Genomic DNA, 57671 nt, shown 5'->3' with positions numbered 1-57671 from the left:
TAGATGAATGCGTTGGAGAGCATGGCGGCGCTGGAGCCGGGCAGAAATAGCATACTGCGGCGTAATGTCGACATTAGAGTTTCTCCCATTCAATCTGCTGGGCATCCGCTCCGCGCAGGACGGCGCTCTGCACCCGGGCGCGGATCACGCAATCCAGCGCGCCTTTGTCTTCCACGATGATGGTGCCGTCTTTCACGCCCAACGACGTCAGGGTTTCATCGACGACTTTTTTGATTTGATCTCCGAACTGCTTGATGACTTCACTGTTGATCACGACGGTTAACTGACCTTCAGCAGGGGCGACTTTGACCAGCAAATCGCTGGACTCAAAGGTGCCCGCCAAGGCTTCCTTGACAATCTTCATCTTTATTTCCTGCCTGATACATGAAATGTGAATTACGCGTACTGAGGCTCGCAGTAACGCTGTAAATGCTGCAACGTGGTCGGCGGCACCATGTCCCGAATGGGGTCAAGCTGGCGCAGCTTCAAGAGTTTTCGAACTTCCGAGGCGGAGATAGCCCGGCCTGAGTGTTCGCAGGTGCGCTCGATTTCAATCACCTTGAGCGCAGGCGCCTTCACCCTGCCGTCCTGCTCCAGCCAGTAGTGCATATCCTGATTGTATTGATACGTCACCGGACAGAAGGGTTCTGTCCCGACGAAACGCTGGTTGATCCCGAGCGCGGGGGCGATGTATTTGCGGAAAATAATCAGGTCGATGGCCGCATGGGCTTGGGTGATGAGTTTCTCTTCCTTCAGGAAGTAGCCGGGAAAGGTGGCTTTGGAAATCATATAATCCGAGCCGGGATGCACCGTCAGGTTGGGAATATGTTCAACCCCTTTTTGCACCATCTCCAGCCGCTCGCTATACGGAAAGAAAGAGACGTCTTCGCGTACGACGAAAATATGCAGCCAGTCGCTGGCGCTGGCAGCCTGTTCGGCCAAATAACGGTGACCCAGCGTAAAGGGGTTGGCATTCATCACAATAGAACCGATACGGTCGCCGGGCTGCCGCAAAGCCGNCAGCTTCTGGCAGTACTGTTGAATGCCGATCGGCGTATTTTCCATCAGCACGGCCGTCTCGTCGTAGCTGGCGATGGGGTAAAAGCCGCAGCCGCGGAAAATGGCGATGTTGTCGGGTTTGGTGTAGAGAAACAGATGGAACACGCCACGATCGGCGGCCAGCTGAATGACTTCGTTGACCATCCGCACCCCCAGGTTCAGGTCTCTGAACTCAGGATCTACCGCGACGCATTTGATGGTGTTCGACGCCAGCCCCGCACAGGCCACCAGACGACCGCTGTGTCTCCCGACCACAAAGGTGTTCACGTCATTGTCCATGCCTAACTGACAACGTGTCAGAAACGAGTGGATCGCCTCCAGCTCCTCGGCATGGTCTTTGACATCGAGTGTGGTGATAAAGAAAGACTCATCGTCATACATAACGGTAATCCTGCTTCTGACGGCTATTCAACATAACGGCTAAAAATATCCCCGCGCGAACGGGGACCGAATTTAATGGGTGATCGTGGCTGACGAGGGATGAACGNCTTCGATGCGGCTTTTGGCCTCGGCGATGGTATTGCTCAGCCGACCAAGATGTTCGATGTCGACCTCGATGCGATCGCCGGGGCGCATAAACAGCGGCGGATGACGTTTTTTACCTACGCCGCCCGGAGACCCGGTGATGATGACATCGCCCGGCGCCAACGAGGTAAAGGTGCTGATGTACTCAATCAGCTCCGGCACCTTGTGCACCATGTTGCGGGTGTTATCGTCCTGCACCTGGCTGCCGTTGAGATAGGTGTGAATATTCAGCACCTGCGGGTCGGGGATCTCATCGCTCGTCGTCAGGTAAGGGCCAAACGCACCGGTTTTCGGCCAGTTTTTGCCGGCGGTGAACCAGCTATGCTGCCAGTCTCGTACGGAGCCGTCCATGTAGCAGCTGTATCCCGCAACAAACGATAAGGCGTCTTCGCGCGAGATGTTCTGTCCGCGGCGACCGATGACCACCGCCAGCTCGCCTTCGTAGTCGAATTCGTCCGTGAACTGGGGTTTCAGCACATCGGTCATGTGCCCGGTCTGAGAGTCGGCAAAGCGTACGAACAACGTCGGCGCCGGGTCGACTTGATCAAATTCTTTGCGTTTATCCGCGTAATTCATGCCGACGCACAAAATTTTCCCAGGATTAACGATGACCGGTAAGAAAGTGACATCCGACTCCGCCACATCCGGCGCTTCATCGACCAGGGCTTTCGCCGCCGCCAAGCCGTCTCCCGCCAGCAATGCTTTCAAATCCGGATAACGCTGACCCAATCTGCTGCGCAGGTCAATAAAGCCAGCCGGTGTATAGATGCCGTAGCTGTCTTTTCCGTTGTGGCGGTAGCTTGCAAGTTTCATAATGATTCCCGTATTAAAAATGACCTATGCTGATTCACTGCTTTACTGTCGTACTGAATTAAATCAGGAAGTTCCCGAGGACCAGTAACGCCACGGAAACATTGATTGCACCGCCAATGCGGGTCGCAATCTGGGCGAAAGGCATTAGCACCATGCGATTGCCGGAGGTCAGGATGGCCACATCGCCGGTCCCGCCCTGCCCACTCTGGCAACACGAAACAATCGCGACATCAATGGGGTACATGCCGATTTTTTTGCCGACGAAAAATCCGGTCGCAACCAACGTGACCACCGTGGTGACGATGACGATCAGGTTTGTGATGGTGAAAGCATGCACCAACTCTTCCCACGGCGTAATCGCGACGCCCACGGCAAACAGAATGGGATAGGTCACAGACGTCTGAAAGAATTTGTAAACCACCTGCGATCCTTCCCGAATCCGCGGCGAAACGCCATGCGCTAACTTTACCAACACCGCAGCAAACAGCATGCCAACCGGCGCGGGCAGACCAATGTATTTATGACCCAGCATGCCCACCATATAGAGCATGATGGCCAGTAAGGCGCCTGCGGCCAGCGCGGTCACATCGATTTTGCCACTCAGTTCGGCCGACAACGCCGTCGTCTTCTTGTCATCGTTCGATTTGCCCGGCAGGAGTTCCCCTTCGCCGGTCAGGTGCGGATAACGCTTGCCGAGCTGATTGAGCATCCCCGCCAGCAGGATAGCGGTCAGACCACCCAGCATGACGATGGGCAATATTCTTCCCAGCGCCACGCCCTGGTCCATATGCAGCAGGGTCGCGTAGCCGATGGAAAGCGGTATCGCCCCTTCGCCCACGCCCCCCGCCATGATGGGCAGCACCAGGAAGAAGAACACCTGGAATGGATCCAGGCCCAACGCGACCCCGACGCCGACGCCGACCAACATCCCCACAATTTCGCCACACAGCATGGGAAAGAAAATCCTGATGAAGCCTTGGATTAATGTGTCCCGATTCATACTCATGATGCTGCCGACGATAATGCAGCAAATGTAGAGATAAAGGATGTTGGTGGACTTATAGAACAGGGTGGTAGAGTCGACCACGACCTTAGGCAGCAACCCATAATACACTAGCGCGGAGGGAATAAAGGTAGCGCAAATGGCCGCTGCCCCCATTTTTCCAATAATCGGCAAACGCTTGCCGAATTCCCCGCAGGCAAAACCGAAAAAGGCCATCGTCGCTACCATGACGACGATGTCGCTGGGCAGTTTGCCGTCCAGACAGTCAAGCCCGATTAATAGACCGATCAGAAGGAATAGCGGCAGAGGAATAATACCAATTTTGTATGTATCCAGTACATACCACCATTTTTCTTTAAGCGAACGCTTCACAGAGATTTTATCCTTTACAGCGATATATGAATCATCTGTCGTACTCATGCCCATTCCTCCTTATATTATTTTATCAGCCATTTTAGGAGGTCAAAAACAATTATTGTGTGATAACCTTCAAATTGAAAAATGAGTTTTAATGGCACTTATGGTTTTTAAAGTTTTAATTATTAATCTGATAAAAAACATATGGTTACCAAATTAACATTATTAAACAATTTTCATGAAGATGCCGTTAACTTTCCTCTCCATATGACTGTCGGATATATCCCCTGATTATGTTATAAAAAGGTAATTAAAATGTTCGATATAAAATTCATTTGCCCATAAATGTCTACATATATGCCTGTCTATATTAATCCTGCGTATAGCTTACCTGTCGCCGCTCACAAGAATGGGTACTGCTTATCCCCTTTCACTCCTTTCATGCTAGATTGAACTTTTAGACAAAACAAACTTGGCGGCGTTAGGTCAACATGGCATTCAGGCTTTCATTTCATCTCAGACTCTTCATTTATTTGATGATTTTTTTCTCCCTGTTATTAGCCATGGGCAGCCTTTATTATTATCGCGCGACATCTCAACGCCTCTACAATGAATTGGGCGGGCGGGCGCAGGTGCAGGCAAAAGAGATCGCCGTGATCCCCACGCTTATCACCAGCGTCAAACAACGCGATATCCCCGCCATTGACCTTCTCGGACAGAAGTTGATACAGAACAGCGACGCCAGCTTCATCGTGATTGGCGACCGTAGCGCCGTGCATCTCTTTCACTCCTCGGACGCTCAGCTGATCGGCAGCCAAATGGTGGGCGGGGATAATGCGGAGGTGCTTGCCGGTAAGACCACGATCACCCTACGCCACGGCGGAACTGGCATTTCCCTGCGAAGCAAAGCGCCGATTATGGATGGCGACGAGGTGGTGGGCATCGTGTCCGTCGGCTATCTGAAAACGCATATCGACAGCCTGTCGCTCAGTAATGTCAGCCACGTTCTGTTAGGGATCGTGGCGATTTTCATCGCGCTGTTCCTGTTTTCATGGTGGTTTTCGCGCAACCTCAAAAAACAGATGTTCGGGCTGGAGCCGCAGGAGATCAAACTGCTTGTCCGCCAGCAGCAAGCGCTGCTCGAGTCCATCGACGAAGGCGTCATCGCCATCGACAAACAGTCGCATATCGCTGCGATTAACCATTCGGCGAAAACGCTGCTGGAACTGAACGATCCCGCCGTGACGCTTCGTGGCAGACCGATAGACGAAGTCATCAAGTCCGTCCCCTTCTTTTCCAGCGATGAGATGTGGACCAGCGATACCCACGACGAAATTTGCCGCTTTAATCATGTCACCGTCATCGCCAGCCGCGTGCGGATCATGCTGGAAGACGAACTACAGGGTTGGGTCATCAGCTTTCGCGATAAAAACGATCTCCACACGCTGAGCCTGCAGCTCAGCCAGGTAAAACGCTACGCCAACAGCCTGCGGATATTACGCCATGAGCAGCTGAACTGGACGGCGACGCTGGCCGGGCTGCTGCACCTGGAACGCTACGATGAGGCAATTCGCTATATCGAAGCCCAATCGCAGGGCGCACAGGCCACGCTGGACTTTATCTCCGCGCGGTTCAGCGCTCCCGCCCTGTGTGGATTACTGCTGGGGAAATACGCCAGCGCGCGAGAGAAAGGCCTGCAGATGCTCTTCGACCCTCGCTGCCAGCTGAAGGCTATTCCCGACGCGCTGCGTGAGACGGAGTTGATGTCGATCATCGGCAATCTGCTGGATAACGCGATGGAAGCCACGCTGGCCAGCCCACGGCCGCACGAACCGATTGAAGTCTATATTCATGATAATGAGCGGGAACTGGTGATTGAAATCGCCGACAAGGGCACCGGCATCGCCCCGGAGATAGCCGACCGCATTTTTGACATGGGCGTCACCAGCAAGACCGCAGGCGATCACGGGCTGGGGCTTCATCTGGTCGCAAACTATGTCAATCAGGCCCAGGGAGTGATTGAGGTTTCCGCCAACCCGCCGCAGGGCACTATTTTTTCCGTTTTTATTCCCCGGCATCTTACCGAGACCCACCAGACAGAGACCAACAGGAACACAGCGCATCATGTCAATTGAGAAACCCACGTCGTCGACGGACAAATCGGTCGAAAACTTCGAGGTCCTCATCGTCGAAGATGAAAAACGACTGGCCGACATCCATGCCGAGTTTATTGAAAAGAATTTCAACCTACGCATCGTCGGTATAGCCTCTACGCTGCAGGAAGCGCGGCGATTACTCCAGCAGCATCGTCCCCGTTTAATGCTGCTGGACAACTATTTGCCGGATGGCGAAGGCATCTCGTTGATTGAAAGCGAACTCATGAAAGGAATGAACTGCTCGGTCATTTTCATCACGGCCGCGAGCGATATGGACACCTGCGCACAGGCGATCCGCTGCGGCGCGTTCGATTACATCATCAAACCGGTTTCCTACCCGCGTCTGCGCTCATCGCTGGAGCGCTTTATCCAGTTCGTGAAGGCGCAGTACACCTACAAATACGTCGATCAGCAGAATGTCGACGTTCTGTATCAGCTCCAGTCAAGCGCCGCCCCCACCGGCTCGACGGTGAAAGGCATCGAGGAAAACACCCTGAATTTGATCCAGCAAATCTTCCATGACGCCCCGGAGACGCTGTTTTCAGTCGATGAGGTAGTCGCCCGAACGGGGCTGAGCAAGACCACCGCCCGCCGGTATCTGGAGCATAGTCTGGAGAATCGTTTTCTCGACGTGCAGATGCTGTACGGCAAAATCGGTCATCCCCGACGCCTGTACCGTAAAAATAACGGCTAGAGAGGCTTTGTCAGTTGAGCGGGATCGTCATCGGGTCTGGATGCAAGTACTCGAATCCCAGTTCGCGACAGATAAGCTGCCCATCGACGAGGCGCGCCGCCTCCGGGTCGCCCGCCAAAAATCGGGGCGGGACCAGATGCAGACGCTGCGCCTGCGCGGTATAGAATACTTCCCGGGAGGGATGCAGCGGCGCGCACAAGTTGTAGAGATGTCCGCCATGAGGCAGCTGCAACAGCAGGAGAATAGCCGCGACCACATCCTCCTGGTGAACCAGATTGACACCGTGACTGCCGTTCGGCACGTCGCGGCGCCCTGCAAGGAAACGTCCCGGATGACGTTCCGCGCCCACCAGCCCGGCGAGCCGCACAATATCCACCTCCGTATTCGGCAACGCGTGCAACCACTGTTCCAGCTCAACGATGCTTTGCGCCGTCGCGGTATCAGGCTTCAGCGCGCTGCTCTCCTTGACGATGCCCTGCGTCCGTCCGTAGACCGACGTCGTACTGGTAAACACAATGCGGGAAACGCCGAGAGCCAACGCGCTGTTGACGATCGCTTGAACCGCCTCCAGATAGCCGGCCCCCTCTTGGGACACCTTGCTCGGCGGCAACGTCACAATCAGCGCATCCGTGTTCAGCAGCGCTTCCAGTTCACGGGCTTCGCACTCAGGCTCCGGCGTCAGACGCAGGCGATAACATTCAATCCCTACGTTGCGCGTCGCCTCTACCCCGTCATCCGTGGTTTTACTGCCGGCCACCTGATACCCGCGGCCCATCAACGCCAATGCCAGCGGCATGCCCAGCCACCCTAACCCGATAATCGACACTTTTTTCATTTCACGCTCCCGCCCTGACCAGCTTGTTTCCACCTACTATCCACGCTCAATTCACCATCGCAACTCCAAATGCCCACGCAGAGGTAAAAAACGGTTGCACAACCGATACGACTTAGTTTAGGTTAAGTCCAACACGAGAATTAAATCATCGACATTAGTGGACAATATTATGTTAAGCGTTCTGTTCAACCACCATCATCACCATCACCCTGACTAGTCTTTCAGGCGATTGGTGCTGGAAGACGGTTAGATCTTCCAGTGGCGCAGAACGTTAAAGAGAGCCCTCGGAAGATCATCTTCCGAGGGTTTTTTTATGGCCCCCCGTTTTTAAAAAAGAAGCCTGCATCAACAGGCGCATCAGACAGGAAAATTGAGGTTTATATGCTGGATAAAACACGTTTACGCATCGCGATGCAGAAATCAGGCCGTTTGAGTGACGAATCTCGCGAGTTACTGGCCCGCTGCGGTATTAAAATCAATTTGCAGCAGCAGCGTCTCATCGCTTTCGCTGAGAATATGCCCATCGATATTTTGCGCGTTCGCGATGACGATATTCCGGGGCTGATCATGGACGGTGTCGTCGATCTGGGCATCATCGGCGAAAACGTGCTGGAGGAAGAATTACTCGACCGTCGAGCTCAGGGCGAAGACCCGCGCTACTTTACGCTGCGCCGGCTGGATTTCGGCGGATGTCGCCTGTCGCTGGCAATGCCGCTGGATGAGGAATATACCGGTCCTCAATGCCTGCAAAATAAACGCATCGCCACCTCTTACCCCCACATCCTTAAGCAATACCTCGATAAACAAGATATCAATTTCAAATCCTGTCTGCTGAATGGCTCCGTCGAAGTCGCACCCCGCGCGGGTCTGGCCGACGCCATCTGCGACCTGGTTTCGACCGGGGCAACACTGGAAGCCAACGGTCTGCGTGAAGTCGAAGTGATTTACCGGTCCAAAGCCTGCCTGATTCAGCGCGATGGCGATATGCCTGCGGAGAAGCAGGAGCTGATCGACAAACTCCTGACCCGTATGCAGGGCGTGATTCAGGCTCGCGAATCCAAATACATCATGCTGCATGCGCCCAGCGAACGTCTGGACGAAATCATCTCGCTGCTGCCGGGCGCCGAACGTCCCACCATCTTGCCGCTGGCCGGAGAGAAAAGCCGTGTCGCGATGCACATGGTGAGCAGCGAAACTCTGTTCTGGGAAACGATGGAAAATCTAAAAGCACTGGGCGCCAGCTCGATTCTGGTGCTGCCGATTGAGAAGATGATGGAGTAATCACTATGGCAAACAGCTTCGAAACACTCATTGATTGGCAGGCGTGTTCAGAACCAGAGCGGCAACAGCTGCTGACGCGCCCGGCTATTTCCGCCTCCGGCCAGATCACCGCCATCGTCAGCGACATTCTGGATCGCGTGAAAGCCGAGGGCGACAGCGCCCTGCGCGACTTCAGCGCGCGTTTTGACAAAGCGCAGGTGGACAGCCTGCGCATCAGTCAGCAGGACGTTGACGCAGCGGCCGATCGTCTGGGCGATGACATTAAGCAGGCGATGGCGATTGCCGTACGCAATATCAAAACGTTCCACGAAGCGCAGCAGCTGCCGCCAGTAGACGTCGAAACCCAACCGGGCGTTCGCTGTCAGCAGCTCACCCGCCCCATCGCCAACGTGGGGCTTTATATCCCCGGCGGCTCAGCGCCCCTCCTGTCCACCGTGCTGATGCTGGCGACGCCGGCGACGCTGGCGGGCTGCAACCGCGTCATCCTGTGCTCTCCGCCGCCGATTGCCGATGAAATTCTGTATGCGGCGCAGCTGTGCGGCGTGCAAGAAGTCTTCCAGCTGGGCGGCGCGCAGGCCATCGCGGCCATGGCGTTCGGGACCGAAAGCATACCGAAGATGGACAAGATTTTTGGACCCGGCAACGCCTACGTGACCGAAGCCAAACGTCAGGTCAGTCAGCGTCTGGACGGCGCGGCAATTGATATGCCCGCCGGTCCTTCCGAAGTGCTGGTGATCGCCGACAGCGGCGCCACGCCGGACTTTATCGCTTCCGACCTGCTCTCTCAGGCCGAGCACGGTCCGGACTCGCAGGTGATTCTACTGACGCCGGATCGCGACCTGGCGCAGGCCGTCACCGTGGCGGTGGAACAACAGCTGAGTCAGCTTCCGCGCCGCGAAATCGCTGCTCAGGCGCTGGCGAGCAGCCGCGTGATCATCGCCCGCGACCTGACTCAGTGCGTTGAGATCAGCAACCAGTACGGCCCGGAGCACTTGATCATCCAGACCCGCAATGCGCGCGATTTGGTCGACGATATCATCAGCGCCGGTTCCGTCTTCCTTGGCGACTGGTCGCCGGAATCGGCGGGCGACTATGCCTCCGGCACCAACCACGTGTTGCCGACCTACGGTTATACCGCCNCCTACTCCAGTTTAGGTCTGGCGGACTTCCAGAAACGGATGACCGTTCAGCAATTAACGCCGCAGGGCCTGCTCGCGCTGGCGCCCGCGATCGAGGTGATGGCGCAGGCAGAACAGCTGACCGCCCACAAAAACGCCGTCTCCCTGCGCGTCGCCGCCCTAAAGGAGCAAGCATGAGCATCGACAATCTGGCACGTGAAAACGTCCGTCAGTTGACGCCCTACCTGTCGGCCCGCCGACTGGGCGGCAGCGGCGACGTCTGGCTAAACGCCAACGAATATCCTCAGGAGCCGGAATACCAGCTCACGCTGCCGACGCTGAACCGTTATCCGGAATGCCAGCCGAAACAGGTTATCGAACGCTACGCGGCCTATGCGGGCGTCCGGCCGGAGCAGGTGCTGACTAGCCGTGGGGCGGATGAGGGCATCGAACTGTTGATCCGCGCCTTCTGCGAACCCGGCAAAGATGCCATTCTATTCTGCCCGCCGACCTATGGCATGTACGCGGTCAGCGCCGAAACATTTGGTGTCGAACGCCGCATGGCGCAGAGCACCGCTGACTGGCAGCTGGATATGGACTCGATCGAACGTCAGCTCGACAACGTCAAGGTGATCTACGTTTGCAGCCCGAATAACCCGACGGGCAACCTGGTCAACCCGGAAGATCTGCGCCGCCTGCTAGAACTGACGCAGGACAAGGCGCTGGTCGTTATCGACGAAGCCTACATCGAGTTCTGCCCGGAGGCGTCTACCGTCAGTTGGCTGGCAGACTATCCTCATCTGGTGATCCTGCGCACGTTGTCCAAAGCATTCGCGCTGGCAGGGCTGCGCTGCGGCTTCACGCTGGCGAACGAAGACGTTATTCAGCTGCTGTTGAAGGTGATTGCCCCCTATCCGCTCTCTTTGCCGGTCGCGGACATCGCCGCTCAGGCGTTGAGCGACGCGGGTATCGCCAAAATGAAGAAAAACGTCGCCGGGATACTGGAAAACCGTCGCTGGCTGGCCGACGCGCTGCGGCCGCTCGACTGCGTGGAATCCGTTTTCCCCAGCGAAAGCAACTACCTGCTGGTGAAGTTCGACCCGACGACCCAGGTGTTTAAATCGCTGTGGGAGCAAGGCATTATTCTGCGCGACCAAAATAAACAGCCCGGGCTGGCCGGCTGCCTGCGAATTACCGTCGGCACCCGCTACGAATGCGAACGCGTTATCGCTGCCCTGCAGGCGCTTTCCGGCATCACCACCGCTTAATCTTGAGGAACGATTGTGGGATTGAAATACCTTTTTATCGACCGTGACGGCACGCTGATCGCCGAGCCGCCTGAGGATTATCAGGTCGACCGGCTGGACAAACTGGCGCTGGAGCCGAATGTCATTCCTTCGCTGCTGGCGCTGCAAAAGGCTGGCTTTAAACTGGTGATGATCACGAATCAGGATGGACTGGGCACCGCCTGCTTCCCGCAGGAAGACTTTGATCCGCCACATGATCTGATGATGCAGATCTTCTCCTCTCAGGGAATTGCCTTCGAACGTGTGCTGATCTGCCCGCACCTGCCGTCCGACAACTGTGACTGCCGCAAACCGAAAACGGCGCTGGTTGACGCGTTCCTGAAAGACAACGTGATGGACAGCGGCAACAGCTATGTCATCGGCGATCGGGAAACGGATATCGAACTGGCGAAAAACCTGGGGATCACCGGTCTGCGCTACCAGCGAGACGGGCTGAACTGGGCTGATATCGTCGCCCAGCTGACCCGCCGCGATCGGCACGCGCACGNCAGCCGGGTGACGCGCGAAACGGCCATCGACGTCAACGTCTGGCTTGACCGTGAGGGAGAGAGCAAAATCAGCACTGGCGTCGGCTTCTTCGACCACATGCTGGACCAGATCGCCACTCATGGCGGCTTCCGCATGCAGGTTGAAGTCAAAGGCGATCTGTACATCGACGACCACCACACGGTAGAAGATACCGCGTTGGCGCTGGGCGAAGCATTGAATAAGGCGCTGGGCGATAAACGCGGTATCGGCCGCTTCGGTTTCGTGCTGCCGATGGACGAATGTCTGGCTCGCTGTGCGCTGGATATCTCCGGTCGCCCGCACTTGGAATATAAAGCGGAATTTAACTATCAGCGCGTGGGCGATCTGAGCACGGAAATGGTCGAACACTTCTTCCGTTCGCTGTCTTATGCGATGGCTTGCACGTTGCACCTCAAGACCAAAGGCCGCAACGACCACCACCGCGTCGAAAGCTTGTTTAAAGCTTTTGGCCGCGCGCTGCGTCAGGCTATTCGGGTTGAAGGCGATACGCTGCCGAGTTCGAAAGGAGTACTGTAATGGACGTGGTGATTCTGGATACCGGCTGTGCCAATTTGTCCTCCGTCGCCTATGCGGTGAAACGTCTGGGCTATGATCCGGTCATCAGCCGCGAGTCGGNCGTGGTATTACACGCCGATAAACTGTTTCTACCGGGCGTCGGTACGGCACAGGCCGCGATGAATCAGTTGAGAGAACGCGATCTGATCGACCTGATCAAGGCCTGCACCCAGCCCGTTTTGGGCATCTGTTTAGGTATGCAGCTTCTTGGCAGCGCCAGCGATGAGAACGGTGGCATCGACACCCTGGGCATCGTGGATGCGCCCGTGTTGAAAATGGAAGACAAAGGCCTGCCTCTGCCGCACATGGGATGGAATCAATTGACGCCACAGGCGGGTCACCGCCTGTTCCGCGACATTCCTGAAGACGCTTACTTCTACTTCGTGCACAGCTACGCTATGCCGGTCTGCGCCGATACCATCGCTCAGGCTCAATACGGCGACGCCTTTACGGCGGCCGTGCAAAAAGAGAACTTCTATGGCGTGCAGTTCCACCCGGAACGTTCCGGCGCCGCCGGCGCGCAGTTGATGAAAAACTTTCTGGAGATGTAAACGGTCATGATTATTCCCGCTTTAGACTTGATCGACGGGCAGGTTGTCCGTTTGCATCAGGGCGATTACGGACAGCAGCGGCAATACGGCAGCGATCCGCTTCCTCGCCTGCAGGATTATCAGCAGCAAGGCGCACAGGTGCTGCATCTGGTTGATTTAACCGGGGCGAAAGACCCGGCCGCTCGTCAGATCCCTCTGCTGAAAACGCTGTTGGCAGGCGTCTCCGTGCCGGTACAGGTCGGCGGCGGTATCCGCACCGAGCAGGACGTAGAAGCCCTGTTGGAAGCCGGCGCCCGCCGCGTCGTCATCGGCTCCACCGCGGTAAAAGAACCGGAATTGGTGCAGTCGTGGTTTACCCGTTACGGCGCCGAGGCATTAGTACTGGCGCTGGACGTGCGTATTGATGCCGACGGCGTCAAAAATGTGGCGATCAGCGGTTGGCAGGAGAATTCGGGGATCACGCTGGAGCAGACCGTCGAGCGCTTTCTGCCGTTCGGTTTGCGTCACGTGCTGTGCACCGATATTTCACGCGACGGCACGTTGCAGGGCTCAAACGTCGATCTTTATCGAGAGATCAGCCAGCAATATCCGCAGGTGGCGTTTCAGGCTTCCGGCGGTATTGGCTCTCTGGCAGATATCGACTCGTTGCGCGGCAGCGGCGTGCAAGGCGTCATCGTGGGTCGCGCCCTGCTGGAAGGAAAATTTAACGTAGCGGAGGCCATTGCATGCTGGCAAAACGGATAATTCCCTGTCTCGACGTTCGTGACGGGCAGGTGGTCAAAGGCGTTCAATTCCGCAACCACGAAATTATTGGCGATATCGTTCCTCTAGCGCAGCGCTATGCGCAAGAAGGCGCGGACGAACTGGTGTTCTACGATATTACGGCGTCTTCCGACGGCCGCGTCGTGGATAAAACCTGGGTCTCTCGCGTGGCAGAAGTGATCGATATCCCCTTCTGCGTAGCCGGCGGTATCAAAAGTCTGGAAGAAGCCGCCCAGATCCTGTCGTTCGGCGCGGATAAAATTTCCATCAACTCGCCGGCGCTGGCCGACCCGACGTTGATTTCCCGATTGGCCGACCGCTTCGGCGTCCAATGCATCGTGGTCGGGATTGATACCTGGCATGATGCCGACACCGGGCGTTATCATGTTAATCAATACACCGGCGACGAAAATCGCACCCGCGTCACTCAGTGGGAGACGCTGGACTGGGTTCAGGAAGTTCAGAAGCTCGGCGCAGGTGAAATTGTTCTCAACATGATGAACCAGGACGGCGTCCGCAACGGCTACGATCTGGAACAACTGCGGCAGGTACGAGACGTCTGTCAGGTGCCATTGATCGCCTCCGGCGGCGCCGGCGCTCGCGAGCATTTTCTGGAAGCATTTCAGAATGCACGCGTCGATGGCGCGCTGGCGGCATCTGTCTTCCATAAACAAATCATTAATATTGGCGAACTAAAACAGTTCCTCAAGCAACAAGGCGTGGAGATCCGGGTGTGTTAACAGAACAACAAAGAAGCCAGTTAGACTGGGAAAAAACCAACGGCATGCTGCCAGCTATCGTACAACATGCCGTCTCCGGCGAAGTGCTGATGCTGGGTTATATGAATCCGCAAGCACTGCAGTCGACCGAAGAAACAGGAAAAGTCACCTTTTTCTCCCGCACCAAAAACCGACTGTGGACCAAAGGCGAAACCTCAGGCAATGTCCTGAACGTCGTCTCCATCACGCCGGACTGTGATAACGATACCCTGCTGGTTCTGGCCAATCCGGTTGGCCCTACCTGCCATACCGGCACAAGCAGCTGCTTCGCACCGGCCGCCAGCCAATGGCAGTTTCTGTTTGAGCTGGAACAGCTGTTAGCCAGCCGCAAGAGCGCCGATCCGGAAAGTTCCTACACCGCGCGGCTGTATGCCAGCGGCACGAAGCGTATCGCACAAAAAGTCGGCGAAGAAGGATTGGAGACTGCGCTGGCCGCAACGGTACATGACAGGGAGGAATTGACCAACGAAGCCTCCGATTTGATGTACCACCTGCTGGTACTGCTTCAGGATCAGGACTTGGATCTGGCGACCATTATAGGCTGTCTGCAACAACGTCATACCCAGTAATCGCCCCTCTACGTGGGTCACCCCTGGAGTCGCTGGGGTGACCCACATCTCGAAATTCGCGTGTACATCCCCGATAGCGACGCCAGCCGCTGTCTGCATGTCACCCAAATCGGCTTAGTTCGCCTTATCACACACCGAGCTAATTGTCCTCGCCGAGGTCCCGGTTTTAAAGCATCCGGCACGTGCGTCAGCCCTGCTCCTCATCATTTCTGAGGATGTTTAATGGTCTACACCTTTGACGTCTCAAAAACGCTGCATATCGGCTATATGATGCCTCAGTACACTGCGCCGTACATTCGCCGCCGCTGCCGCTTTCCCTTTTCCCCTCACAGAGGCTGCCACTCAGACCACGTCGCTTGACGTTGCCATGGCTGGTCGTTTCGCCTGAGTCTTTCTGGCATACCTCTGACGATTAGTGATGACCGATAGATTTATTCAAGTCACTCGCCCCACAATCATTAATAATGATAGAGATAAGCTAGTGGGCCGAATCTCAGATAGAAAAAAGGCGCCTTTTAAGGGCGCCTTTTAGAATTTTTACTTAGCTGTCTGTTGCACGTAATGCCGCGCAAGAGGGCGTTTAACTACAACCGTTAATCAGCCGTAGATATTCGCACGATCGCGCAGTTCCTTGCCAGGTTTGAAATGAGGAACGTATTTACCTTCAAGTTCCACCTTTTCACCTGTCTTCGGGTTACGTCCGACACGCGGTGCACGGTAGTGAAGTGAGAAACTGCCGAACCCACGGATCTCAATACGATCGCCTTCTGCCAGCGTACTCGCCATCTGCTCGAGCATCTCTTTCACCGCGTCCTCGACCAACTTGGCCGGGATATGAGATTGCTGTCCAGCAAGTCTTTCAATAAGCTCAGACTTGGTCATAGTTCCTCCAAGTATATGGTCTCTTAAAAACCATAGTAACTTACTACCGTTTGAGNCCGGGCGGCATGGCGCCACCCGGTCCACCGTGATTATTCGCCTTTAGCTGCTTTGAAAGCTTCAGCCATTGCATTGGAGAAGTTGCTTTCGTCCTGTTTGTTGTTAACAGAAGCGATTGCATCTTTCTCGTCAGCTTCGTCTTTAGCACGAACAGACAGGCTAACTACGCGATTCTTACGGTCAACACCGGTGTACTTCGCTTCAACGGAATCGCCAACGCTCAGAACCAGAGTTGCGTCTTCAACGCGGTCACGCGCGGCTTCAGAAGCACGCAGGTAACCTTCAACGCCATCAGCTAATTCAACTGTAGCACCTTTAGCGTCAACGGCAGTAACTTTACCCGTAACAATCGCACCTTTCTTGTTCATAGACAGGTAGTTGTTGAACGGATCTTCAGCCAGCTGTTTAACGCCCAGGGAGATGCGCTCACGCTCTGCATCAACCTGCAGGACAACGGCAGCGATTTCGTCGCCTTTCTTGTACTCGCGAACAGCTTCTTCGCCAGCGACGTTCCAGGAGATGTCGGACAGGTGAACCAGACCGTCAATGCCGCCGTCCAGACCGATGAAGATACCGAAGTCAGTGATAGACTTGATCTTACCTTCTACGCGGTCACCCTTGTTGTGGGTTTCAGCGAACTGCTGCCACGGGTTGGATTTGCACTGTTTCAGGCCCAGGGAGATACGACGACGTTCTTCGTCGATATCCAGAACCATAACTTCAACCACGTCGCCCACGTTGACCACTTTAGACGGATGGATGTTTTTGTTGGTCCAATCCATTTCGGAAACGTGAACCAGACCTTCAACGCCTTCTTCGATTTCAACGAAGCAGCCATAGTCAGTCAGGTTGGTTACGCGACCCGTCAGACGAGTGCTTTCCGGGTAACGTTTAGCGATAGCAACCCAAGGATCCTCGCCCAGCTGTTTCAGACCCAGAGAGACACGGGTACGTTCGCGGTCGAATTTGAGCACCTTAACGTTGATTTCATCGCCAACGTTGACGATTTCGCTCGGATGCTTAACGCGTTTCCAAGCCATGTCAGTGATGTGCAGCAGGCCGTCAACGCCGCCCAGATCAACGAATGCACCGTAGTCAGTGAGGTTCTTAACGATACCTTTAACTTCCATGCCTTCCTGCAGGTTTTCCAGCAGCTGATCGCGCTCTGCGCTGTTTTCGGATTCGATAACTGCACGGCGGGAAACCACAACGTTGTTACGTTTCTGGTCCAGCTTGATCACTTTGAACTCAAGCTCTTTGCCTTCCAGGTGCAGCGTGTCACGTACCGGACGCACGTCTACCAGGGAGCCAGGCAGGAACGCACGAATACCGTTCAGCTCAACGGTGAAACCACCTTTAACTTTACCGTTGATAACACCAGTAACAGTCGCAGCTTCTTCGTAAGCTTTTTCCAGCATCAGCCATGCTTCGTGACGCTTAGCTTTCTCACGAGACAGCAGCGTTTCGCCGAAGCCGTCTTCGACAGCGTCCAGTGCAACGTCAACTTCATCGCCAACCTGAATTTCAATTTCGCCCTGCGCGTTCTTGAACTGCTCAGCCGGAATGGCGGACTCAGATTTCAGACCGGCGTCAACCAGTACGACATCTTTGTCGATAGCAACAACAACACCGCGAACGATGGAACCCGGACGGGTTTCGATTTCTTTCAGGGATTCTTCAAAGAGTTGAGCAAAAGATTCAGTCATGTTGATAATCTTAGGGTTTCTTAATTTAACGTCCATCTGGCATCCTGCTCGATGGGGCTGTTTCACATACCTCGCTACGCATCCTTACAGCGAGGTGGGATTATTTATTGGTTTGCCGGACCCAGCTTTTGACTTACATAAGCCAGCGCCCTTTCAACCACTTCATTTAACGACATCTCGGTCGAGTCCAGCACCAGGGCTTCCGGCGCCGGCACCAACGGTGCTACGGCTCGATTACGATCGCGATCGNCGCGTTCTTTAATCTCGGATAAAAGACGTTCAAAGTTAACACTAAAGCCTTTCTCCTGCAACTGCAGCATGCGGCGTTGCGCACGCTCTTCCGCGCTGGCGTCGAGAAAAATCTTCACGGCCGCATCGGGAAAGACGACGGTTCCCATATCCCGTCCATCGGCAATGAGGCCGGGCGCTTCGCGAAAAGCGCGTTGACGCCGCAGCAGCGCCTCACGTACGCGGGGAAATGCCGCTGTCTGCGACGCCGTGTTGCCCACTTCTTCAGTGCGAATTGCCAGACTGACGTCTTCACCTTCCAGTACGACTTTCAACTGCCCGTCTTCGGGAACGAAACGGACATCAAGGTGCGTCGCCAGCGGCACCAACGCTTCTTCAGAGTGGATATCCACCTGGTGATGCAAAGCCGCCAGCGCCAATACGCGATAGATAGCGCCTGAATCCAACAGATTCCAGTGCAACGCTTCCGCTAATGCCTTGCATAGCGTGCCTTTACCCGCGCCACTCGGCCCGTCAACCGTAATTACCGGTGCAGTCACCGCCATGTTCTTCTCCTTCACACAGGGAAAATCTTCGTGCCATTGTAGACAATAAAGTCAGCTATTATACGCCGACATAGCGATAAACATTAAATAAAAGGCTTGCACCTGCTAAATATTCGGCGAATTCTTATACAAATAGCGAATAAAACTATTCAGGGAGGTAAGCGCCCCCCCTGAAAGCAGAGGCATTAAGCAAACTGACTCAGTCTGGCCAATTGTTCAAAATAATCGGGGAAGGTTTTCGCCGTGCATTTAGGGTCGAGGATCGTTACCGGCGTATCAGATAATGCCAATAACGAGAAACACATCGCCATGCGGTGGTCGTTATACGTACCGATTTCAGCTGACGTCAGCTGTTTCGGCGGAGTGATGCGGATATAGTCATGCCCTTCTTCTACTTCAGCGCCGGCTTTACGCAACTCGGTGGCCATCGCGGCTAAACGATCGGTCTCCTTGACGCGCCAGTTGTAGATATTGCGCAGCGTGGTAGTGCCTCCCTCCGCAAACAGGGCCGTAGTAGCGATGGTCATGGCCGCGTCGGGAATATGGTTCATGTCCATGTCGATCGCATGTAGCGCATTGCGCTCGCATTCGATGTAGTCATCGCCCCAACGGATAATCGCCCCCATTTTTTCCAGCACATCGGCAAAACGAACATCGCCCTGAACGCTGTGGCGACCTACGCCAGTCACTCGCACCACTCCGCCCCGAATGGCGCCGGCAGCCAGAAAATAGGATGCAGAGGACGCATCCCCTTCCACCAAATAATCACCCGGAGAACGATAGCGCTGTTGCCCCGCAACCTGGAACGTTTGATATCCCTTATTTTCAACGGTGATGCCGAACGATTCCATCATATGCAAGGTGATGTCGATGTACGGCTTGGAAACCAAATCACCCTTGATACTGATACGCGTATCCTGAGGCGCCAGCGGCGACATCATCAGCAACGCCGTCAGGAACTGACTCGATACGCTGCCGTCCACCGTAATATCGCCGCCCTGGAAACCACCGCGCAAACGCAGCGGCGGATAGTTTTCCTGCTCCAGATAGTCGATGCGCGCGCCACCCTGACGCAGAGAATCTACGAGGTGACCGATGGGACGCTCTTTCATGCGCGGTTCGCCTGTCAGGACGATATCCCCTTCGCTTAGGCACAACGCGGCAGCCAGCGGACGCATCGCAGTTCCGGCATTTCCAAGGAACAATTCGAGCGGCTCACTGACATGAAACGGATGGCCTAGTCCCACGATGTCGCACTGGGTACGGTCCGCAGACAATTGATAGCTGACGCCTAACGCCTTGAGCGCATTCAGCATGTGACGTACGTCATCGCTATCCAGCAAGTTGGTTAAGCGCGTCGTGCCTTCCGCCAGCGCCGCCAATAGCAACGCGCGGTTGGATACGCTTTTCGAACCAGGGAGATTGATCGTGCCGTTAACACGTTTTACGGGTTGTAGGGTCAGGGATTCCTGCATGAGAATTGTTGTCTCCAAAATATTGATATAAAAACCCCGGTATCAGACCGGGGTTTTTATATAGAGCGACCACGGCCGCATGATGCGGTATCAGCCGTGGCGACGTTCGAAATCAGCCATAAACTCGGTCAAGGCCTTCACGCCTTCCAGGGGCATCGCATTATAGATGGATGCACGCATGCCGCCAACGGCACGGTGCCCTTTCAACGCATGCAGGCCAGCGCTCTGCGCTTCTTGCAGAAATACGCTGTCCAGCGCGGCATCCGCCAGCAGGAAAGGCACATTCATGCGGGAGCGGTTGGATGCCGCTACATCGTTGCTATAGAAATCACTGCGATCGATGGCGGAGTAAAGCAGCTCGGCCTTGGCCTGATTCTTCTTCTCCATCTCGACCAACCCGCCCTGCGCTTTGAGCCATTTAAACACCAGCCCGGAGAGATACCAGGCAAATGTCGGCGGCGTATTATACATGGAATCGTTGTCGGCCAGAATTTTGTAATCCAGCATAGACGGTAATTCCCGGCGAGATTTACCCAGCAAGTCGTCGCGTACAATCACCAGCGTCAGGCCGGCAGGACCGATGTTTTTCTGTGCGCCAGCATAGATTACGCCGTAGCGAGTCACATCAATGGCGCGGGACAGAATGCTTGAGGAGTAGTCGGCCACCACAACTTTGTCGCCGAACTCAGGCTGCTCTTCGATGGCCATGCCGTCGATGGTTTCATTCGGGCAGTAATGGACAAAAGCGGCATCGTCCGACAGCGCCCACTCGCGCATTGGTTTTACTGCCCGCAGGCCATCCACGCGCGTTTTCACGTCAATGACGTTAGGCGTGCCATATTTCTGCGCTTCATTAATGGCGCTGTGGGCCCAATAACCGCCATCGATATAGTCAGCTTTGTGATTGTCGCCCAACAAGTTCATCGGCACCGCCGCAAATTGCGCACGCGCCCCGCCGTGGCAAAAAAGGACTTTATAGTTGGAGGGGATATTGAGGAGATCGCGCAGATCCTGTTCTGACTCGGTGGCGACCCGGATAAATTCTTTGCTACGGTGGCTGATTTCCATCACTGACGTCCCCAGCCCCTGCCAGTTACACAATTCCTGTTGCGCTTGACGCAATACATCGGTCGGCAGCATCGCCGGACCGGCGCTAAAATTAAAAACCTGAGTCATTTCCCCTCACCACATTCTGTCTAAAATATAAAAAAAATGGCGACCTGAGTTGTCGCTGGTTTTGCTTGATTATTGGTTTTATCACTCGTTATTCGCGCCTGCAACGCTTATTCACCCCGGTTGCCGAAAACGTTGCCAACCGCGAGCCGATGCCGTCCTTCCACCTGTTGCCCGCCTGTTACAGAGAATAAATAGAGTCGGCGCATAAAAGGCCGTATCATGCCTTTTTTGCAAAAAAACAACCGAGTGAGCAACATGACCCAAACGTTTATCCCAGGCAAAGACGCCGCCCTGGAAGACTCCATCGCCCGTTTTCAACAGCAGCTCCAAGACCTGGGGTTCAATATCGAAGAAGCTTCTTGGCTGAATCCGGTGCCTAACGTCTGGTCTGTCCATATCCGCGACCGTGATTGCGCGTTATGTTTTACCAACGGTAAAGGCTCAACGAAAAAAGCGGCGTTGGCTTCCGCGCTTGGCGAGTATTTCGAGCGTCTGTCCACCAACTATTTCTTCGCCGATTTCTATCTGGGCCAAACCCTCGCTCACGGTGACTTCGTCCATTATCCGGACGAAAAATGGTTCGCCCTGCCAGAGGACGATACGCTGCCCGACGGCATCCTCGACGAGCGGCTGCACGCTTTCTACAATCCTGAACAGGAACTGGCCGCGAGCGNCCTTATCGATCTGCAGTCCGGCAACGCCGAACGCGGTATCTGCGCGCTGCCTTTCACGCGCCAGTCCGATCTTCAGACGGTTTATATTCCGGTCAACATTATCGGCAATCTGTATGTTTCCAACGGGATGTCTGCTGGCAACAGCGCTAACGAAGCGCGCGTTCAGGGACTTTCCGAAGTGTTCGAGCGCTATGTTAAGAACAAAATCATCGCGGAAGCCATTAGCCTGCCGAAAATTCCGGCGGATGTGCTGTCCCGCTATCCCGGCGTTGTCGAAGCCATCACCACGTTAGAGCAGGAAGGTTTCCCGATTTTCGCCTTTGACGCCTCTCTGGGCGGAAAATACCCGGTGATCTGCGTGGTGTTGTTCAACCCGGCCAACGGCACCTGCTTCGCTTCGTTCGGCGCGCACCCTAACTTCGGCGTCGCGCTGGAGCGCACTGTGACGGAGCTGTTGCAGGGNCGCGGGTTGAAAGATCTGGATGTCTTTACCCCGCCGACGTTCGACAATGATGAAGTCGCCGAGCACACAAACCTGGAGACGCACTTCATCGACTCCAGCGGTTTGATCTCCTGGGATCTCTTTAAAGACGAGTCCGATTACGCCTTTAGCGACTGGGATTTCAGCGGTACGACCGAGCAGGAATTGGCGACGCTGATGGACATCTTCCGGACGGAAGACGCAGAGGTGTATATCGCTGATTATGAGCATCTCTCCGTTTACGCCTGCCGTATTTTGGTACCCGGCATCTCAGATATTTATCCCGCCGAAGACCTCCTGCTGGCCAATAACAGCATGGGCGCGCATTTGCGCGAGACCTTACTGACTTTGCCTGACAGTCAATTAGAACAGGAAGAGTATCTGGGGCTGCTGCAACAACTCGACGACGAAGGGCTGGACGACTTCACCCGCGTACGCGAACTGTTAGGTATCGCGACCGGCAAAGATAACGGCTGGTTCACGCTGCGAATCGGAGAACTTAAATCCATGCTCGCGCTGGCGGGCGGCGATCTGGAACAGGCGCTAAACTGGGTCGAATGGTCACGGGATTTCAACCAGTCTGTCTTCAGCCAGGAACACAGCAACTATTATCGCTGCCTGCAAACCCTCTTGGAACTAGCGCTGGAACCGGAAAGAGAGGCGGCACAGTATTACGATGCGTTAGTTAAGATGTACGGCCAGAATACTGTTGAAGATGCCAGCGCGGCCATCGCGGGCGAATCCTGCTTCTATAAGCTTTTCTCTGTCGATGCCTCTCTGACCGCTTTGCCAGCTCATCAGTCTCTGCTGGCGGCCTATGAAAAGCTGCAACAGGCCAAACGTAAACACTGGCAGTCTTAACCGTCCTATCAGTACGGCAAGCTTATGCTTGCCGTGTCTCAACATGATCCCGTTTTTTATTAGTTGGGTATATATTTACACTCTGATGGATTCCCATTGCTGCAACAATGCTTTACACTCCCCGCGGCTGTTCACCCCGGTTTCCGTTTTTCATCAGTCAATATTATTTTTGATTGAGCTAGGGTTATTTTTTTCTAACACCTTAATTTAATTATGGATATTATTTTCGATGTTACTGGTTGGTTAAATTTCGACTGATGGCGATGAACTTAACCGCTATAATTACGATATAAGCGCGGTTTTTTAATAAAAAACACCTATTTCAATGTATCCGATTAAACGTTTTTTATATTTTTTAAAAAATATTTTTTCGTTAAAAATCATTCGGTTAACCTAAATTTCATCGCATAACAGACGGTCCAATACCCACNAAGTACCCGCCGTTATGATCCATATCAAATTTCGCATTAATATGCTTTGTTAATATCACTGCGCTGATAAACTTTAAGAGAGAGTTAGTGTGAAAGCTGACAACCCCTTTACTCTGCTACTACCGACAGCAATGGCAAAAGTTGCTGAAGATGCAGGTGTCTATAAAGCGACAAAAAAACCGCTTACTACATTTTCCCTCGCGATATGTGCGGGAGTTTTCATCTCCATCGCATTTGTTTTCTACATCACTGCCACGACCGGGTCAGCCACTATGCCTTTCGGCATGGCCAAGCTGATCGGCGGTATCTGCTTTTCTCTAGGGCTGATGCTAGTGGTGGTCTGCGGCGCAGATTTGTTTACGTCCACCGTGTTGATTCTTGTGGCTAAGGCCAGCGACCGCATTACTTGGCGTCAGTTAAGCTGTAACTGGGTGAACGTTTATTTTGGGAACCTGGTGGGAGCGCTGATCTTTGTTGCGCTGATTTGGTTCTCGGGCGAACACACGGTCGCTAACGGCGCATGGGGCTTGAATGTTCTGCAGACAGCGAATCACAAGCTGGAGCATACGTTCACTGAAGCGCTGAGCCTCGGCATTCTGGCAAATCTGATGGTCTGTCTGGCCGTCTGGATGAGTTACTCCGGCCGTACCCTGCTCGACAAATGTCTGGTCATGGTTTTGCCGGTAGCCATGTTCGTGGCCAGCGGCTTTGAGCATAGCATTGCAAACATGTTCATGATTCCCATGGGAATTGTGATTAAAAACTTCGCTTCGGAAGAGTTCTGGCATGCCATTGGGATGGCGCCGAGCCAATTCGAACACCTGACCATCCACAATTTTATTGTCGATAACCTGATCCCGGTCACTATCGGCAACATCATTGGGGGCGGGTTGTTGGTAGGCTTAACTTATTGGGTTATTTATTTGCGCGGTGGAGACAAGCACTAGGGTGTTATCGGCCGCAACATCGGGTTTTAAAAATCCATACAAAAGGTAGGTGTAAAATGACCGATCTGAATGAAAAATTAGCCAATGCATGGCATGGTTTTAGCAAAGGTGAATGGCAGAATGAAGTCAATGTTCGCGACTTCATCCAGAAAAACTACACGCCGTATGAAGGCGATGAGTCTTTCCTGGCGGGCGCTACTCCTGCGACCAGCGCGCTGTGGGATAAAGTCATGGAAGGCATCAAACAGGAAAACCGCACTCATGCGCCTGTTGATTTCGATACCGATCTTGCTGCCACTATCACCTCACATGACGCGGGCTACATCGATAGCAAGCTTGAAAAAGTGGTTGGTCTGCAGACTGATGCTCCGTTGAAACGCGCACTTATCCCCTTCGGCGGCATTAAGATGGTTGAAGGTTCTTGCAAGGCATACAACCGCGAGCTGGATCCGGAACTGAAAAAAATCTTCACCGAATACCGTAAAACGCACAACCAGGGCGTGTTTGACGTTTATACCCCGGACATCCTGCGTTGCCGTAAATCCGGTGTTCTGACCGGTCTGCCGGATGCGTATGGCCGTGGCCGTATCATCGGTGACTACCGTCGCGTTGCGCTGTACGGTATCGACTACCTGATGAAAGAGAAATTCGCACAGTTCAGCTCTCTGCAGAGCAAACTGGAAAACGGCGAAGATCTGGAATCAACTATCCGTCTGCGTGAAGAAATCGCTGAACAGCATCGCGCTCTGGGACAGATCAAAGAAATGGCAGCCAAATATGGTTGTGATATCTCTGCTCCGGCAACGACCGCTCAGGAAGCCGTACAGTGGACCTACTTCGGTTACCTGGCTGCCGTTAAGTCTCAGAACGGCGCCGCGATGTCCTTCGGTCGTGTTTCTACCTTCCTGGATATCTTCATCGAACGCGACCTCAAAGCGGGCAAAATCACCGAACAGGACGCTCAGGAACTGATCGACCATCTGGTCATGAAACTGCGTATGGTTCGCTTCCTGCGTACCCCTGAATACGATGAGCTGTTCTCCGGCGACCCGATTTGGGCAACGGAATCTCTGGCCGGTATGGGCCTGGATGGCCGTACGCTGGTCACCAAAACCAGCTTCCGTTTCCTGAACACCCTCTACACCATGGGGCCGTCTCCGGAACCGAACATGACCATCCTGTGGTCTGAAAAACTGCCGTCAAACTTCAAAAAATACGCGGCTAAAGTCTCCATCGATACCTCTTCTCTGCAGTACGAGAATGATGATCTGATGCGCCCTGACTTTAACAATGACGACTACGCCATCGCCTGTTGCGTTAGCCCGATGGTTGTGGGCAAACAGATGCAGTTCTTCGGCGCGCGCGCCAACCTGGCGAAAACCATGCTGTATGCCATCAACGGTGGTATGGACGAAAAAATGAAGATGCAGGTTGGCCCGAAATCTGCACCGATCATGAGCGAAACCCTGAACTTCGACGAAGTCATGGAACGCATGGATCACTTCATGGACTGGCTGGCTAAACAGTACGTCACCGCGCTGAATATCATTCACTATATGCATGACAAGTACAGCTACGAAGCCTCTCTGATGGCGCTGCACGACCGTGATGTATATCGCACCATGGCATGCGGCATCGCCGGTCTGTCTGTTGCGGCTGACTCCCTGTCCGCTATCAAATACGCCAAAGTAAAACCTGTCCGTGACGAAGACGGCCTGGCTATCGACTTTGACATTGAAGGCGAATACCCGCAGTTCGGTAACAACGATCCGCGCGTAGACGACCTGGCCTGTGACCTGGTTGAACGCTTCATGAAGAAAATTCAGAAGCTGAACACTTACCGCGGCGCCGTCCCGACTCAGTCCGTACTGACCATCACCTCCAACGTGGTATACGGTAAGAAAACGGGTAACACGCCGGATGGTCGTCGCGCTGGCGCCCCATTTGGACCAGGTGCTAACCCGATGCACGGTCGTGACCAAAAAGGGGCTGTCGCTTCTCTGACTTCTGTCGCCAAACTGCCGTTCGCTTACGCTAAAGATGGTATCTCCTATACCTTCTCTATCGTGCCGAACGCTCTGGGTAAAGACGACGATGTTCGTAAAGCCAATCTGGCAGGCCTGATGGACGGTTACTTCCACCACGAAGCATCCAACAACGTAGAAGGTGGTCAGCACCTGAACGTGAACGTGATGAACCGTGAAATGTTGCTCGACGCTATGGAAAACCCGGAAAAATATCCGCAGTTGACCATCCGCGTCTCTGGTTACGCAGTGCGCTTTAACTCGCTGACCAAAGAACAGCAGCAGGACGTGATTACGCGTACTTTCACGCAGTCCATCTAATTATCATGTCTGCCTGGAAAGGCGTAAAATAAAGGCTCCACTCTGTGGGGCCTTTTTTCACCGCTTCGCCGGAGTATTCCGAGCCTGTTTTGTCAGCCCGCTGTGACCGTTTACCAGGGAGGGCTGCCAAAACAGATTCGACGCAGCGTCATCATGATGTATTCCATGCACAATGACGTCATTCTGCGCCCCAGCTGGCCGCTATTGTTCGGCCCAACCCGGAGAAACCTCGCAATGTCAGTAATTGGTCGTATTCACTCTTTCGAATCCTGTGGAACCGTCGACGGTCCAGGCATTCGCTTCATCGTCTTCTTCCAGGGATGTTTGATGCGCTGTCTCTACTGCCACAACCGTGACACCTGGGATACTCACGGCGGTAAAGAGATTACGGTAGAAGAACTGATGAAAGAGGTGGTCACCTATCGTCATTACATGAATGCTTCCGGCGGCGGCGTGACGGCCTCCGGNGGTGAAGCTATTCTGCAAGCGGAATTCGTTCGCGATTGGTTTCGCGCCTGTCAGGAACAGGGTATTAACACCTGTCTTGATACCAATGGATTTGTTCGTCGTTACGATCCGGTTATTGACGAACTGCTGGATGCCACCGATTTGGTGATGCTGGACTTGAAACAGCTTGACGATACCATCCACCAAAATCTGGTCGGCGTTTCCAATCATCGTACGCTGGAATTCGCACGCTACCTCGCCAAACGTAACCAGAGAACATGGATTCGATATGTGGTCGTGCCCGGTTGGTCCGATGACGATAAGTCAGCACATATGCTGGGAGAATTCACCCAAGAAATGGGTAATATCGAGAAGATTGAACTCCTGCCCTACCACGAACTAGGTAAACACAAATGGGTCGCTATGGGTGAGGAATACCAATTGGATGGCGTTAAACCACCGAAGGCGGAAACGATGAACCGCGTTAAATCCATTCTTGAAAGCTACGGTCATCACGTCGTTTATTAAACAGTCGTCACAAGCCGGTCTGCGTATGACCGGCTCAATGAATAATCCGTCAGGCCGCTGCCAGCGGATTGGGGTGTTGATGATTGGCCTTTTTCAGCAGCATGACGAGATAACAGAAAGCAATGGCGCCAATGAGGACGAAAAGCAATTTGTCGGAGTATGACTGCATCAACATTGCCGCCAAACTCGGTCCCGTCAGGCTGCCTATCGTGTAACTCAACAACAAAGCCTGATTCATCGCTACCAACTCTCCCGCCGCCACTTTCTCGCAGGCCCAGGACATAGCCACGGGATAGAGCGTAAATGCCGCGCAACCCAAAATGAATAACGCCGGCACCATCGCATAGCGACTGAAGCCTAGCATCATGATACAGCCGATGATCACCGCGAACACCAGCACTCTCAGCACCATCAGACGACCATAGCGGTCCGCCATTTTGCCTACCGGCCATTGTCCAAAAATACCGGCGCTAATCAGCAATGCCATCCAGTAACCGACCTGAGCGTCACTCATCCCCTGATGGGCAAGATAAAGCGGCATCAGACCATACATCGATCCCAAGATGATACCGGAAATCACACAGCCGTTAATGCCTAAACGGGCCGTACGGTAACGTAACATCTGCCAAACATTCACCTTATGCGTCATGATTTGTGGCGGGGAAAGGCGGGCAAACAGCATCGGTAATACGCTGAGTACGACCAGCGTCACAGCCCACGGCAAGACGCTGAACACATCGGTTCGGACCATGCTCAGCAAGAGTTGACCCACGACGCTCCCCAGATAGTACGCCATCATGTACGCCGCCAGCAGTTGCCCACGATGAGTGGCGTGACCGCTACAAAGCAGCGCGCTTTCCGCGACAACCCATATTAACGCGCAGCCTACGCCAGCAACCAGGCGCCATACTAACCAACTCCAGAAATCGACAGACAACGCCAGAGCCGCGGTGGCGATTGCCAGCAGAATAGCCGCAAGGTAGTAGGAACGATTGAATCCTAAACGGTGGATCAAGGCTCCAGCCAACAACGTACCAATCAGGTTGCCACTGAAGTAAGAGGACCCCACTAGCCCGACTTGCCATACAGACAGCTGTTGAGCATTCAACCAAAGGGGAACGAGCGTATTGAGCACAGCAATGCAGACCGTTAGCAGCAGGAGACCGCTAAGCAGCAAAATGACCGGGCGTGTATAGGTGAACATGGGTCGATGACCATGAGAGAAGATATTTTGCGCGCATCATGCCACCAGCAAAGTTAAAGTCAATCTGTGTTAAGTGAGTGACAGCACGATTTGTTCATGCTGTTAACAGAGGGTGTCTCAATCACATTCGATCGCATCTCGGCTGGCTGCAAATTTAACGATGACCGCTTTTCACCCATGACCGTTTAACGCCACATGGAATTTATGGGTGACTGCGGCCCTTCCTCACACGGTGTTTAGAGAGCGAAAGTTCAGGCATAAAAAAAGCGCCCCCTAAGGGCGCTTCTCTGGGCTTGAATCGCTTAGCCAATAAACTCCAGTCCGTTCATATAAGGACGGAGTACTTCCGGCACTTCTATACGGCCATCAGCCTGCTGATAGTTTTCCATCACGGCGACAAGCGCACGCCCTACAGCCAGACCAGAACCGTTGAGTGTGTGTACCAGACGGGGTTTCTTCTCCCCCTTGTTTCGGCAGCGAGCCTGCATGCGACGCGCCTGGAAATCCCACATATTAGAGCACGAAGAGATTTCACGATAGGTGTTCTGCGNAGGAAGCCATACTTCCAGATCATAGGTTTTGCACGAGCCAAAGCCCATATCGCCCGTGCATAGCAGTACTTTACGATAAGGCAGTTTTAGTAGCTGCAGAATTTTTTCCGCGTGTCCGGTCAACTCTTCCAGCGCCTGCATTGAGTCTTCAGGACGTACAATCTGCACCATTTCGACTTTATCGAACTGATGAACGCGAATCAGACCGCGAGTATCGCGACCATAGGATCCCGCTTCAGAGCGGAAGCACGGCGTATGTGCCGTCATTTTGATCGGCAAGGACTCTTCGTCCAGGATTTCATTACGCACCAGATTGGTCAGCGGCACCTCCGCCGTCGGGATCAAGGCATAATTGCTGCTGTCCGCTTCTTCAGACAACGGTTTGGTATGGAAAAGATCTTCACCAAACTTCGGCAGCTGGCCGGTACCATACAGAGAGTCCTGGTTAACCAGATACGGGACATAGGCTTCTACATAACCATGTTGCTCGGTATGCTGGTCCAGCATGAATTGAGCCAGCGCACGGTGCATGCGCGCAATTTGTCCACGCATTACGGAAAAGCGTGAACCGGTCAGCTTTACGCCGTCGGCCATACTCAAGCCATTGTTTAACTCGCCCAGATCGACGTGATCGCGGGGTTCAAAATCCAACTGTCGCGGCTCGCCCCAGCGGCTGATTTCCTGATTTTCGGTCTCGTCTTTGCCCAACGGCACGCAGTCATCAGGCAGATTAGGGATCGTCAAAGACAGGTCGCGAATCGCGTTTTGAAGTTGTTCGAGTTCTTTCTTCGCAGATTCCAGCTTCTCACCCAATGCGTTAACTTCACGGCGCAGCGGTTCAATGTCTTCGCCACGTGCTTTGGCCGCGCCGATCTCTTTCGATCGGGAGTTACGTTCTGCCAGCAAACTTTCTGTTTCGACCTGTAGAACCTTGCGACGCGCTTCCTGTTCACGCAGCGCCTCAACGTCCAGTTTGAAACCTCGGCGAGCCAATAGTTTTTCGGCAACTGCGTCTAGCTCATTACGCAGTAAATTGGGATCAAGCATGCTAGTCCTGTGCTTTTTTATGGATGAAATAAATATAACAGCGGGCCTGCGAAGGCCCCTGTAGCAGAAAAACATCGGCGATAACCTTACCGCAACGGGTAGGCTAGCGGTAGCGTTTTGTCGGGCTATTTTGATCCTGAGAGGCTAGCCAGGCGAGCTTTTCACCGATCTTTCCCTCTAAGCCGCGCGAGGTTGGATGATAATATTGCGTAGTCGCCATTTCCGAGGGGAAATAGTTCTCGCCAGCCGCATATCCATTGGGTTCATCATGTGCGTAACGATACTCGACACCTAGCCCCATCTCTTTCATGAGCGCGGTAGGCGCATTGCGTAAATGGTCAGGCACATCGAAATCCGGCTTTTCACGGGCATCGCGCATCGCCGCCTTGAATGCCGTATAGACGGCATTGCTTTTCGGTGCGCAGGCCAAATAGACGATAGCCTGAGCAATCGCCCTCTCCCCTTCGGCCGGCCCCACGCGTGTAAAGCAGTCCCACGCGGCAATTGCGACCTGCATACCGCGAGGGTCGGCATTACCCACATCTTCAGATGCAATCGCCAGCAAACGCCGGGCGACATACAGCGGGTCGCCGCCTGCGGTGATAATACGTGCGTACCAGTAGAGTGCCGCATCCGGTGCAGACCCGCGCACTGATTTATGCAAGGCAGAGATCAGGTCGTAATAGCGGTCGCCTTTGTTATCAAAACGGGCGCTGCGTTCACCGGCGACCTCGTTAAGCAAATCGGGTGTCAGATGACGCTCACCGGCGGCGTCGACTTCCGCCATGTCCGACATCATTTCCAGCAAATTTAAAGCGCGCCGAGCATCTCCGTTCACCAGTTCAGACAGCAGGCGTCGCGTCTCGTCCGGCAAGACGATCTGCTGTTTTCCCAGTCCTCGCTCGCCATCCTGCAGCGCTTGCGTCAAGACCAGTTCGATATCCTCCGCTGTCAGCGCTTTCAATAAATAGACGCGGGCGCGGGATAACAATGCCGAATTCAGCTCGAACGAGGGGTTCTCCGTGGTCGCGCCGATGAAGGTGATCGTGCCGTCTTCGATATGAGGGAGAAAAGCGTCCTGTTGGCTTTTATTAAACCGGTGCACTTCGTCCACAAACAAAATGGTGCGGCGTCCAGCCTCACGATTATGCCGCGCGCGCTCTATCGCTTCGCGAATTTCCTTGATGCCTGACGTCACTGCCGAAATACGCTCTACATCGGCATCTCCATAACGACCGATTAATTCCGCCAGCGTGGTTTTTCCTGTTCCCGGAGGGCCCCACAGAATCATCGAATGAAGCTGTCCGGACTCAATCGCGCGCGGCAACGGTTTGCCCGGCCCGAGTAAATGTTGCTGGCCGATATACTGCGCTAACGTGGCTGGCCGCATACGCGCGGCCAGAGGCTGGAATTCATTCTGGGAAAAGTCGAGTGACAGATTACTCACAGACGCCTCACTGACGTTGGTCGTCCACCGCAACCCCTTTGGGCGGTGTGAAAGTGAATTTTGCCGCGTCTACCGCTCCGTTTTGCTGATCTTTGAGGACATAGCTACTGCGCTGACCGTCCTGTTCGGTGGCGGTAAAACCTTTGATAGTGCCATTGCTGGTGACGCTGATAGAGAATTGGCGAAGATTGCCACTGGCAGACTTCGGCATTAGCTCAAAGTCATCGCCTTTCTGCGTGACATGGTAATTTTTCCAATCGCTCGGGCTGTTACGCGTAATCAGGATGAACGGCGTATTCCCCGTTGCATCTTTCACCCAGGTTGCGGTGACTTGCTCAACGAACGGGTTATAGAACCACAATGTCTTGCCGTCGGAAATCAGTACGCTTTCATCAGGCGAAGTCGTTTTCCAATTGAACAGATTCGGACGTTGGACCCACAGTTCGCCTTCACCATCTTGCACCGCAGAACCATCATTGCCCGTCACCTTTTGAGAAAAGCTGGCATGGAAACTGTTAACTTTGCTCAGACGACTTTGCAAATCGCTGGAGGCGTCAGCATGAACGACGCCGGATACCATGCTCGACAGCAAACAACCGGTCATTAACCATTTTTTTATCATACAAAGATCCTTTTACTATCCTGATGGCATCGGTCAGCGGCTGTATCAGACAGCCGCCAAGTGTACTACTTAACTGTAGATCAGCCAGGTAAACCGAAACAGCCGTCGTTGTCTGTAATCTTGGGCTTTACGCATCTTTGCACAGACGACAGCCGTTCAAGTCCGAGTATTATTCCATGGGCGGAGGAGCGAGAACTTCGCGATTACCATTGTGCCCTGGGGAGCTGACAATGCCCTGCGCCTCCATCTGTTCAACAAGACGTGCCGCACGGTTGTAGCCTATGCGGAACTGACGCTGTACACCGGAAATCGACGCGCGGCGTTTTTCCACCACAAAGGCCGCCGCCTGGTCGAACAGCGGGTCAAGCTCTTCATCCCCATCCAGACCCAGATTGCCGCCTTCCCCCTCATCACCGCCTTTAACGATGCTGTCGATGTATTCAGGGCGACCGCGTGCTTTCCAGTCCTGGACGACGGCATGCACTTCCTGATCGCGAACAAATGCGCCATGCACACGCACGGGTATCGAAGAGTTAGGCGCCATATACAACATGTCGCCCATACCCAGCAGGGATTCCGCTCCGCCCTGATCGAGGATAGTTCTGGAGTCAATCTTGCTGGAAACGGTAAACGCGATACGCGTTGGAATGTTGGCCTTAATCAGGCCGGTGATGACATCCACCGACGGGCGCTGCGTCGCCAGCACCAAATGGATACCGGCGGCACGCGCCTTCTGCGCCAGACGCGCAATCAGCTCTTCCACTTTTTTACCCACGGCCATCATCAGGTCGGCGAATTCATCCACCATCACCACGATGTAAGGCAGTTTTTCCAGCATCGGCGGCTGTGTTTCCATGCTGTCGCCTGGCTTCCAGAATGGGTCGGGAATAGGACGCCCCATCGATTCGGCCTGCTCGACACGTTCGTTGTAACCGCTCAGGTTACGCACGCCCAACGCCGACATCAGTTTATAGCGCCGTTCCATTTCGCCGACGCACCAACGCAACGCGTTAGCCGCGTCTTTCATGTCCGTTACGACTTCAGTCAGCAGGTGCGGGATACCTTCGTAGACCGACAGCTCCAACATTTTTGGGTCGATCATGATGAAGCGAACATCTTTCGGCGATGCCTTGTACAACATACTGATAATCATGGCGTTTACGCCGACGGATTTACCGGAACCAGTCGTCCCCGCCACCAGCAAATGCGGCATTTTAGCCAAGTCGGCCACCACCGGCTGGCCCGCGATATCCTTGCCTAATACGACCGACAGCGGCGACGGATTATCGCGGAAACGGTCGCAATCCAGGACTTCCCGCAGGAATACGGTCTGGCGACGTTTGTTAGGCAACTCCAAACCAACGTAGGGTTTGCCGGGGATCACTTCGACAATTCGGACGGCCACCACAGAGAGTGAACGGGCCAAGTCCTTCGCAAGGTTAGAAATTCGAGCCGCTTTTACGCCAGGCGCCAGGTCCAGATCGAAACGCGTGATGACCGGTCCGGGATGATAATCCACGACCGTCGCCTTAACGCGATAATCCGCTAAACGCGCCTCAATGAGTCTTGCCGTCTGTTCCAGCGCGAAATCATCCACCGGGTCTTCATTGCCTGATGGTGGAGTCAGCAGGTCGAAAGAAGGGAACGGCGTGGTAGGTTTCTGTAACGGCTGGTCGTTACGCATCAGGAACGGGTGGATCAGGCTATCCATGATGGACGGAGATGAGTCGTCGTCCTTATCGTCCGCCGCAGCAGGCGCGGGTGTTGATGCCGCTGCCGCGGGCTGAACAGAAGGCGTAACCGCGCTTTGCGAAGCATGATGATCAATGGCAGCGGCCGCCTCTTCCTCAGGAGATAAAGTAAATATCGGCTCGCTTGGCGTATCGTCAACCAGGTCAGCCAGCGGAGAAATAGCGAAAACACTGTCTAACGGCGGAACACTCGTGGGGCGAGGCGATTGAGATGCTTGCGACGACGGCGCTCCCTGATCGGCGGAGTGCTCTTCCGGTCCATCGTTCAACGTGTCGTGACCGTAACGCTCCTGCTGCTGCTCCGCAAAGTCCTGAGCGAGCTGATGCAACAACGCATCGTCCTCTTGTTCTGCTTCGATACTCTCCACTGGCTCGTCGATGCCATTCGGCTGCGCTTGACGTTGAGCTTCTCGCTCCTGCTGTTCCGCAAGGCGCTGCGAAGGCAGCTTGATACCATATGATGCCAGCTCACGCCGCGTCGGAATACGCACAGGATTCGGACGCGGCAATTCCGGCCCGACCCCTTGCTTGATCTGCGGATTCATGTCATCCGCTGACAATGCCGGTGTAAACGGCAGCGAAGACGCCGCCTCAGTTGTCGATACCGTTGCCGCTGCTGTTGCCGCTACCGGCGTGACTGGCGTCGACGGCACGGGGGGCACCCGGTCGACTAAAGGAGTATGATGCGCCGGGTTTTCAGTCAAAGGCTCGGCAGCCGGAGATTCAGGCACGTCGAAAGAATACAGCGGAGGCACTTCNCTTTTTTCCGTTTCACTGGCGAGCTTAGCCGTCTCTACGGTGACAACCTTCTGGCTGTCAATCGGGGTAGTTGGCACCGTGACGTTGTCATCGGGTGCCCCGGTCGCAGACAGGCCCTTCACAGCGTTCTCTAGCGCTGGCTCGGCAGAGGGTGTCGAAAGAGTCTGTTCTTCAACGGCGGTTGACTGAGCAGCAGGCATCGCAGGGGCAGCAAGCAGCACATCATCTTCATCCACAACTTGTTCGCGCGGCGCAGCTGAGGACGTCATTTCAGATTCATGCACCCTATCATGCGCGAGATCCCCTTCGTCGATTTTATCGATAAAGTCATCACGGCGTTCGCGGTTGGAGAAGAAGGTCAGGCAACCCATCACCGCAGCCCCTATCTTTTCCGCAATTGTCAGCCACGACCAGCCAGTGAACAGGGTCAGGCCAGCTGCCCATACGCACAGCAAAATCAACGTAGAGCCGATGCTGTTAAATCGTGGGATCATAGCACTGCTGAGCAAGCTGCCAAGCACGCCGCCGGAGGCAAAATAGTACAGATCGTCCACATTGACGGCGGCCAGACCACACGAGGTCAAGATGAGCGCCAGAGCGCCAATCAGACGTAGGGAGAAGGTGAAATAGTCGAGCGCATGCTGACGGTTTCGCTGACGAAAAATCAGCCAGCATAGCGAGATCATCACGGGGGGAATGGCATAAGCCAGTACGCCGAACACGAAAAATAGCGTATCGGCCATCCAGGCGCCAACGCCACCGCCCAGGTTGTGAATGGGTTCATGCCAGGCGGTCTGAGACCAGCTAGGATCGGAGGGGCTGAAGCTCAGCAGCGCAGCCGCCAGGTAACAGGCGAACAATCCTGCAACAACAAGCAACGCCTCAATTAAACGCCGCCCCGCGCTGAGTTTTTCCAGCGTAATTTCTTTATCTTCAGTGTATTCCTGGCTCAAGCGTTTCTCCAGGTTCCGGTAAGGGGGTCATGACAAAACGCCGAGAAAGTCCCGGCGCTATAGCTGTATAAATTCACAGGATTGTAGCTGAGTTTGCCGGGCTTTGCACCCATACTGTCAGCGGGTCTTGATGACCAGCCGGTTGCTCTGCTTAACTTCTTCCATCACCACATAGGTGCGCGTGTCGTTAACGCCAGGCAGACGCAGCAGCGTTTCCCCTAACAATTTACGGTAGGCAGACATGTCCGGCACGCGGGTTTTAAGCAAGTAGTCAAAATCCCCGGAAACCAAATGGCACTCCTGAATTTCTTCCAGCTTCTGTACCGCAGTATTGAACTGCTCAAATACATCCGGTGCGCCACGATTCAGCGTTATCTCCACGAACACCAAAAGCGAAGCATCCAAATAATGCGGATTGAGTAGCGCCGTATAACCATTGATGAATCCCTGTCGCTCCAGACGTCTTACGCGCTCCAGACACGGTGTGGGAGATAGACCTACCCGCTTAGAAAGCTCCACGTTAGAGATACGACCATCTTTTTGCAATTCGTTCAGGATATTGCGATCGATACGATCAAGATCTTTTCCCGGACGTTTTTTTGTGTCTACCATTATTATTGTCTCTCTTCACTCTTCCCTGCTCATCGCTCACTCCGGCCCACATCAATGTGCCAAAGTTGCCCCTAAAGAAGACCCCTGTCTCTCTTGTACATTAAAAGTCACGTCTTTTATTCCGCATTTCGCGTACGACAAACAGGTGCATGAGCTATGCTGTCGCCTGTCAATTTAACAATGCAAAAAACGGTTAAAAAGCCGAGCATTCAACTATTCATATACAAAAAATTTCCTCTTCATAGGATGTTTTCGCAAAAGCGCAGCCGATTGTCAAAGCAAAACAATTAAAACCAGAAGAAACTGCCAGATTCGAATCACTGAAACGCTGTCAGGCAGCGTTTTGAAGCTCATCGCCGACAGTATGTTACGGCGTTACATCCCAGTACCAGCCCCGTTTCACTTTTTTCAATGGTTGTTAACGATAAGATAAATAGTTAACAACATACCCTGACGCTTTTTTTAGGCCGGTAATTTCCTTACAATCGCTCCATCGTCCCTCCACAGGAGTTAAGGAACTCATGGGTACAGCCAAACATCGCAAACTGATAATTCTGGGCTCCGGCCCCGCCGGGTATACCGCTGCGGTCTATGCTGCGCGCGCCAACCTGAATCCGCTATTGATTACCGGGATGGAAAAAGGCGGTCAGTTGACCACCACGACGGAAGTGGAAAACTGGCCAGGCGATGCCGATAACCTGACTGGTCCGGCGCTAATGGAACGTATGCACGCCCATGCCGCCAAGTTTAATACGGAAATCGTCTTCGACCACATCAATCGCGTCGACCTACAGACACGTCCTTTCCGCCTGTTCGGCGACAGCGATGAGTACACCTGCGACGCTCTGATCATCGCGACAGGGGCGTCCGCACGTTATCTGGGTCTGCCGTCCGAAGAAGCGTTCAAGGGTAAAGGCGTTTCCGCCTGTGCGACCTGCGACGGGTTCTTTTATCGTAATCAGAAGGTCGCGGTCGTCGGCGGCGGCAACACGGCCGTAGAAGAAGCGCTGTATTTGTCCAATATCGCTTCCGAAGTTCACCTGATTCATCGCCGCGATACTTTCCGCTCTGAAAAAATTCTGATCGACCGGCTGAACGAGAAAGTCGCCAATGGCAACATCGTGCTCCACACCGACCGTACGCTAGATGAGGTGCTGGGCGACGAAATGGGCGTTACCGGCGTTCGTCTTCGCGATACCCACAGCGAAGCAACGGAAACTCTGGAAGTCGCCGGTGCCTTCATCGCCATCGGGCACAGCCCGAACACCGCTATTTTCGATAACCAGCTCGTACTGGAAAACGGCTATATCAAGGTGCAATCCGGCATTCACGGCAATGCGACGCAGACCAGCATTCCCGGCGTGTTTGCTGCGGGTGACGTCATGGATCATATCTACCGTCAGGCAATCACCTCTGCCGGTACGGGATGTATGGCAGCATTAGATGCCGAGCGCTATCTGGATGGTCTGGGCAATAGCTGAGCATCATCGTCTGAGGGAGTTTTCTCTCCCTCAGTCTTTTCTTTCACGAATTGTAAAAATTGATCGCCCACCCTTATTTTCCTCCTCTTTTCGTTTTCATGACCCCTTCGTCAGGGTAACATGACGCCAATCTGACCGAACGCCCTAAAAAATGTTAACCCACGGTTATACAAGCGTTATTTCGCAATATTCCCATAAGAAGACAATCGGCATCTGATGAAAAATTCCCGACAAAAAGAACTCACCCGCTGGCTGAAACAGCAAAGCCGGTTGGCACAACGCTGGTTGCGCCTTTCGCTTCTGTTAGGACTGGTGAGCGGCCTGCTCATCATCGCTCAAGCCTGGCTGCTCGCCGCACTGTTGCAGGCGCTCATCATCGATCACACCCCTCGCGAACAGTTACTCGCGCCGTTTTCGTTGTTGGCTGCCACATTTTGTCTACGCGCTATTATGAGCTGGATACGGGAGCGAGTGGGGTTCCGCTGCGGCGAGGTCATTCGTCGACAGATTCGCAGCCAGGTACTGAATCGCTTGCAGCAGTTGGGACCGGCCTGGATTCAGGGTAAACCGGCTGGAAGCTGGGCGTCGCTTATTCTGGAGCAGGTCGACGACATGCAGGACTACTATGCCCGCTATCTGCCGCAAATGTATTTGGCGGCGCTGATGCCGCTCCTGATCCTCCTCTTCGTCTTTCCTATCAACTGGGCGGCGGGACTGATCCTATTTTTGACCGCCCCGTTAATCCCGATTTTTATGGCCATGGTCGGCATGGGCGCAGCAGAAGCCAACCGCCGCAATTTCCTCGCGCTGGAACGCCTCAGCGGCCATTTCCTGGATCGCCTACGGGGCCTGGAAACCCTGAGGTTGTTCTTTCGTGGTCAGGCCGAAACCGCTCACATCCGACAAGCCTCCGAGGATTTTCGCCGCCGCACGATGGAGGTGTTGCGAATGGCCTTCCTCTCTTCCGGCGTACTGGAGTTCTTCGCCTCTATCTCCATTGCCATCGTCGCGGTCTATTTCGGCTTCTCTTATCTGGGAGAGCTTAACTTTGGTCATTACGGGACTGGCGTCACTTTGTTTGCCGGGTTTCTGGTCCTGATCCTTGCGCCAGAGTTCTTCCAGCCTTTGCGCGATTTGGGTGCGTTCTATCACGCTAAAGCCCAAGCGGTCGGCGCCGCGGAAACGCTGTTCACCTTCCTGTCCGAGGAGGGTGAAAGCGTGGGGCGTGGCCAGACGGATTTTGATGCCGTCGAACCACTGGAATTGGTTGCCAGAGATCTGACGATTCTTACCCCGACCGGGGCCGTACTTGCCGGACCGCTGTCGTTTACCATTGCGTCCGGGCAACGGATCGCGTTGGTCGGCGCCAGCGGCGCAGGCAAAACGTCGCTGCTGAATGTATTACTCGGCTTCCTGCCGTACCGAGGATCTCTGACCGTCAATAACGTGGAGCTGAACACCCTTGCCCCCGATGCCTGGCGCAAGCAACTGAGCTGGGTAGGTCAGAACCCGCATCTGCCGGAACAGACCCTGCGGCAGAATATCCTGCTAGGTCATCCCGAAGCAGATGAACAGACGCTTCAAACGGCGGTAGAAAACGCCTATGTCCACGAATTCCTGCCTTCGCTGCCGCAAGGGCTGGATACCGAGCTGGGCGATGGCGCAGCGCGGCTCTCTGTCGGGCAGGCTCAGCGTGTCGCGGTGGCAAGAGCCCTGCTCCGCCCCAGTCATTTACTGTTGCTGGACGAGCCCACGGCCAGTCTGGATGCACATAGTGAACAACGGGTGATGAATGCGCTGGGCGCTGCCGCAGCGCGACAGACAACCCTGCTGATTACGCATCAGCTACACGAGGCCAGTAGCTATGATGAGGTGTGGGTGATGGCTGCGGGACGTCTGGTACAACAAGGTCATTTTAGTGAGCTGAGCACGTCGCCAGGGCCTTTTGCGAAATTGATGGCACAACGCCGAGGAGAGCTCTGAGATGAAGAAAAAACAGGTCATCCGGACATTGATGCCTTTTCTGGGGCTTTATCGCCGCTACTTTTGGCGGCTTAGTTTGGGAGTGGTGCTCGCCATCGTTACCCTGCTCGCCAGTATCGGACTGCTGACGCTCTCCGGTTGGTTCCTTGCCGGTTCGGCGCTGGCCGGACTCGCAGGGCTTTATACCTTCAACTACATGCTACCCGCCGCTGGCGTCCGAGGCGCGGCGATTACACGCACGGTGAGCCGCTACTTCGAACGACTGGTCAGCCACGACGCCACATTCCGCGTACTGCTGCATCTGCGCGTGTATACCTTTAGCCGCATTCTGCCGCTCTCCCCCGGCGGACTCGGCCGTTTCAGACAGGCAGATCTGCTTAACCGTCTGGTGGCGGACGTCGACACGCTGGACCATTTGTATCTGCGTGTGATCTCCCCGCTGGTCAGCGCTCTCTTCGTAATCGTGGTGGTGGCCTTGGGTCTTAGCTGGCTGGATAGCACGTTGGCGATGACGCTCGCGACCATCATGCTGTTGCTCTTGGTCATCATGCCGCCGGTGTTTTACCGGACAGGTCAGCCGATTGGCGAAGCGCTGACGCAATTGCGCGCGCAATACCGCTTGCAGTTGACCGCCTGGCTACAGGGGCAGGCCGAACTGACCATCTTCGGCTCGTTAGTCGCCTTCCGTCATCGACTGGATCAACTGGAAAACCGCTGGTTATCACGGCAACGTGAGCAGGCGACGCTCAGCGCGCTATCGCAATCCCTCATCATCCTGAGCAGCGGACTTACCGTCACGCTGATCCTGTGGATGGCGGCCAACGGCGTCGGCGGTGATACACAGCCGGGTGCGCTGATCGCCTTGTTTGTTTTCGCCTCGCTGGCCGCCTTCGAAGCCTTGGGACCGGTCGCAAACGCCTTCCAACATATTGGACAGGTCGCCGCGTCCGCCGTTCGAGTCGACCAGTTGATGAAGCTGACGCCTGCCGTCGTATTCGCTGCCGAGGGACCAGCCCCCGCTTCTCAAGCCGCGTTGACGTTAGACAATGTGAGCTTTACCTATCCGGATCAGCCTCTGCCGGTGCTTCAGCACATTTCGCTGAGTCTTCATCCCGGCGAGCACATCGCGCTGTTGGGCAAAACCGGATGCGGTAAATCCACGCTGTTGCAATTGCTCACCCGTGCCTGGGACTGTACCGAGGGCGAAATCAGCCTTAACGGTTCGCCCCTATCCGCCTGGTCCGAAGAGAACCTACGCAACATGATGAGTGTGGTTCCTCAACGTGTACATCTCTTCAGTGACACGCTGCGCGAGAATCTTCGGCTGGCCGCGCCACAGGCTAGTGACGAGGAGCTGGCCCAAACCCTGCAACGGGTAGGTTTGGCGCATCTTTTGGAGCAAGAAGGGCTGAATGCCTGGCTGGGTGAAGGCGGTCGTCAACTGTCCGGCGGCGAACAGCGCCGAGTCGGTCTCGCGCGGGCTTTGCTACATCCTGCTCCGCTGATTCTGCTCGATGAACCCACCGAAGGGCTGGATGCAGAAACTGAACAGCGAATGCTCCAGCTCCTGCGTGAGCACTGCAAAGATAAAACGTTGCTGGTCATCACCCACCGTCTGCACGGTTTAGAAAGCATGGACCGCCTGTGCGTTATAGACGGCGGACAGCTGGTCGAACAGGGCGACCATCAGACGCTGATGGCTCAGCAAGGCCGCTATTGGCAGTTTCATCAACACCTTTAACTGAGGCCATACATGCAACTGATTGAGCTATCGCCCTTTTCCGTGCAATTTCCCGATCCGGAGATGGCGTTGAACGATCCTAACGGTCTGCTGGCGTTTGGCGGAGATTTGGCGCCGTCACGATTGATGGCGGCTTATCAGCACGGCATCTTCCCCTGGTACTCACAGGGAGATCCCGTATTGTGGTGGTCGCCCGACCCGCGCGCCGTCCTTTTTCCTGAGGCATTCCATCTCAGCCGCAGTATGAAAAAATTCATCCGCAAGACCGAGTATCATGTCACGTTGAATCAGGCCTTTTTTCGTGTCATTACGGCTTGCGCCAGCGAACGGGAAGAAGGCACCTGGATCGACGATGACATTATTGACGCATATTGCCAGCTGCATCAGGCAGGACAGGCGCAATCGGTGGAAGTGTGGCATAATGACAGGCTGATCGGCGGTCTATATGGCATCTCTCAAGGCGCCTTGTTCTGCGGCGAGTCGATGTTTAGCCGTGCAGACAATGCTTCGAAGTGCGGTTTACTGGCATTTTTGCGTCACTTTGTCCGCCACGGCGGACAACTGGTTGACTGCCAGATACTGAATGAACATACGGCATCGCTGGGAGCCACGGAAATACCGCGCCGGGAGTTTCTGCAACACCTGTCCCGACTGCGACCCATTACGCTGGGTGAACCGTGCTGGCATAGACAAACGCTGCCGCTCGCCTAACTAAACGACCCACCTGTGACGAATTAATCAAGCGCTGAGTCGCAACGCTTCTTTACATAATGTGGGTTTTTCGGCATTATCTTGCCGGTTAAAAACTAAGGTAGTAAAACCTAGAGGATTCGATGGCCAAAGAAGACAATATTGAAATGCAAGGCACCGTACTGGATACGCTGCCCAACACCATGTTCCGCGTTGAATTGGAAAACGGGCACGTGGTTACCGCTCATATCTCCGGTAAAATGCGTAAAAACTATATCCGCATCCTGACGGGTGACAAAGTCACAGTGGAGCTGACCCCGTACGACCTGAGCAAAGGCCGCATTGTCTTCCGTAGCCGCTAACAGGCCCGCCATCGCTTAACGCGATCCCACGAGGATGTTCGCCCTCCTGCCCTTTCCGCTTGCGGTTAGGGCTTTTGTCTTTTCTGCCCGCCTGCACATTTTTATCAGCTCAGTTTATGACCCCTTGTGCACATCACGCTTCGATTGACGCCTCAGAAAACACTTTGCCCTAAGATAATTGCATTGAGCAATATTTACAAAATTGTTGCTTTTTTATTGCTCAACTTGCACATAATAGAGGAGTAAACCAGCGACGTTAACCCTCCAGGCAATGAGGACATATCCGTTATTGATTATTTTACAGATAACCACAATCCTGACTTTTCCTGTTCTGGTGATGAAAAACGCACACGTAGAACCCCCACAGGCGCAGCGTATCGTCACGGCTCCGCCGGATATCACGATGAGACCGCTTTTCGAAGCGGTACAGAAATCGAAAATGTTTCCGGATCAAAAAACGTTTGTTGACGCGGTTCCCCGGTACTCGCCCTCGGCCATCATGGCGGATTACTATATGCAGCGTCGGTTGAACAATTTTGATCTGCAACATTTTGTCCTGCATAACTTCACTATTCCTGCGGACGGTAAAGGCTATATTCCACCCGGCGGCCAAACGCTGCGGGAGCATATCATCGATCTGTGGTCACACCTCACGCGCAGTACGCCCGACATTACCCGCTGGGACTCGCTCCTGCCGCTGCCCAACGCCTATGTCGTGCCGGGCGGACGCTTCCGCGAAGTCTATTACTGGGACAGCTATTTCACCATGTTAGGCCTTGCGGAAAGCGACCAATGGGTTCTTATCCGCAACATGGTGCAAAACTTTGCCTACCAGATCGACCGTTACGGGCACATACCCAACGGCAATCGCACCTATTACCTGAGCCGTTCCCAGCCCCCTTTCTTCACCAAAATGGTAGAGCTGCTGGCAAAGCATGACGGCGACAATCTGCTGGCGACCTATCTGCCGCAGATGAAGCGGGAATATCAGTACTGGATGGACGGCGAAAACAGCCTACAGCCCGGACAGGCTGACAAACGCGTCGTCCGCCTCGGCGACGATGTGCTGAACCGCTATTGGGACGATCGCAGCGTACCCAGGACCGAGTCCTGGCTCGACGACATCACGACCGCCAGCCAGGTACCGGAAAGCGAACGACCGCAGCTGTACCGCGACCTGCGAGCGGGAGCAGCTTCCGGCTGGGACTTTAGTTCCCGCTGGCTGAAGGACCCGATGAAGCTGTCGACGATCCACACTACCGATATCCTGCCGGTCGATCTGAATGCGCTGCTCTATCACAATGAAATGGCGCTAGCGAAAGCCAGTCGCTTAGCCAACAAAATGGCCGATGCCGATCGTTACGCCCTCCGCGCCGACAAGCGTAAACAGGCGCTGAATCGCTACTTTTGGAACGCGGAAAAGCGATACTATGCGGATTATGATTGGCGCCAAAGAAAAGTGAGCCAACAGTTGACGGCAGCAACGCTATTTCCGCTGTACGTTCAGGCCGCCACACAAAATCACGCCCAAGAGACCGCTCAGGCCGTCCATAACGAACTGGTTCAGGAAGGTGGGATGGTAACGACAACTCTACATTCTCATCAGCAGTGGGACGCGCCGAATGCTTGGGCACCATTACAATGGGTTGCCGTGGAAGGGCTACGTTATTATCAGCACGAGTCGCTCGCCGAGGAAATCGCGATCCGCTTTCTGAACAGCGTTCGGCATACCTATGCACACGAGCATAAGTTGGTGGAAAAATATGCGGTTGAAACCGGCGAACTTGGCGGCGGCGGCGGCGGTGAATACGAACTGCAAGACGGTTTTGGCTGGACGAATGGCATCACTCTCAAGCTGCTAAGTCTTTATCCGCTCCAGCAGGAGCAAGACGAGTAAAGCGCTACAGCTCTCGCTCTCAATAAAACCATCAGCGTCTGTTAAAAAAAAAGGGCATCCATTCGGATGCCCTTAACGTTAGGGTAAACAATAGCGTGTCGTTACGCTATACCGCGCCCTCGGTTTTTCGTTTCTGCGCGCTCTGGAAGCTATAGCTCAACTGCTGCGTCGTGGTATCCAGTACCACGGTGACGGATCCCCCTTCCACCAGCGATCCAAAGAGCAGTTCGTTGGCCAGCGGTTTCTTGAGGTTTTCCTGGATGATCCGCGCCATCGGCCGCGCGCCCATCGCCTTGTCGTAGCCTTTCTCTGCCAGCCAGTCACGCGCATCTTCGCTAACTTCCAGAGAGACGCCCTTGGCATCCAGCTGCGCCTGCAATTCAACGATGAATTTATCCACCACCTGCTGAATAACATCGGTCGAGAGATGGTTGAACCAGATGATGCCGTCCAAACGGTTACGGAATTCCGGCGTAAACACCTTCTTAATCTCTTCCATCGCATCGCTACTGTTATCTTGCTGGATCAGCCCGATGGATTTACGCTGAGTTTCACGGATACCAGCGTTGGTCGTCATGACCAGAATGACATTACGGAAATCGGCCTTGCGACCGTTGTTATCGGTCAGGGTGCCATTATCCATCACCTGCAGCAGCAGGTTGAACACATCGGGATGCGCTTTTTCAATCTCATCGAGCAGCAGAACCGCATGCGGATGTTTAATCACCGCGTCCGTCAGCAACCCACCCTGGTCGTACCCGACATAGCCCGGAGGCGCGCCGATTAAGCGACTCACCGTGTGACGCTCCATGTATTCAGACATATCGAAGCGCAGCAGCTCGATGTCCATGGCTTTCGCCAACTGAACCGTGACTTCGGTTTTACCCACTCCCGTCGGCCCGGCAAACAGGAACGACCCCACCGGCTTGCGTTCATGGCCCAGCCCGGCGCGACTCATTTTGATGGCCTCAGTCAGCGCCCCGATGGCTTTATCCTGACCGAACACCAGCATTTTCAGGCGGTCGCCCAGGTTTTTCAGCACATCACGGTCACTGGCGGAAACGCTCTTCTCAGGAATACGCGCAATACGCGCCACGACCGATTCAATATCCGCGACGTTAACGGTTTTCTTGCGTTTGCTGACCGGCATCAGTCGGCTACGCGCGCCGGCTTCATCAATCACGTCGATCGCTTTGTCCGGCAAATGGCGGTCATTGATATATTTCACCGCCAGCTCGACGGCGGCGCGCACGGCTTTCGCGGTGTAACGCACGTCATGGTGAGCTTCATATTTCGGTTTCAGACCGTTAATAATCTGCACGGTCTCTTCGACACTGGGTTCAGTGATATCGATCTTCTGGAAGCGACGCGCCAGCGCCCTATCCTTTTCAAAGATGTTGCTGAATTCCTGATAAGTCGTGGAGCCGATGACGCGGATTTTACCGCTCGACAGCAGCGGCTTAATCAGATTCGCCGCATCGACCTGTCCGCCTGAGGCGGCGCCTGCGCCGATGATGGTATGAATCTCATCGATAAACAGGATGCTGGTTTGATCCTGCTCCAGCTGTTTCAGCAGCGCCTTAAAGCGCTTCTCGAAATCACCGCGGTATTTGGTGCCTGCGAGCAGCGAGCCGATATCCAAAGAATAGATAGTACAGTCAGCGATCACTTCAGGAACATCGCCCTGAACGATACGCCAGGCAAGACCTTCTGCGATGGCCGTTTTACCTACGCCGGATTCGCCGACCAACAGCGGGTTGTTTTTACGACGGCGGCAAAGCACCTGAACCGTGCGTTCCAGTTCACGTTCACGACCAATAAGTGGGTCGATACCGCCTACGCGGGCCAGTTGATTAAGGTTGGTGGTGAAATTCTCCATACGCTCCTCCCCTCCAGCCTGCTCTTCGTTAACCGGATTTTCCTGGCTGACCGACGGCCCGGACTCTTCTTTACGCGTACCATGAGAAATGAAATTCACCACATCAAGGCGGCTGACATCATGCTTCCGCAGCAGATAGGCGGCCTGCGATTCCTGTTCGCTGAAGATGGCAACCAGCACATTGGCGCCGGAGACTTCGCTGTGTCCGGAGGACTGTACGTGGAATACCGCACGCTGCAGCACTCGTTGAAAGCTCAGCGTCGGCTGCGTGTCGCGCTCCGCTTCACTCTCAGGCAGCGTTGGCGTTGTCTGTTCAATGAAGGTTTNCAGTTCCTGACGTAAAGCATCCAGATCGACCGTGCATGCATCCAGTGCTTCACGCGCGGAAGTATTGCTGAGCAAAGCCAGCAGCAGATGCTCCACGGTCATAAACTCGTGACGGTGCTCACGCGCTCTGGCGAAAGCCATGTTGAGACTGAGNTCCAGTTCTTGATTGAGCATAGGCACCTCCCCCAATATATTGCCTTAAATCAGGCTTTTTCCAGCGTACATAGCAACGGATGCTCGTTATCTTTAGCATAACGATTAACCTGATCGGCCTTGGTTTCTGCAACTTCAGCGCTATAGACGCCGCAGATGGCCTTTCCCTGGTAATGAACCGTAAGCATCAGTTGCGTTGCACGTTCGATATCATAAGAAAAAAACTTTTGCAGTACGTCAATAACAAATTCCATCGGCGTGTAATCGTCGTTATTGAGTACCACGTTATACATGGACGGCGGCTGCAACGCTTCGGCATGCCGAGCCTTAGTCTGGTCCTCAGTGTGCGACCACGTACTATGATTTCCCATCTTTTTTCCAAATCTTTACTGTATCTTGCCCTGGTCTACTGTACCTAACAGTAGCACGTCTGTTTTTTATTTTACCATTGCCAGACCAAAATCACCCGGCAACTAAAGTACATCAACCCATTTCTGCAATAGGCATAGTCTTTACCTCTATTCCGTTACCCAAATCAAAGTTTGGCGACGCCGACGCGCCGCCCACCCCATCGCGCTTGACGACCCCGGCAATTTAAATAGAATCCTACTGAAATTGATTAATCTTTAATCGATTTTATTTTACCTTAACCAATAACCCCACCGTAAAAAAACGCTTACGAAGGATGGAGATGTATGGAGACGGGTACTGTTAAATGGTTCAATAACGCCAAAGGCTTTGGTTTTATTTGCCCCGAGGGCGGAGGGGAAGACATTTTTGCACACTACTCAACCATTCAGATGGACGGCTACCGCACTTTGAAAGCTGGCCAAGTGGTAAATTACAGTGTGCACCAGGGACCGAAAGGCAATCATGCCAGCCTGGTTGTGCCATTCATTAACGAACCGGTGGCCTAACAACTGGCTGGGTGTGGCGCATTGTCGCGCCCGAGAATCTTGCTCCAAGGCTGGTCATCGAGGTGACCAGCCTTTTTATCTTATCTACCGCAGAGGCTTATTAACCCAACAAGTCACCTCACTCGGTTAATAGCGACGACAGAAAGCATTATGTGCGATCAGCCTGCGAACGCGGCGCGAAGTGATTCGCGCTCTTCATCGCTCAGCTCTAGTCGCATCAAACGGTCATCGAGTAAAACAGGAATATTGGCTTCTTTTAGTAAGACCGCCCACGCTCGTTTCTTACTGTCGTCCAGATAAATAGGTTGTTCGTTTCTCTTCAGCAGACTCGCCAGTTTAATTTTCTTTTTATCTTCGCCGATATAGGTATACGGCAGCACTCGTATGAAAAGCAATTTTCTGATCTCGTCTGTCTCGACAGGAACGAGCGTTAATTCCGACAAACATTTCGCTCGGCGGCCGGCACGAAAAAACTTCACGCTGTTAATTAAGCTTAGAGCAGCCAGAATAAGTAAAGCACCGATAAGCCCGCCAGCGGCGATAATTCGGTTATTCAACTTGTCTAATCCCAGCGTTAGCGTCGCTAATTCAGGATGCTCAGACGAGATAACGACATCCGTTGTGTAATTGCCGCGAGAAAGATCCAGAAACAGGATATTAATCTTTGAAGCATGATTTTCATTTTTATACTTATATTTTACATCCGCAGAGCAAAATGTGATGCTGTATTTCATTCGGCATTCCCCGTTGGAAATATCCGAATTCTCGATGACCAATGGGCTTTTATTGATGATGTAGTCACGATAAATATCAGGCACTTCGCTTTTAGCAAACAACAAAGCACCACACAATATTAACAAACCCGCAATAAATGCACCTAGACTACTGGCAATGCCGGGACGGGAAATAAAGATGGGCCGAGAAGAGATTATCGCCTTTGCATTTTCCATCAAAACATATCCTTATTTTTCTGCTTTAGTGAAATGAAGTTTTATATAAAACAGGAACAAAAAAAATCGGCGGGATTATAATGACTTTCCCTTCTCCTGTAAAAAAACATTGGGCCTTGATGTGAAATAATAAATTTAATCCGAAATTTCTTTATATTAAGCAAGGTGAGTTGATGCAATAAAGGTTTCAGTACGAGATAAACGTTAATAGGCTGGCACAACCGGCAAGCCAAGATGTCATCCCTGTCCGCTAATCAGCCAGCCACAGCACACGTGAAAACATAGGACGAATCAGCGCATCACTATTCTGCAAAGAACGCGATTGCCCATGCTCATACAGAAAACTTTGCCGTGTCATGACCGTGTTTAGTTCATCGACCTCGCCTTCCAGGCGATAGATGATCCGTTTTAGGCGGTCGGCGCCGTGAATAAATAAGAGCAACAACTTAAGATAGCGCGCGGACAGATGGTGCCGACATCGGTTTCACAAAACGTGAAAACGACCTGCTGATGGTTTTCGCGGCTGTTCTCGTCGCCGGGGATGAAATGGAAGTTATCCCGCGCCAGAGACCGCCGGTTAATCTCCCGCCCCCCCAATATCAACGCGTTCCCGATACATCTGCCCCCTCATCGGTTACGTCATTACCAACAGGAAGACAAGTCGACATCTCCCCTCGCCACCGCTTTACCCATTTTCTTTTTTTATTTAAAATCACTCAATTACAACTTATCTTGCCTGCCAAACCGCGCCACTCTCCCGAGGAAGGTCTTCCCCATGTATTCAGGATTATTGATTATTTTGCTGCCGCTGATCGTTGGCTATCTGATCCCGGTGCGCAATAAAACTATGCTACAAGGGGTGAACCGTCTACTGAGCTGGATGGTGTATGTGATCTTGTTCCTGATGGGCATCAGTCTGGCATTTCTGGAAAATCTGGGCAGCAACCTACTGGCCGTGCTGCAATATGCCGCCGTCAGCACCGCCTGCATTATAGCGGCGAATCTGCTGGCGCTGTGGCTGCTGGAAAAACGCAGCACCTGGACCGCCACAGCGGTTACCCACGAAGAGACCCCTTCCCGACTAAAAATGATGCTGGAATCTCTGCAACTCTGCATGGTGGTGTTTGTGGGATTCCTGTTAGGGCTAAGCCAGTGGCCTCCATTAAAATTTGCGGCATCGGGAGGGGAATATGCGCTGCTTGTTCTGCTATGCCTGGTCGGGATCCAACTGCGCAATAGCGGTATGACCTTGCGGCAAATCGTGATTAATCGTCGCGGCACGATCATCGCTGGTGTCGTGGCCGTCAGCGCGTTGTGCGGCGGCGCTCTCGCTTCGCTGCTGCTCGGCCTGCCCCTGAAAACCGGTCTGGCAATGGCCTCCGGTTATGGCTGGTACTCGTTGTCGGGCATTTTGATGACCGATGCCTACGGTCCTGTCATCGGCAGCGCAGCGTTCTTTAATGACCTTGCGCGCGAGTTGATCGCCATCATGCTGATCCCGAACCTCATTCGCTCCCGACGCGCCAGCGCACTTGGCCTGTGCGGCGCCACCTCGATGGACTTTACCCTACCGGTACTACAACGGAGCGGCGGCGTCGACATGGTTCCACCCGCCATTGTGCACGGTTTCATACTGAGTCTGTTGTCGCCGATCCTGATTGCGCTGTTCGTCGCCTAAGTCTGTATACCGCTACTGGCCGCCGTATTTCTCTAGCAACGAATCCACAATAGCCTCGGTTTCCGCGTCGGGAACACCGTCGTAACGCTGGGGGCGAAAATGCATTTGGAAGGCGGCGATCACGCGCTGTTGCTGTCGTGGCGTCATCTTGCCATCCACCTCGTAGCCATAGCGGGCCAGCTTATCCAGCAGCGGACGAACAGCGACCGGCTCATCCGGCGCGCGGCCCGCCAGATAAAACTCTACCTGGCCCGCATCAGGCCAGGCGCCGATACCGGCCTCCGCCAGCGCTTTCCAGGGGAATAACGGTCCGGGATCAACCTTCCGTTGCGGTGCGATATCGCTGTGGGCGACCACATTCTGAGGCGCAATCTGGTGGCGTTCCAGAATATCTCGCGCCAGATGCGTCAGCAGCGCCATTTGTTGCGGGTTATACTGCACCCAGCGACATCCCCCCAACAACGAACAACGATAACCCTGATTCTCCAGCTCAATCCCCACGGAGACAGAATTCAGTTGAACCGCACCGCGCCAATAGCTGATCCCCGCATGCCATGCGGACTGAGACTCCGGCACCAGCTGCCATGCCACGGGGACGCCCGCGCTGAGCGGCGGCTTTTCGGGGATCAAATAGTGCGCACTGACCTCTCCCCGCGTCAGGAGACGCAGCGAACTATCAAAGTCTTCCGCAGTATAGTGAATGACCAGTAGTCTGACGCGGGAGGTCTGATTACGCGAAACATCGGCCGTATACAGTTGGTAGTCTCGGCCAATGTGCGATACAGGCTCGTCCGAGACGGGCGCTCTGCATCCGGCCAACATCGTCAGAAACCCGAAAAACAACACGCTACGCATGTGCCAGCCACCGTTAGCGGCTGAGTTTGACGGCAGTACCACTGATCGTGACCATCAGCATACTGCTGTCCTTGCCGACGGTTTCATAATCTATATCAATGCCTACCACGGCATTAGCGCCTAATTCAGCCGCCTGTTCTTCCAGTTCTTTGAACGCAATCTGGCGCGCGCGCCGCAGTTCTTTCTCGTAAGCGCCTGAGCGGCCGCCGACGATATCTCGGATCCCGGCGAAAAAATCTCGGAAAATATTTGCGCCGAGTATCGCTTCGCCCGCGACCACGCCGCAGTATTCAGTAATCACAAAGCCTTCCAGCGTGGGGGTCGTAGACAGTTGCATGGCAATCTCCTAGAAATATGCGGATGAGTCGTCGAATACATCGTTAGGATGTTCGCGCAGCGACAATAAAAAGGTGACGTCGCCTGCGCTAAATCCGAGACGACAGTATAGCCTGCTGGCGCGCCGAATCCTCCGGCGTATTCACCACTGTTTTGCTGTAGAAAGTAGATAAGGCGATGGATAATCGTTTGTTGGATGTGTATATCATCTGAGAAATCAGGAGATGAAGACAGTGAGGCATAATTTTATGCTAATAAGTAGCCAATAAAACGCATGTTTGCAAATTTTAACCCGTGGCGATTGCATAACTATTCTGCCAACGTTACCATTTGCGGCATCAATGTCTATTCAATTATTGCGCATGAGTATTCAACTAAACAGCATCAACTGTTTCTACGGGGCGCATCAGGCGCTATTCGATGTCACCCTTAACTGTCCGGCCGGTGAAACACTGGTCTTGTTAGGCCCCAGCGGTGCGGGAAAAAGCTCCCTTTTGCGAGTGCTAAACTTGCTGGAGATGCCGCGTTCCGGTTCGTTGTCTATCGCCGGTAAACAGTTTGACTTCACCCGCACGCCAGGTGACGACGCTATTCGCGAACTCCGCCAGAACGTAGGAATGGTGTTTCAGCAGTATAATCTGTGGCCGCATCTCACGGTGCAACAGAACTTGGTCGAAGCGCCTTGCCGCGTGCTGGGTTTAGGCCGTCAGGAGGCTCGTGCCCGTGCTGAAAAACTGCTGCAACGCCTGCGTCTGAACGACTTCGCCGACCGCTATCCGCTGCATCTTTCGGGCGGACAGCAGCAGCGTGTCGCGATTGCCCGCGCGTTGATGATGGAACCTCAGGTCCTGCTGTTTGACGAACCCACCGCGGCGCTGGACCCGGAAATCACCGCACAGGTCGTGGGCATCATTCAGGAGCTGAGCCAAACCGGCATCACCCAGGTCATCGTCACGCATGAGGTCGATTTCGCGCGCAAAACCGCCAGCCGCGTAGTGTATATGGAAGACGGACGCGTTGTGGAGCATGGCGACGCCTCGCACTTCACACAGCCGCAAACCCAAGAGTTTGCCAGCTACCTATCACACTGATGATTCAGGAAAGCCCTATGAAAAAGGTATTTGTGGCCGCGCTGCTAGCCGGAGTGAGCCTGTCAGCTAGCGCAGCAAACACCCTGCGTTTCGCCACCGAAGCCTCTTATCCCCCCTTCGAATTTGTCGGTGCGGATAACCAGATTCAGGGATTTGACATCGATCTGGCTAATGCCCTGTGTCAGAAAATGGAAGCGACCTGCACGTTTAACAATCAGTCGTTCGACAGCCTGATACCGGGCCTGAAATTCCGTCGCTTCGATGCCGTCATCGCTGGCATGGACATCACGCCGGAGCGTCAGCGACAGGTCAACTTTACCCAACCGTACTATGACAACTCTGCACTGTTCATCGCACAGAAAGACAGCGTGAAGGATGTTTCCGCGCTTAAAGGCAAACGCGTTGGCGTGCAGAATGGCACCACCCATCAGAAGTACCTGCTGGAAACGCATCAGGACATCACCGTCGTGCCTTACGACAGCTATCAGAATGCGGTGCTGGATCTGAAAAACGGCCGTGTTTCTGCCGTATTCGGGGATACCGCCGTGGTCAACGAATGGCTGAAGCAGAACCCCAATCTGGCCGTCGTCGGCGATAAGGTGACGGACAAAGCGTACTTTGGCGCCGGTCTGGGCATCGCCGTTCGTTTGCATAATGATGCGCTGCTGCAGAAATTCAATGACGCGCTGAACAGCATCAAACAGGATGGGACTTACCAGGCCCTTTATCAAAAATGGTTCCAGCAATAGTCTGATACCCGATGATTGAATTACACCCTTTAGCCAGCGCCGCCGGAATGACCGTCGGCCTTGCCCTTTGCGCCCTGTTTTTAGGCCTGATTTTGGCGATGCTGTTTGCCTTGTGGGAAACGGCGCGCTGGAAAATCGTCAGTGCTGCGGGAACCGCATTGGTAACTTTGCTGCGCGGCCTACCTGAAATTCTGGTCGTGCTGTTTATCTACTTCGGCTCTTCCCAGCTACTGCTGATTTTGGCGGACGGATTTAGCATCAATTTGTATCTGTTCCAAATCCCGGTGCAGCTGGATATTGAGACATTTGAGGTTAGCCCGTTCCTGTGCGGCGTGATCGCGCTGGCTCTGCTGTATGCCGCCTATGCGTCACAGACGCTCCGCGGCGCGTTGAAATCGGTCCCGCGCGGTCAGTGGGAGGCCGGACAGGCGCTCGGAATGACAAAAGGCGCGATCTTCCGACGCCTCATCATGCCGCAGATGTGGCGCCATGCGTTGCCAGGGCTGGGAAATCAGTGGCTGGTGCTGCTGAAAGACACGGCGCTGGTCTCGCTTATCAGCGTCAACGATCTCATGCTGCAGACCAAAAGCATCGCAACGCGTACCCAAGAGCCTTTCACCTGGTACATGATGGCGGCAGCCATTTACCTGGTAATCACCTTGTTGAGCCAGTGGGTCCTTAAACGTATTGAAACCCGCGCCACTCGCTTCGAACGGAGGCCCTCCTGATGCTTGACTACATTCCTGAGCTGCTCAAAGGGCTACATACCAGCATCACGCTCACGGTCACCGCGCTGGTTGTGGCGCTATTTTTGTCGCTGCTGCTGACCATCGTGCTGACGCTGAAGACGCCGCTGCTCTTCACGGCCTCCCGCGCTTACATTACGTTGTTTACCGGCACCCCGCTGCTGGTGCAGATCTTCCTGATCTACTATGGTCCGGGCCAGTTCGACGCCATCAAGCAGATCCCTTGGCTGTGGTCGCTGTTCTCTCAGCCGTGGTTGTGCGCCATGATCGCGCTGGCGCTCAATAGCGCCGCCTACACCACCCAGCTGTTCTATGGCGCGGTACGCGCTATTCCAGACGGACAGTGGCAGTCCTGCTCAGCTCTCGGGATGAACAAACGCCAGACGCTGCGCATTCTGCTGCCTTTCGCCTTCAAACGCGCGCTGTCGTCCTACTCGAATGAAGTCGTGCTGGTGTTTAAAGGGACGTCCCTCGCCTACACAATTACGCTCATGGATGTGATGGGCTACGGGCAACAGCTGTATGGTCGGACTTATGACGTTTTAGTGTTCGGCGCGGCCGGCATCGTTTACCTTTGTGTGAATGGTCTGCTAACGTTAATTCTGCGGATGGTTGAGCGCAGGGCTTTGGCCTTTGAAAGTCATGATGCGTAACGATGCACAATCGTGATTCGCCAGCCCGAAAGAGCCAGACTCTCTCGGGCTTTTTTGTGCACTCAGCATGCCCGCCCGATGAATGAGATGCGTCGCTTATCGGCGAGCGTTCCTCTTCTTTAGTACCGTCAATCGCCTTTTGCATTATTGAATTTACAGTTAGTTTATTTGCATATAAATTCACTCAATGGCAAGGTAAGCCTCTAGGGCGGAACATGATTTCGTCTAACAATAACGATCTGGAGTGAACACAATGAAGAAATGGGTACTTGCCACGCTGTTGGCGGGAATGACCTTTGGCGCGACGGCAGCAAACAGCATTCGGTTTGCCTCTTCGGCGACTTATCCGCCGTTCGAATTCATGGACGCGAATAATCAGATCGCCGGCTTCGATATCGATCTGGCCAAGGCGATGTGTGATCAGATGAAGGCGACATGTACTTTCACCAATCAGGCTTTCGACAGCCTCATCCCGGCACTGAAATTCCGTCGTTACGACGCCGTCATTTCCGGTATGGACATCACATCGGAACGCAGCAAGCAGGTCGCATTTTCACAGCCTTACTATGCCAATTCCGCCATTGTGATCTCGCAGAAAGGTAAGTTCGCTACATTTGCCGATCTCAAAGGCAAGCGTATCGGTATGGAAAACGGCACCACTCACCAAAAATACCTCAATGACAAACATCCTGAGATACAGACGGTGTCTTACGATAGTTACCAAAACGCCATCATTGACCTCAAAAACGGCCGCATCGATGGGGTATTCGGTGATACCGCTGTCGTCAATGAATGGCTGAAAAACAGTCCTGAACTGGGGACGGTGGGTGAAAAAATCACCGACCCGGTCTACTTCGGCATCGGTCTGGGGATTGCCGTACGTCCGGACAACACCGCCTTACTGACGAAATTGAATCAGGCGCTGAGCGATGTGAAGGCGAACGGCACTTATAAAACGATTAGCGATAAGTGGTTCCCGGCGCAGTAAGTCCAACACTCGCTAACGTCATCGGGCTGCGGTGCAGCCCGACTTCATCCCGCCCCATTCATCACCGCTCTCCCTTTTCATGCTTTGCATCGCCTGCCTGATTCAACTCGCAGACGTTTCCCATCGACATTATTTCGGTCTGAAACCCTGCGCTGAATTTACGCTACCCGCTTCAGCAAGGTCAGCACTTCATAATGAGCGGTATGCGGAAACATATCGAACAGTTGGATTTGCTCAACGCGATAGCCCGCGAGCCGCGACATATCCTTCGCCATGCTTTGAGCATTACAGCTGGAATACAGAATATACAGCGGAGCCATCCGACTGAGATACTGACAAAGGTCGTCCCCAATGCCGCGACGAGGCGGATTCACAATCACCAAATCCGGCACCGCGCCTTCTCCGGTGGCAAACCGCGTCGAGTCCAGCGCGTCAAAGTGCNCTTTATTCAGCCCGAGCTGTTCGGCGGAGCGTCGCGCGCAGGCGATAGCCTCGGCGCTGATTTCAATACCAGTCAACGTCATCTCCGGCGTCGCGCAGTGAAGTCCAAATCCGCCAACGCCGCAGAACAGATCCCACAGGCTGCGGACCGGCAGCGCTTGCACCCAGCGTCGGGCGGTGTCGTATAGCGAAGCGGCCACGTCAGGGTTGGTCTGGAAGAAACTTTGCGGACGGATGGCGAGCGGTATCTGATTGAACGTTTCCTCCAGCACCTGCTGGCGGCTGAGCGGAATTTCTTGCTCCCCCTCCATGATCGCCTGATGCACAGGCTGAATGTTGGCGGAGATCACCGCCAGCTGCGGCAGCTGTTCCTGCAGCCACGGCAGAGCCGCGCGCAGCTGGTTCAGCTTGGTTTCCGAGCGCAAAACAAACCGCAGCATAAAATGCCCGTTCGACCGACTTTCCGTGAGCAGCAGATATTTCAGCTCGCCACGCCGACGGGCCACCTGATAAGGCGTTAATCCCGCCCGCGCGATAAACGTTTTCAGTACTGTGAAGACAGGTTGGAAACTGTCGGGATAAAGCGGACAGTCACACAGGTCGACGGGAGTACCGTCGCGATGCAGTACGCCCAACAGCGGGCGCTCGACACTACCGCTCACCACCATCTTGGCTTTGTTGCGAAAAGCGCTATGCGGCGAAGGAAACGCGGGCAGCCACTGACGAATCGGATGGTCTGCCAGCAGTTCGTTGAGATGCTGCTGTTTGTCTTCCAACTGCTGCGGATACTCTTTTTCCAACCATTGGCAGGAACGGCAGGTGCCGTCGTTGTAGCGGGCGCAATCCATCACGGTAAATCTGAAACCTGTTAAGAAACCAAAGGAGGCGAATTGTAGCACCCCCATCAGCGAAAGATTATTTGTGACGCATAAAAAAGCGTTGGCTGCGCTTGGGGACAAACAGGAGCAGCAGCGTGACCACATCCGCCGCCTTGTGCTCCAGCAGCTGTTGAAGCACACCCATCTCATCATCGGCGCTCAGATAAAAGATAGGCGGCAACACATTTGCCACCGATGCGATGAGAATGTAGAGCATCGTCAGACATTGGCAAG

Annotated in this window: 52 protein-coding genes and 1 other annotated feature (2 of these 53 running past the window's edge); of the genes, 27 read left to right on the top strand and 25 right to left on the bottom strand. The window is 54.1% G+C overall.

The window, feature by feature from the left end:
• The 5 genes from citE to RZ35_RS11685 all read right to left on the bottom strand — a co-directional run.
• On the bottom strand, nucleotides 1-74 hold the beginning of the coding sequence (gene citE, locus RZ35_RS11705) for a citrate (pro-3S)-lyase subunit beta (protein ID WP_026743477.1). Its footprint begins 802 nt before the window's first position; 74 of the gene's 876 nt are visible here — the first part of the coding sequence; the start codon lies at nucleotides 72-74; its stop codon lies beyond the left edge, outside the window.
• The gene (gene citD, locus RZ35_RS11700; protein ID WP_026743476.1) at nucleotides 74-364 is read right to left on the bottom strand and encodes a citrate lyase acyl carrier protein; all 291 of its coding nucleotides are present in this window, start codon (nucleotides 362-364) and stop codon (nucleotides 74-76) included. The genes citE and citD overlap by 1 nt, the downstream gene beginning before the upstream one ends.
• A gap of 32 nt (nucleotides 365-396) precedes the next feature.
• Nucleotides 397-1440 carry a [citrate (pro-3S)-lyase] ligase gene (gene citC, locus RZ35_RS11695; protein ID WP_026743475.1) on the bottom strand — a complete coding sequence of 348 codons (1044 nt, stop codon included), beginning with the start codon at nucleotides 1438-1440 and terminating at the stop codon, nucleotides 397-399.
• Nucleotides 1441-1512: 72 nt separating this feature from the next.
• Nucleotides 1513-2397 carry a fumarylacetoacetate hydrolase family protein gene (locus RZ35_RS11690; protein ID WP_026743474.1) on the bottom strand — a complete coding sequence of 295 codons (885 nt, stop codon included), beginning with the start codon at nucleotides 2395-2397 and terminating at the stop codon, nucleotides 1513-1515.
• Nucleotides 2398-2455: 58 nt separating this feature from the next.
• Entirely contained in the window at nucleotides 2456-3820 is a 1365-nt protein-coding gene (locus RZ35_RS11685) for a 2-hydroxycarboxylate transporter family protein (RefSeq protein ID WP_026743473.1), read from the bottom strand.
• Nucleotides 3821-4248: 428 nt separating this feature from the next.
• On the opposite strand from RZ35_RS11685, the gene RZ35_RS11680 reads away from it, so the two are divergent.
• Together RZ35_RS11680 and RZ35_RS11675 are read left to right on the top strand one after the other, a co-directional pair.
• The gene (locus RZ35_RS11680; protein WP_026743472.1) at nucleotides 4249-5892 is read left to right on the top strand and encodes an ATP-binding protein; all 1644 of its coding nucleotides are present in this window, start codon (nucleotides 4249-4251) and stop codon (nucleotides 5890-5892) included.
• On the top strand, nucleotides 5882-6607 hold the full coding sequence (locus RZ35_RS11675) for a response regulator (protein WP_026743471.1): 726 nt from the start codon (nucleotides 5882-5884) through the stop codon (nucleotides 6605-6607). Before RZ35_RS11680 ends, RZ35_RS11675 begins: the two co-directional genes overlap by 11 nt.
• Before the next feature lie 10 nt (nucleotides 6608-6617).
• On the opposite strand, the gene RZ35_RS11670 is transcribed toward RZ35_RS11675, so the two are convergent.
• Nucleotides 6618-7442, bottom strand: coding sequence for an SDR family oxidoreductase (locus tag RZ35_RS11670; RefSeq protein ID WP_026743470.1), 825 nt, complete (start codon nucleotides 7440-7442; stop codon nucleotides 6618-6620).
• A 192-nt stretch (nucleotides 7443-7634) separates the two neighbouring features.
• Nucleotides 7635-7757: a sequence feature (His leader region), on the top strand.
• A gap of 66 nt (nucleotides 7758-7823) precedes the next feature.
• On the opposite strand from RZ35_RS11670, the gene hisG reads away from it, so the two are divergent.
• The 8 genes from hisG to hisIE all read left to right on the top strand — a co-directional run bounded on the left by hisG (nucleotide 7824) and on the right by hisIE (nucleotide 14892).
• Nucleotides 7824-8723, top strand: coding sequence for an ATP phosphoribosyltransferase (gene hisG / locus RZ35_RS11665; protein ID WP_026743469.1), 900 nt, complete (start codon nucleotides 7824-7826; stop codon nucleotides 8721-8723).
• Nucleotides 8724-8728: 5 nt separating this feature from the next.
• Nucleotides 8729-10039, top strand: coding sequence for a histidinol dehydrogenase (gene hisD, locus RZ35_RS11660; RefSeq protein WP_026743468.1), 1311 nt, complete (start codon nucleotides 8729-8731; stop codon nucleotides 10037-10039).
• Nucleotides 10036-11109: a histidinol-phosphate transaminase gene (gene hisC / locus RZ35_RS11655; protein ID WP_026743467.1), complete on the top strand. Its 1074-nt coding sequence runs from the start codon at nucleotides 10036-10038 to the stop codon at nucleotides 11107-11109. The genes hisD and hisC overlap by 4 nt, the downstream gene beginning before the upstream one ends.
• 15 nt (nucleotides 11110-11124) lie before the next feature.
• Nucleotides 11125-12192, top strand: a complete 1068-nt coding sequence (gene hisB, locus RZ35_RS11650; protein WP_026743466.1) for a bifunctional histidinol-phosphatase/imidazoleglycerol-phosphate dehydratase HisB — start codon at nucleotides 11125-11127, stop codon at nucleotides 12190-12192.
• Entirely contained in the window at nucleotides 12192-12782 is a 591-nt protein-coding gene (gene hisH / locus RZ35_RS11645; protein ID WP_026743465.1) for an imidazole glycerol phosphate synthase subunit HisH, read from the top strand. Before hisB ends, hisH begins: the two co-directional genes overlap by 1 nt.
• A 6-nt stretch (nucleotides 12783-12788) precedes the next feature.
• On the top strand, nucleotides 12789-13526 hold the full coding sequence (gene hisA / locus RZ35_RS11640; protein WP_026743464.1) for a 1-(5-phosphoribosyl)-5-[(5-phosphoribosylamino)methylideneamino]imidazole-4-carboxamide isomerase: 738 nt from the start codon (nucleotides 12789-12791) through the stop codon (nucleotides 13524-13526).
• Nucleotides 13508-14284 carry an imidazole glycerol phosphate synthase subunit HisF gene (hisF, locus tag RZ35_RS11635; protein WP_026743463.1) on the top strand — a complete coding sequence of 259 codons (777 nt, stop codon included), beginning with the start codon at nucleotides 13508-13510 and terminating at the stop codon, nucleotides 14282-14284. The genes hisA and hisF overlap by 19 nt, the downstream gene beginning before the upstream one ends.
• Entirely contained in the window at nucleotides 14278-14892 is a 615-nt protein-coding gene (gene hisIE, locus RZ35_RS11630) for a bifunctional phosphoribosyl-AMP cyclohydrolase/phosphoribosyl-ATP diphosphatase HisIE (RefSeq protein WP_026743462.1), read from the top strand. Before hisF ends, hisIE begins: the two co-directional genes overlap by 7 nt.
• A 597-nt stretch (nucleotides 14893-15489) precedes the next feature.
• On the opposite strand, the gene ihfB is transcribed toward hisIE, so the two are convergent.
• The 5 genes from ihfB to serC form a co-directional block, all read right to left on the bottom strand.
• Complete coding sequence (gene ihfB / locus RZ35_RS11625; RefSeq protein WP_026740440.1) at nucleotides 15490-15774, bottom strand: integration host factor subunit beta; 285 nt, start codon at nucleotides 15772-15774, stop codon at nucleotides 15490-15492.
• Between the two features lie 89 nt (nucleotides 15775-15863).
• Nucleotides 15864-17537, bottom strand: a complete 1674-nt coding sequence (gene rpsA / locus RZ35_RS11620) for a 30S ribosomal protein S1 (protein ID WP_026740441.1) — start codon at nucleotides 17535-17537, stop codon at nucleotides 15864-15866.
• A 104-nt stretch (nucleotides 17538-17641) separates the two neighbouring features.
• Nucleotides 17642-18331 carry a (d)CMP kinase gene (cmk, locus tag RZ35_RS11615; protein WP_026743461.1) on the bottom strand — a complete coding sequence of 230 codons (690 nt, stop codon included), beginning with the start codon at nucleotides 18329-18331 and terminating at the stop codon, nucleotides 17642-17644.
• Between the two features lie 185 nt (nucleotides 18332-18516).
• Nucleotides 18517-19806 carry a 3-phosphoshikimate 1-carboxyvinyltransferase gene (aroA, locus tag RZ35_RS11610; protein WP_026743460.1) on the bottom strand — a complete coding sequence of 430 codons (1290 nt, stop codon included), beginning with the start codon at nucleotides 19804-19806 and terminating at the stop codon, nucleotides 18517-18519.
• Between the two features lie 90 nt (nucleotides 19807-19896).
• A complete protein-coding gene (gene serC / locus RZ35_RS11605; protein ID WP_026743459.1) occupies nucleotides 19897-20982 on the bottom strand; it encodes a 3-phosphoserine/phosphohydroxythreonine transaminase in 1086 nt (361 codons plus the stop codon).
• 255 nt (nucleotides 20983-21237) lie between these two features.
• Here serC and ycaO point away from each other — a divergent pair, with 255 nt between their 5' ends.
• From ycaO to pflA, 4 genes are all read left to right on the top strand, one after another.
• Nucleotides 21238-22998: a 30S ribosomal protein S12 methylthiotransferase accessory factor YcaO gene (gene ycaO / locus RZ35_RS11600; protein ID WP_026743458.1), complete on the top strand. Its 1761-nt coding sequence runs from the start codon at nucleotides 21238-21240 to the stop codon at nucleotides 22996-22998.
• A 520-nt stretch (nucleotides 22999-23518) separates the two neighbouring features.
• Nucleotides 23519-24376 (top strand): formate transporter FocA, encoded by an 858-nt coding sequence (gene focA / locus RZ35_RS11595; RefSeq protein WP_026743457.1) that lies wholly within the window; start codon nucleotides 23519-23521, stop codon nucleotides 24374-24376.
• A gap of 56 nt (nucleotides 24377-24432) precedes the next feature.
• Complete coding sequence (gene pflB / locus RZ35_RS11590) at nucleotides 24433-26721, top strand: formate C-acetyltransferase (RefSeq protein ID WP_026743456.1); 2289 nt, start codon at nucleotides 24433-24435, stop codon at nucleotides 26719-26721.
• A 234-nt stretch (nucleotides 26722-26955) separates the two neighbouring features.
• Entirely contained in the window at nucleotides 26956-27696 is a 741-nt protein-coding gene (gene pflA / locus RZ35_RS11585; protein ID WP_026743455.1) for a pyruvate formate lyase 1-activating protein, read from the top strand.
• 49 nt (nucleotides 27697-27745) lie between these two features.
• Here pflA and RZ35_RS11580 read toward each other — a convergent pair whose 3' ends face one another.
• The 6 genes from RZ35_RS11580 to lrp form a co-directional block, all read right to left on the bottom strand.
• A complete protein-coding gene (locus RZ35_RS11580; protein WP_026743454.1) occupies nucleotides 27746-28900 on the bottom strand; it encodes an MFS transporter in 1155 nt (384 codons plus the stop codon).
• Nucleotides 28901-29202: 302 nt separating this feature from the next.
• On the bottom strand, nucleotides 29203-30498 hold the full coding sequence (serS, locus tag RZ35_RS11575; RefSeq protein WP_026743453.1) for a serine--tRNA ligase: 1296 nt from the start codon (nucleotides 30496-30498) through the stop codon (nucleotides 29203-29205).
• 103 nt (nucleotides 30499-30601) lie between these two features.
• Nucleotides 30602-31945 (bottom strand): replication-associated recombination protein A, encoded by a 1344-nt coding sequence (locus tag RZ35_RS11570; protein ID WP_036153268.1) that lies wholly within the window; start codon nucleotides 31943-31945, stop codon nucleotides 30602-30604.
• A gap of 7 nt (nucleotides 31946-31952) precedes the next feature.
• Complete coding sequence (gene lolA, locus RZ35_RS11565; protein WP_026743451.1) at nucleotides 31953-32564, bottom strand: outer membrane lipoprotein chaperone LolA; 612 nt, start codon at nucleotides 32562-32564, stop codon at nucleotides 31953-31955.
• A 172-nt stretch (nucleotides 32565-32736) separates the two neighbouring features.
• Nucleotides 32737-36030 (bottom strand): DNA translocase FtsK, encoded by a 3294-nt coding sequence (locus RZ35_RS11560; RefSeq protein WP_026743450.1) that lies wholly within the window; start codon nucleotides 36028-36030, stop codon nucleotides 32737-32739.
• 117 nt (nucleotides 36031-36147) lie between these two features.
• Nucleotides 36148-36642 carry a leucine-responsive transcriptional regulator Lrp gene (lrp, locus tag RZ35_RS11555; protein ID WP_011094192.1) on the bottom strand — a complete coding sequence of 165 codons (495 nt, stop codon included), beginning with the start codon at nucleotides 36640-36642 and terminating at the stop codon, nucleotides 36148-36150.
• A gap of 521 nt (nucleotides 36643-37163) precedes the next feature.
• Between lrp and trxB the strand changes: the two genes are divergently transcribed.
• From trxB to treA, 6 genes are all read left to right on the top strand, one after another.
• Nucleotides 37164-38123, top strand: coding sequence for a thioredoxin-disulfide reductase (gene trxB, locus RZ35_RS11550; RefSeq protein ID WP_026743449.1), 960 nt, complete (start codon nucleotides 37164-37166; stop codon nucleotides 38121-38123).
• Between the two features lie 216 nt (nucleotides 38124-38339).
• On the top strand, nucleotides 38340-40106 hold the full coding sequence (cydD, locus tag RZ35_RS11545) for a heme ABC transporter permease/ATP-binding protein CydD (RefSeq protein WP_026743448.1): 1767 nt from the start codon (nucleotides 38340-38342) through the stop codon (nucleotides 40104-40106).
• Between the two features lies 1 nt (nucleotide 40107).
• Complete coding sequence (cydC, locus tag RZ35_RS11540) at nucleotides 40108-41847, top strand: heme ABC transporter ATP-binding protein/permease CydC (protein ID WP_036153263.1); 1740 nt, start codon at nucleotides 40108-40110, stop codon at nucleotides 41845-41847.
• Nucleotides 41848-41859: 12 nt separating this feature from the next.
• Entirely contained in the window at nucleotides 41860-42558 is a 699-nt protein-coding gene (gene aat / locus RZ35_RS11535; RefSeq protein WP_026743446.1) for a leucyl/phenylalanyl-tRNA--protein transferase, read from the top strand.
• A gap of 122 nt (nucleotides 42559-42680) precedes the next feature.
• Entirely contained in the window at nucleotides 42681-42899 is a 219-nt protein-coding gene (infA, locus tag RZ35_RS11530) for a translation initiation factor IF-1 (RefSeq protein ID WP_002211347.1), read from the top strand.
• A gap of 271 nt (nucleotides 42900-43170) precedes the next feature.
• Nucleotides 43171-44796 carry an alpha,alpha-trehalase TreA gene (gene treA, locus RZ35_RS11525; protein WP_051625560.1) on the top strand — a complete coding sequence of 542 codons (1626 nt, stop codon included), beginning with the start codon at nucleotides 43171-43173 and terminating at the stop codon, nucleotides 44794-44796.
• Between the two features lie 106 nt (nucleotides 44797-44902).
• Here the strand turns inward: treA and clpA are convergent, their stop codons facing one another.
• Nucleotides 44903-47176 carry an ATP-dependent Clp protease ATP-binding subunit ClpA gene (clpA, locus tag RZ35_RS11520; protein ID WP_026743445.1) on the bottom strand — a complete coding sequence of 758 codons (2274 nt, stop codon included), beginning with the start codon at nucleotides 47174-47176 and terminating at the stop codon, nucleotides 44903-44905.
• Nucleotides 47177-47205: 29 nt separating this feature from the next.
• Nucleotides 47206-47526 carry an ATP-dependent Clp protease adapter ClpS gene (gene clpS / locus RZ35_RS11515; RefSeq protein WP_026740459.1) on the bottom strand — a complete coding sequence of 107 codons (321 nt, stop codon included), beginning with the start codon at nucleotides 47524-47526 and terminating at the stop codon, nucleotides 47206-47208.
• 324 nt (nucleotides 47527-47850) lie between these two features.
• On the opposite strand from clpS, the gene cspD reads away from it, so the two are divergent.
• Nucleotides 47851-48072, top strand: coding sequence for a cold shock-like protein CspD (gene cspD, locus RZ35_RS11510; protein ID WP_026743444.1), 222 nt, complete (start codon nucleotides 47851-47853; stop codon nucleotides 48070-48072).
• A 158-nt stretch (nucleotides 48073-48230) separates the two neighbouring features.
• Here the strand turns inward: cspD and RZ35_RS11505 are convergent, their stop codons facing one another.
• Nucleotides 48231-49022, bottom strand: a complete 792-nt coding sequence (locus RZ35_RS11505; RefSeq protein ID WP_026743443.1) for a hypothetical protein — start codon at nucleotides 49020-49022, stop codon at nucleotides 48231-48233.
• A gap of 250 nt (nucleotides 49023-49272) precedes the next feature.
• Entirely contained in the window at nucleotides 49273-49488 is a 216-nt protein-coding gene (locus RZ35_RS18340) for a DUF2813 domain-containing protein (RefSeq protein ID WP_081825723.1), read from the bottom strand.
• 309 nt (nucleotides 49489-49797) lie between these two features.
• Here RZ35_RS18340 and RZ35_RS11495 point away from each other — a divergent pair, with 309 nt between their 5' ends.
• Nucleotides 49798-50700, top strand: coding sequence for a lysine exporter LysO family protein (locus RZ35_RS11495; protein ID WP_026743441.1), 903 nt, complete (start codon nucleotides 49798-49800; stop codon nucleotides 50698-50700).
• Between the two features lie 12 nt (nucleotides 50701-50712).
• Here the strand turns inward: RZ35_RS11495 and RZ35_RS11490 are convergent, their stop codons facing one another.
• Nucleotides 50713-51555, bottom strand: a complete 843-nt coding sequence (locus tag RZ35_RS11490) for an N-acetylmuramoyl-L-alanine amidase (protein ID WP_026743440.1) — start codon at nucleotides 51553-51555, stop codon at nucleotides 50713-50715.
• 13 nt (nucleotides 51556-51568) lie between these two features.
• Entirely contained in the window at nucleotides 51569-51892 is a 324-nt protein-coding gene (locus tag RZ35_RS11485) for a heavy metal-binding domain-containing protein (RefSeq protein ID WP_026743439.1), read from the bottom strand.
• A 361-nt stretch (nucleotides 51893-52253) separates the two neighbouring features.
• Between RZ35_RS11485 and artP the strand changes: the two genes are divergently transcribed.
• The 5 genes from artP (at nucleotide 52254) to artJ (RZ35_RS11460) (ending at nucleotide 56118) form a co-directional block, all read left to right on the top strand.
• A complete protein-coding gene (gene artP, locus RZ35_RS11480; RefSeq protein ID WP_164477207.1) occupies nucleotides 52254-52982 on the top strand; it encodes an arginine ABC transporter ATP-binding protein ArtP in 729 nt (242 codons plus the stop codon).
• A gap of 17 nt (nucleotides 52983-52999) precedes the next feature.
• Complete coding sequence (artJ, locus tag RZ35_RS11475; RefSeq protein WP_026743437.1) at nucleotides 53000-53731, top strand: arginine ABC transporter substrate-binding protein; 732 nt, start codon at nucleotides 53000-53002, stop codon at nucleotides 53729-53731.
• Nucleotides 53732-53742: 11 nt separating this feature from the next.
• Nucleotides 53743-54459 carry an arginine ABC transporter permease ArtQ gene (artQ, locus tag RZ35_RS11470; RefSeq protein ID WP_026743436.1) on the top strand — a complete coding sequence of 239 codons (717 nt, stop codon included), beginning with the start codon at nucleotides 53743-53745 and terminating at the stop codon, nucleotides 54457-54459.
• Complete coding sequence (gene artM / locus RZ35_RS11465; protein WP_026743435.1) at nucleotides 54459-55130, top strand: arginine ABC transporter permease ArtM; 672 nt, start codon at nucleotides 54459-54461, stop codon at nucleotides 55128-55130. The genes artQ and artM overlap by 1 nt, the downstream gene beginning before the upstream one ends.
• Before the next feature lie 253 nt (nucleotides 55131-55383).
• Nucleotides 55384-56118 carry an arginine ABC transporter substrate-binding protein gene (artJ, locus tag RZ35_RS11460; RefSeq protein WP_026743434.1) on the top strand — a complete coding sequence of 245 codons (735 nt, stop codon included), beginning with the start codon at nucleotides 55384-55386 and terminating at the stop codon, nucleotides 56116-56118.
• 158 nt (nucleotides 56119-56276) lie between these two features.
• Here artJ (RZ35_RS11460) and rlmC read toward each other — a convergent pair whose 3' ends face one another.
• Both rlmC and RZ35_RS11450 read right to left on the bottom strand, forming a co-directional pair.
• A complete protein-coding gene (gene rlmC, locus RZ35_RS11455; RefSeq protein ID WP_026743433.1) occupies nucleotides 56277-57407 on the bottom strand; it encodes a 23S rRNA (uracil(747)-C(5))-methyltransferase RlmC in 1131 nt (376 codons plus the stop codon).
• Nucleotides 57408-57474: 67 nt separating this feature from the next.
• On the bottom strand, nucleotides 57475-57671 hold the 3' portion of the coding sequence (locus tag RZ35_RS11450; RefSeq protein ID WP_036153256.1) for a YbjO family protein. 256 nt of this gene lie beyond the right edge of the window; the window shows 197 of its 453 coding nt (coding positions 257-453); its start codon lies beyond the right edge, outside the window — the gene reads right to left on this strand; it ends in the stop codon at nucleotides 57475-57477.

It is taken from the genome of Lonsdalea quercina subsp. quercina (assembly GCF_000688655.1).
GTDB lineage: Bacteria > Pseudomonadota > Gammaproteobacteria > Enterobacterales > Enterobacteriaceae > Lonsdalea > Lonsdalea quercina.
The sequence above is the reverse complement of the archived record's forward strand: the minus strand, read 5'-3'. Positions and strand labels throughout refer to the sequence as shown.

Bases quoted from the DNA above. Each gene is read 5' to 3' on its own strand.
- rpsA (WP_026740441.1), bottom strand. From the start codon at position 17,537: ATGACTGAATCTTTTGCTCAACTCTTTGAAGAATCCCTGAAAGAAATC.
- infA (WP_002211347.1), top strand. From the start codon at position 42,681: ATGGCCAAAGAAGACAATATTGAAATGCAAGGCACCGTACTGGATACG.
- RZ35_RS11580 (WP_026743454.1), bottom strand. From the start codon at position 28,900: ATGTTCACCTATACACGCCCGGTCATTTTGCTGCTTAGCGGTCTCCTG.
- artM (WP_026743435.1), top strand. From the start codon at position 54,459: ATGCTTGACTACATTCCTGAGCTGCTCAAAGGGCTACATACCAGCATC.
- citD (WP_026743476.1), bottom strand. From the start codon at position 364: ATGAAGATTGTCAAGGAAGCCTTGGCGGGCACCTTTGAGTCCAGCGAT.
- trxB (WP_026743449.1), top strand. From the start codon at position 37,164: ATGGGTACAGCCAAACATCGCAAACTGATAATTCTGGGCTCCGGCCCC.
- RZ35_RS11495 (WP_026743441.1), top strand. From the start codon at position 49,798: ATGTATTCAGGATTATTGATTATTTTGCTGCCGCTGATCGTTGGCTAT.
- pflB (WP_026743456.1), top strand. From the start codon at position 24,433: ATGACCGATCTGAATGAAAAATTAGCCAATGCATGGCATGGTTTTAGC.
- hisF (WP_026743463.1), top strand. From the start codon at position 13,508: ATGCTGGCAAAACGGATAATTCCCTGTCTCGACGTTCGTGACGGGCAG.
- lrp (WP_011094192.1), bottom strand. From the start codon at position 36,642: ATGGTAGACACAAAAAAACGTCCGGGAAAAGATCTTGATCGTATCGAT.
- ihfB (WP_026740440.1), bottom strand. From the start codon at position 15,774: ATGACCAAGTCTGAGCTTATTGAAAGACTTGCTGGACAGCAATCTCAT.
- RZ35_RS11675 (WP_026743471.1), top strand. From the start codon at position 5,882: ATGTCAATTGAGAAACCCACGTCGTCGACGGACAAATCGGTCGAAAAC.
- RZ35_RS11490 (WP_026743440.1), bottom strand. From the start codon at position 51,555: ATGCGTAGCGTGTTGTTTTTCGGGTTTCTGACGATGTTGGCCGGATGC.
- aat (WP_026743446.1), top strand. From the start codon at position 41,860: ATGCAACTGATTGAGCTATCGCCCTTTTCCGTGCAATTTCCCGATCCG.
- artJ (WP_026743434.1), top strand. From the start codon at position 55,384: ATGAAGAAATGGGTACTTGCCACGCTGTTGGCGGGAATGACCTTTGGC.
- hisC (WP_026743467.1), top strand. From the start codon at position 10,036: ATGAGCATCGACAATCTGGCACGTGAAAACGTCCGTCAGTTGACGCCC.
- clpS (WP_026740459.1), bottom strand. From the start codon at position 47,526: ATGGGAAATCATAGTACGTGGTCGCACACTGAGGACCAGACTAAGGCT.
- RZ35_RS11670 (WP_026743470.1), bottom strand. From the start codon at position 7,442: ATGAAAAAAGTGTCGATTATCGGGTTAGGGTGGCTGGGCATGCCGCTG.
- RZ35_RS11485 (WP_026743439.1), bottom strand. From the start codon at position 51,892: ATGCAACTGTCTACGACCCCCACGCTGGAAGGCTTTGTGATTACTGAA.
- cspD (WP_026743444.1), top strand. From the start codon at position 47,851: ATGGAGACGGGTACTGTTAAATGGTTCAATAACGCCAAAGGCTTTGGT.
- RZ35_RS11685 (WP_026743473.1), bottom strand. From the start codon at position 3,820: ATGAGTACGACAGATGATTCATATATCGCTGTAAAGGATAAAATCTCT.
- artJ (WP_026743437.1), top strand. From the start codon at position 53,000: ATGAAAAAGGTATTTGTGGCCGCGCTGCTAGCCGGAGTGAGCCTGTCA.
- artP (WP_164477207.1), top strand. From the start codon at position 52,254: ATGAGTATTCAACTAAACAGCATCAACTGTTTCTACGGGGCGCATCAG.
- RZ35_RS11680 (WP_026743472.1), top strand. From the start codon at position 4,249: ATGGCATTCAGGCTTTCATTTCATCTCAGACTCTTCATTTATTTGATG.
- hisA (WP_026743464.1), top strand. From the start codon at position 12,789: ATGATTATTCCCGCTTTAGACTTGATCGACGGGCAGGTTGTCCGTTTG.
- serC (WP_026743459.1), bottom strand. From the start codon at position 20,982: ATGACTCAGGTTTTTAATTTTAGCGCCGGTCCGGCGATGCTGCCGACC.
- aroA (WP_026743460.1), bottom strand. From the start codon at position 19,806: ATGCAGGAATCCCTGACCCTACAACCCGTAAAACGTGTTAACGGCACG.
- cydC (WP_036153263.1), top strand. From the start codon at position 40,108: ATGAAGAAAAAACAGGTCATCCGGACATTGATGCCTTTTCTGGGGCTT.
- RZ35_RS11505 (WP_026743443.1), bottom strand. From the start codon at position 49,022: ATGGAAAATGCAAAGGCGATAATCTCTTCTCGGCCCATCTTTATTTCC.
- treA (WP_051625560.1), top strand. From the start codon at position 43,171: ATGAGGACATATCCGTTATTGATTATTTTACAGATAACCACAATCCTG.
- cydD (WP_026743448.1), top strand. From the start codon at position 38,340: ATGAAAAATTCCCGACAAAAAGAACTCACCCGCTGGCTGAAACAGCAA.
- hisG (WP_026743469.1), top strand. From the start codon at position 7,824: ATGCTGGATAAAACACGTTTACGCATCGCGATGCAGAAATCAGGCCGT.
- artQ (WP_026743436.1), top strand. From the start codon at position 53,743: ATGATTGAATTACACCCTTTAGCCAGCGCCGCCGGAATGACCGTCGGC.